Source organism: Streptomyces sp. DT190 (genome assembly GCF_049846985.1).
Classification (GTDB): Bacteria; Actinomycetota; Actinomycetes; order Streptomycetales; family Streptomycetaceae; genus Streptomyces.
In genome coordinates this window covers 1-57,671 of sequence record NZ_JBNCNM010000016.1, presented here as the reverse complement: position 1 = coordinate 57,671, position 57,671 = coordinate 1, and the positions used below count along the sequence as shown (strand labels likewise).

Below are 57,671 nucleotides of genomic sequence, written 5' to 3'. Positions count from 1 at the left end.
CCACCGGCTGCGTGTGCCTCCGCGTCTCGCACGGTCCGGTCGACGGAACGCGGCCGCGGCCGTGCCGGCCGGTTCATGCGAGGTCGAAGGCGCGGCGGGCGCGTTCCACCTCGGACATGTGGGTCGCGACCCACTCCAGGAGCACCTCGATGGGCTGCCGCATGGTCTTGCCCAGAGGCGTGATGCGGTACTCGACGGCGACGGGGCGGGAACTGAGGAGCACACGCTCCACGATGCCGTTGCGTTCCAGCCGCCGCAGCGTCGCGGTGAGCGACTTCTGGGTCACCGCGGGGATCGCACGGCGCAGGTCGTTGAAGCGACAGGGGCGTTCGCAGAGCTCGTTGAGGACGCTCAGCGACCACTTGTCGAGCACTTGGTCGAGGACCTCCCGGTGGGGGTGCTCGATCCTGAGCTCCTCGTCGTGACTGTGTGCAGTACCCGGCACGATACCTGGTCTCCTTGAAGTGTCCTTCGTCTACCAGGTAGCAAAGGTATACCGAGTTCGGTCGAAGTGAGGAGACCCCATGTCCGTCCGTCGTTTCACGCCCGAAGGCATGATGCAGCCCACCCCGTACGAGCATGTGGCCGTGGGCACCGGAACGCGTCACGTGCACGTCAGCGGTCAGGTCGCCCGGTCGGCGGACGGGTCGCCCGTCGCTCCGGGAGACCTCGCGGGGCAGGTCGCCCACGCGCTGCGGAACACAGCGAAGGGCCTTGCCGGGGCGGGCGCGTCGTTCGACGACGTCCTGAGGCTCACGTTCTACGTCACGGACTGGGCCCCCGAGAAGATCGACGCGTTCATGGCAGGGGTGGGGGAGGTGGCGGAGGAGATCGGCCTGACCGTGCCGCTTCCGCCTTCCTCGCTGATCGGGGTCGACTACCTGTTCGAGCCCGATGTCCTGGTCGAGGTGGAGGCGACCGCGATCCTCGATTGAACCGGCCGGCCGAGGACCGCGATCGAACCGGCCGGCCGAGGACCTGCGGCGGACGAGGAGGCCGAAGCCGGGGCCGGCCCTCAGGAGGGTGACGAACCCACCCGGCGCGACATCGAGTGTGATGTCGTCCGCAGCGAGCTGCCGGACATGCTCGTCACCTCCTGGGAGCTCGGCAATCGTGATCGGCTGCCGGGCTACTCGGCACCGAGACCGGCGTCGTCCACCTCGTCCTTGCCCTCGGCCTTGAGGACCTTGTTGAGCGGTGCGAGGTCGTAGATGCCCTTCAGGTGGGGCTCCTCCAGCAGTCCGGCCTTCACCGCGTGCTCCGCCTGGGTGTTGAGGGTGGCGGCCAGCGGGTCGTCGAGGAAGGCGATCGACTTCCAGGCCGGGTCGATGACCTCGGCGGGCAGGGCCTTGCCCGACAGTTCCTCCAGCGCCGCGTTCGCGGAGGACTTCGCCTTCTCCGGGTTGGCGTTGATCCACTCGTTGGTCTTCACCGAACCGCGCAGCACGGCCTCGACGACGTCCGGGTGATCCTTCAGGAAGGACTGCGACACGATGATGTTGGTGATCACGAACTTCTTGTCCGGCCACAGATCGGCCTCGTCCAGCAGCACCTTGCCGCCCTCCGCGACCAGCTTGGACGCGGTCGGCTCCGGCACCCAGGCGCCGTCGACGGAGCCGGACTTGTAGGCGTCCGGGGTGATCTTGTTGTCCGTGCGGACGACGGAGACGTCACCCGCGCCGCTGTCCGGAGAGACCTTCCAGCCCCTGTCCGCGATCCAGTTGAGGAACGCGACGTCCTGGGTGTTGCCGAGTTGCGGCGTGGCGATCTTCTTGCCCTTGACGTCGTCCAGGGACTTGATCTTGTCCGGGTTGACGACGAGCTTGACACCGCCGGAGGCGGAACCGCCGATGATGCGCAGGTTCTTGCCGTTCGACTTGGTGTAGCCGTTGATGGCGGGCGAGGGGCCGATCCAGCCGATGTCGATGGCTCCGGCGTTCAGTGCCTCGATCTCGGAGGGGCCGGCGTTGAAGGTGGACGCCTTGATCCTGGTGCCCCCGAGCTCCTTCTGGAGCAGGCCTTCCTGGACGCCCACCAAGGCGGTGGCGTGGGTCAGGTTGGGGAAGTAGCCGATCTTCACTTCGTCGGTGGAGAGCTTCTTGGCGCCGGCCGCGACCTCGGTCTGCTTGTCGTCGTCAGCGGAGTCGGAACCGTAGCCGCAGGCCGTGAGCAGAAGGGGCAGCGCGGCTATGACGGCGAGGGTGCGCAGGGTGGTGAGCGGTCTTGCGGCAGACACGGTGGTGTCCTCTCAAGGGTGGGTGATCGGGGAGGTGCGAGGCTGCGAGGCGCACCGCTCGGCGGCACGCGCCGGCACCCCACGTCCTGGCCGGGCGGCACACATGCCGTCATGGCCGAGAAGTGGAACGTGGGGGAGTCGCCGGTGAGGTTCTGCGGCGTCAGAAGGGCCGACAGATGGCGCTGGACGTGCGGCCGAGGTCGATGTGACGACGAGAGGTCAGAAGGGGCAGTATCCGGCCTGTGCGGTCGAGCATGCCTGGCCACCCCCACGTATTCCTAGTTTTCCTACCGGGCTGCTAGGGATCGTGGCAGAAGGTTGCGTCCACCCCAAGAGGGTGTTCGCATGCTGGGCGCACTGATCTTGAATAATGAGATGAGTCCTGTGGGTGGCTCGCGAGCTACGACCGCAGGAGGAGCCCGTTACCTCCTGCGGTCGCACAACGGCCGTTCAGCCGGCGTGCTCGATTGCGACTCTGGTCGCATGCGATCGCGACCCAGGGCTGATGTACGTCGCGCGCCCCACCCGGAGGATGGCCGGGTGACCGAGATCATCGCGGGGTTGTACATGTCCCCTCTGGAACTCCTTGCCGTGCTGAGTGCCGTGGCGCTGGTGGCGGCCCGCTGGCTTCCCCCTGCGGCCCGCCCCCGCGTCACGATCGCGGTGGTGGCGGTTCTCGTAGCGTCCGCGATCGCTCTCGGCGTGGTGGGCATCCGCTGGCAGATGCTGCCGGTACTGGCTGGCGCTGCCGTCACGTTGCCGTTCGCCCTCTCCCCTCTGCTGCGACGCCGTACCGGCCGGCCGGCGTGGCGGGCCCGATGGTGGCTGGCCCTGCCGGGGTCGGTGGCCTGCCTCGGCCTGACGGCCACGGGTCCGGTCGCCGCGTGGGCCTTCCCTGTACCCGTGTTCCCCGAGCCGTCGGGCCGCTTCGCGGTCGGTACCCAGGTGAGGCAGTGGACCGACCCGCGCCGCCCCGAGACGTTCACCGCCGATCGGCACGACCGGCGCACGGTCGTGATCCAGCTCTGGTATCCGGCGCAGAAGAGCTCCGCAGGCGCGCAGCCGGCCCAGTACCTCGGACGGACCGAGCGCGAGGCACGTACCGTTTCGGACGCCCTCGCCCGCCAGGTCGGGCTGCCCGGCTTCCTGGTCGACGGCGTCCCGCGGGCCCACACCCATGCGGTCTTCGACGCCCCGGTGGCCGGCGGCGATGAACGGTTCCCGGTCGTGCTGTTCTCTCCGGGGTCGGGCGGAGTGCGCGCCCAGAACACCGCCTGGGCGGAGGAACTGGCCAGCCACGGCTATGTGGTCGTCGGCCTCGACCACCCGTACGACTCCGCCGCCGTCGTCCTCGCCGACGGCCGAACGATCCACACCAGGACCGAATCCACCGGAGGCCGGGAGAGGGACAACAAGCTGGCGGCCGACTGGACGGCTGTGCGCGCCGCCGACCTCAGCTTCGTCCTCACGCAGATGGGCCGTCCGGACCGAGGCGAGGACGCCGGCCCACCGGCCGGGCGCCTGGACACCGGCCGGGTCGCGGTCACCGGTCACTCCATGGGCGGAGCCGCCGCTCTGCAGGCGGCCCGGCAGGACCGCCGGTTCGACGCCGTCATCGACCTGGACGGCTACCCCCACGGCCCCACCTCTCCTGCCCTCCACCAGCCGACGCTCGCCCTCACCCAGGCCATCACCGCGGACACCGACCCGCACTACATACCCCGCCTCACCAAGGCCCTCAAGCTCAACACCGCGACGAGCTACCGGCTCACCATCCCCGGCGCCGCACACCTCACCTTCATGGACGGCCCCCTGTACCTGCCGCCCGTGCCCTCGATAGTCGGCTCCCTGGGCCGTACCGGCAGCCCGCACGTCGTCGCCGCGGCCACGCTCGCCTTCCTGGACAGCACCCTGCGGCACGAACCCGGTGATCCGGCCGGCGCCCTGTCGGCGTACGGCAGCCTCGACGCCTACCCGCCGGGCGACGACCGCTGACCCGGCTGAAAGGGGTGAGCGAGAACCAGACGGGCGCTGAGTCCCCCGTACCCGGAAGTCGCGGGACGAGGACGCGGGTTGTCGGCCAGGTGGCAGTCCGGGGGCGGCGCGGCCGCTCAGGCCGAGCGGGCTAGAGTGCTGGCCATGGCTTTGGACCGAGACGGCGTGATGCTGCCGCGACTACGGCCGACGGACGTGGTGCGACGAGGGGCGATCTACGGCCTGCTGGGCGTGGTGCCGCTCACGGTGGCGACCTTGAGCATCAGCGGCCACAGCGACCGGGAAGAGTTCCTGGCCGTCGTCGGTGCTCTTGCCGCACTCTTCGGCGTGGGCGCGGTGGTGATCGGTGCCGGCTTCTGGTGGGCCAGCGCGAAGGACGTCCGACGCCTCCGGGACTGGCACACTCTCACGACCCAGGCCTCCTCCATCACCATCGTCGGTCCGGCGTTCCTGCGCTCCGGGCTGTTCCTGTCGGTCCTCGGAGCCGTGGCACTCGGGCTGTACCACCTCGTGGACGCCACGCCCTGAGCTAGACGTCTGTACGGCCGGCACGTGCCCTGCACGGGCAAGCGGTCGTACGGGCCGGCCTGCGGCGATCACCATCAGGGCGAGTCCGACCGGGCGTCCGGCGGGCAGAAGAAGAACTCCCGGAGTGCTCCGGACAGGGCCGCCAGAGCTGCCTGGGCCGTGACCTCCTCCCCGTCCACCGTGCAGCGGTCCATACGGCTCGGGTAGAAGGCGGAGAAGTCGGCGGGGGGCGCGTAGCCGGGCTCGGGCCGGGGACAGCCGGGATCAGAGGCTCCGTACGGACGTCCTGCGGCGGGATGTAGAACACGGGGGGATGGCTGGTCTCCAGTACCTTGTGGGTCTCGGCCACCACCTGCCCGGCACACTCCACCCGCACGTCGCCGCGAGAGCTGTCGCTGCAGCCCACGTGGCCGCAGGTCAGGCACAGCAGCAGGTCAGCCGGTACCCGTCCGCGCGTCGCGCAGGACTCGCACGTCTCGCTCAGCGGGGGCGGGTCCGCCGTCACCGTCACGCCTCCGGGCAGTACCGCGCCCCGGCCCACGCCCATGTCGGTCACGTCCCCCCTCTGCCGTCCTCGCTCTCGGCACTGTTTCGCCCCGGCACCGCGCAAGAGATGCAGGCCACCGCAGATTCCGCCCCCAGCGGGGACCCTCCCACGCCGGAGGCATGCGGCACCGGGCGAGCCAGGGCGTCCTCTCACTTGCCATGGAGCGCGCTCGAAGTCGTAGCGTCGATGACACAACGGCGCACGAGGCCGTCTCGGAGCCCGCTCCTGCTGGGATGCCGGACGGCGGCATCTGTGCCTGGATGGACGGGGGACTTCGTGCTGTCCGAAGGACGATCAAGTACGCAGAGAAGGCTGGGACACGACATGCAGAAGCGCAGTCTGCGGGAATTGCAGGTATCGGCCATCGGCCTGGGGTGCATGGGTATGTCCGCCTTCTACGGCACCGCCGACGAAGAGGAGGGCGTGGCGACGATCCGGCACGCCCTCGACCTCGGCGTCAACTTCCTCGACACCGCACAGATGTACGGCCCGCTCACCAACGAGTCCCTCGTCGGCGAGGCGATCCGGGGGCGTCGCGACGAGTACGTGATCGCGACGAAGTTCAACTACCGGATGGACGACGCGGTACCGGGCGACATCAGCACGGTCGGCCCGCAGGACGGCTCGGCCGAACACGTCCGCAGCTCCGTCCACGGCTCCCTGAAGCGTCTGGGAACCGACCACATCGACCTGTACTACCAGCACCGGGTCGACCCGAACGTGCCCATCGAGGAGACGGTCGGCGCGTTGGGCGAACTGGTCGCCGAGGGCAAGGTGCGCTGCATCGGGCTCAGCGAGGCGAGCGCCCAGACCATCCGGCGTGCGCATGCCGTACACCCGGTCACGGCCGTGCAGAGCGAGTACTCGCTGTGGTCCCGGGACGTGGAGGCCGAGGTGCTGCCCGCCTGCCGGGAGCTGGGCATCGGCTTCGTACCGTACTCGCCCCTGGGCCGCGGCTTCCTCGCCGGGCGGTTCACCTCGCCGGACGACCTGGACGTCGACGACTGGCGCCGCCAGAACCCGCGTTTCCAGGACGACAATCTGGAGGCGAACCTGCGGCTCGCGGCGAAGGTGAAGGAGATCGCCGCCGAGAAGGACGTGACGCCGGCTCAACTGGCCATCGCGTGGGTGCTGGCCCAGGGCGAGGACCTGGTGCCGATCCCGGGCACCAAGCGCCGCACCTACCTGGAGCAGAACGCCGCCGCGGTCGACATCTCCCTGACGAAGGACGACTTGGCCCGCATCGACGCGGAGCTGCCCGAGGCGGCCGGCGAGCGGTACGACGAGGCAGGCATGCGGTCCGTGAACCGGTAGCCGGAGGGGGCACGCCCACCACGAGACACCTGCGAGACGTGACCACCCACCGGCCCTGCCCAGACCGGCGCGGACCCGACCGGCGTGATCATCTCAGCCTGGCTGTGCCGCCCGGCGGATCCTCTCCGGCGGCGGACCGGTGGGCGGGGCGTCGTCACGCGGGGACGCCAAGGGGTGGGTGTTCGAGCACGCGGGGCTTGTACTCGACGAGCTGGATGCGGCCGTCGAAGGTGCGGTGGTCGATCATCTCGAGGGCGACGTCCGGATAGCCGTCGTAGATGCGCTCCTCGCCCGTCGCCCCGGTGATCACGGGGAACATCACGACGCGGAAGCGGTCGACGAGCCCGGCTCGCAGCAGGGACCGGCAGAGGCTGAGGCTGCCGATCGTGCTGAGGAGCCCCGAACCACTGGACTTCATGGCGCGGACCGCCTCGACGGCGTCGTCGCGGACGAGCGTGCAGTTGGCCCACGTCAGTGGCTCCTCGAGCGAGGAGGAGAACACCACCTTGGACGCTTGCGTGAGCTCGTCGACGGACGCCTCCTCCTCGGGCCTGAACTCGTCCAGGCCGTCCGGGACCTCACCTGCGGCGAAGCCCGACATCAGGCGGTAGGTGTTCGCTCCCATCAGGTAGGTGGCATCGGGCTGCTCGCCGAGCCACGCGAGGTACTCCGGGCCCTCCAGGCCCCAGAAACCGGGCCATCCCTCTCCCGATGCGTAACCGTCGAGGGAGGTGATGAAGTCGACGAGAAGCTCCGACATGGCGGTGTCCTTTCCTCAGGTGTCACCAGCTTGGACCGGCCGCGAGCCACAAACTCATCGGCGGCGCTGCGGATGACTTGGGAGCGTCGTATGAGTCCTGGCAAAACCCCAGGTCAGCGCCACGCGTGAACGGCACGGGCACGGTCAGGACAGTGGGACGAGGGCGGTGCGCTCCGGCTTACTGCCCGGCCGAGGGGTTCACAGCGGGGTGCGGAGCCCGTCGTCAGATGCTCTTGCCGAACCGCGCAATCGCCTCCAGGATCGCGTCCTGCATCGCGGGGCTGCCCGTGTGTCCGGAGTCGTCGATGACCTTCAGCTCTGCGTCCGGCCACGCTTTGGACAGCTCCCACGCGGTCTTCAGTGGGCTGCCGATGTCGAGTCGGCCGTGGATCAGCACGGCCGGGATGCCCGCCAGCCGGTGCGCGTCACGGAGCAGCTGTCCGTCCTCCAGCCAGGCGTCGTTCGCGAAGTAGTGCGCGCAGATGCGGACGAAGGCCATCAGCGCGTCGTCAGGCTTGTCGCTGTACGCGCCCGGACGGCCGTGCACCTCGTGGGCGATGACGGCATCCTCCCAAGCGCACCAGTCCCGTGCCGCCTTGACCCTGACCGCCTCCTCAGGGCTGTTCAGCAACTGGTTGTAGGCGGCCACGAGATTGCCGTTCCTGTCCGCCTCCGGCAGTGCGTCGCGGAATGCCTCCCAGGGGCCCGGCAGCAGGCGTCCGACGCCGTGGTAGAGCCAGTCGGTCTCCTCCGGTCGGGTCATGGTGACGCCCACGATGACGACCTCGGAGACCCGCTCGGGATGGCGCTCAGCGTAGGCGAGGATCAGTGTCGAGCCCCAGGAACCGCCGTAGAGGAGCCATCGCTCGATGCCCAAGTGCTCGCGCAGCCGCTCCATGTCGGCGATGAGGTGGTGGGTGGTGTTGTGGTCGAGGCTGACGGACGGGTCGGAGGCGTGAGGCAGGCTTTCGCCGCAGCCACGCTGATCGAAGAGGACGATCCGGAAGACGTCGGGATCGAACATCTTGCGGCTTCCCCGGTGCCCTCCGCTGCCGGGGCCGCCGTGCACGCACAGGACCGCCTTTCCAGCGGGGTTCCCGCTGGTCTCCCAGTAGATCCGGTTTCCGTCACCGACATCCAGGAGGCCGTGGGCGTACGGTTCGATGGGCGGGAACGGCTGGGACATGAGTCTCCTCCTGGAGGCGCGAAGAGCAACTTCGCGAGGCTAGTCGACGGCTGGTACGACGTCTCCCGCCCGCCGGTGGAGGGTCAGTGACCGGCGCCGGCCTTGACAGCTCTCGTGGCGAAGTAGCCGGGGAGCCAGTCGGCGGTGGCCTCCGAATGGTGGGGCGCCTCGGCGAAGCCGGTGATGGCGAAGCCCGCCGCGATCTGCCCGCCGAGCTGTTCGGTGAGCGTGTGGCTGTACTCCACCGGCGCGTCGAGCCCCCAGAGCCGTTCCCGCTCGGCGGGCTCCAGGTGGGTGAGGTCGCTGTAGGGCAGGCGGTGGCGCACCACCAGCTCGCCACGCGCCTCCAAGGACTCGGCGTCGAAGAGGTAGATGTCCGGGTTGAGGAAGCCGGACAGCAGCGTCCCGCCGGGGCGCAGCACACGGTGACACTCGCGCCAGACCGGCGCCAGCTCCGGGATGAACAGGTTGGAGACCGGGTGGACGACGAGGTCGAACGAGGCGTCCGGGAAGGTACTCAGGTCGCGCGCGTCACCGAGCACGGTGCGCAGGTCGAGCCCCTCGCGCGCCGCGACCATCTCGTCCTGCGCCAGTTGGCGGGGCGAGTTGTCGAAGACGGTCACTCGCGCGCCCGCCGCGGCCAGCACCGGACCCTGCTGCCCGCCGCCGGAGGCGAGGCAGAGCACGTCGCGACCGGCGATCTCCGGCGGGAACCAGCTCGGGTCGACCGACTCGTACCCGATCAGGACGACGGACCACTGTCCGGCCCGCGCTCGCGCGATCACCTCGGGGCTGACCGGGCGTGACCACTCGTTTCCCTGCTCCACCTCGCGGTCCCAGGCGAGACGGTTGTGCGCGACGGGATCGACGGGAGTCTGGCTCATGCGCCGTACCTTAGTCGCTGCACCGCACGTGTTCCCCCGATGCAGTCCGACGCTCGGGCACATGGAGACCTTGCCGTGCTGCGGTGTCTGCGGAGGGAGGACTGAGCCATATATGTCCCGGGACGCCCGCTACGCGTACGCTTGATGTACGCACGAGGTACGGTCGCCGCGGTAGGGTGATCACCAGGAGGTGTTCCATGTCCGAGTTGTTCGACGCGGTCGACGCGCTGGTGGCCTCCCGCGCTGCACTGCCGCCGGCGGAGGAACGCAAGCGTCTGCGGCAGGCTCATGGTCTGACGCTGGACCAGGTGGCCGCCGCGTTGCAGGTGCGCCGGGCGACGGTCTCCGGCTGGGAATCGCTGAAGAAGCCGGTCGAGCCGCGCGGACCGGAGCGTGAGGCGTACGCCCGGCTTCTGAACAAGCTCGCCGAGCTTTACCCGCCGACCCTCCCGTCCGCTGCGCCCCTCCCGTCCGCGCCGCCCCTCCCGTCCGCGGCGGAGCCGACGTCGGCGGGCGGCAGGCCCGAGCCCGAGCCCGGACACACGGAGCAGCCCTCGTCTCCCCGCCCGGCGCCGGACTCCGCCACCGGGTCTGACCGAGGGACCACTCAGGCCGCCCCAGCCCCCGTCGCCCAGGCCGAACCCGCCGCGCACCGCCCCGCGGGGCCCGCGCGCAGGGCGTCGGCGCCCAGCCGCCCCGCAGCCCGCAAGGCCGCCCCGACCGGCGCCCCTGACAGCACCACCGACCCCCGCTTCGAGAACGGTCCACTCGCGGTGGTCGACGCCGACGCCGAGGGCCAGGTCCTGGCCTTCTGCACCGGCGGCCTGGTCCTGGACGTGCCGGCGAAAAGTCTCCCTGCCCTGGTGGAGTGGACGCTGTCGGAGGCGAAGCTGGGGCAGCCGAGGTTGTCCGGGCCGGGCAAGGACGGCGACCCGCTGCTCGTGCTCACCGAGGCCGCGCTGGAGCGCTACGGCCTGCCCGTCGCCCTCACGGACGAGGAGCGGCTCGCCGGGCGGCTCCCGGAGGGCCACAAGGTCGTCAAGCAGCTCGCACGGGCGGAGTGGAAGCTCACCAAGCGCGGCTTCGGCCCGTGGGCGCGGATCTACCGCCCCGCCACCGGGCCGGAGCGGGCGTGCGTGCAGCTGTGCATCCCCTCCTGGCACGCCCTCGACTCCCGTCACTGGAGAGCGGCCGCGCAGCTGCCGCCGGCGGAGCTCGCCCGTGTCCTGGGGGTGTACGCGTCGCGGGTGATGACGCCGCGCGGCTCCACCGCCGTGACGGGCCTGGAGCTGATGACCGCGCTGCACCCGCCGACCCGTGCCTCCGAACCGGATGCCGATGGCCGCCGGCACTCCGAGCGCAACCCCGGCTCCCTCGGCAAGGAGCCGGTCGACTGCGCCCCGTGCGAGGCGCCGGACGGCCACCCGCTCCTGGCGGACCTGCCGCGCTTCCACGTCCGCGGCCCCGCCGAGAAGCTGTTCGAGGAGGCCTACGACTGGGCACGGCCCATGACCGACGACGAATGCACGCTGCGGCACCTGGTCGGCATCGACGTGAACATGGCCTTCGCCGCCGGCGCCAACGGCCTGGTCGTCGGCCTCGGCGGCCCCACCCGCGTGCAGCAGCCGGTGTTCGACGCGAAGCTGCCCGGCTCCTGGCTGGTCGACCTGTCCCACGTGGACCTGTCGAGGGTGAAGGTCGGCAAGGACACGTGGGCTGACCTGGACGGCGACCTGCTGCCCAGCCCGTTCACGCCGAAGGGCGACCGTCCCGACGGTCCGGCCTGGTACGCGACCCCCACCGTCGCCTACGCCGTCGAACTCGGCTACGAGGTGCACCCGGTCGAGGCCTACGTCCGCTACGACAACGGCCGCTACCTGGACGGCTGGTACCAGCGCCTGCGCGACGCCTACCTGGCCACGATGGCCGACCTGGGCGTGCACGTGGACATGGATCCGGCCGACTTCCTGGCAGCCATGGAGGGCTACCGACAACGGGACCCCGAGCTGGCGCTCGTCGTCTCGGCGATCAAGGCCACGGTCAAGGGCGGCCTGGGCAAGCTGCGCGAGCGCCCCCGCGGTGAGGGCTGGCGGCCCGGCCAGCCCTGGCGGGCGCTGTCCCGCCCGACATGGCGGCCGGACATCCGCGCGGCGGTCATCTCCCGCACCCGCGTCAACCTGCACCGCAAGATCGTCAAGCACGCGGCGTTCACCGGTCAGTACCCGATCGCGATCCTCTCCGACTGCGTCGTCTACGCGACCGACGGCACCAGCCCGCTGGACTTCCTGCCCTACCGTGACGGCAAGCCACTGCCGGGCGGCTTCAAGCTCGGCGTCAACCCCGGCCTGGTCAAACACGAAGGCACCCAGAGCGTCCTGTGGGGCGAGGAGGTCCGCGAGCGGTTCGACGCCCCGGAGCTCAACCTCGCCCGCTACATCAAGGACGGCGTCGTCACCGATGCCGACAGCGGAGAGTAGGACAAGGCAACGATGAGCCTGTTCGGCGACGGCCTGGAAGCCGCGGTGCAGAAGGCGTTCACCCGCCCGGCACCCAAGACCGCGCCCGCCCAGATGCGGTACCTGGTCAAGCAGCTGAAAAGCACCAGAGCGGTCGCGCAGATGCTCCGCGTCTCCCAGCGCACCGTCGAGCGCTACGTGAAGAACCAGATCAGGAAACCGCGCCCCGAGCTCGCCGCGCGCCTGGAACGCGAGGTGACCAAGCGGTGGCAGCCACAGGTCCGGGCGCGGGCCCGGCAGAAGGCGGCGACGACCGACGGCATCGTCATCGACACCCGCGCCCGCATCGGCTACACCGCACCGATCGGCACGACCGACGACGCCCGGCTCCGCCACCTGACCGTCGCACTCCCGCCGCAGTACGCCGCCCGCCTCTTCGACGCCCAGCAGGCCGGCGCCGCCGATCAGCAGCTGCAGTGGATCGCCGCCGAAGGGCTCAAGGAGATGTACTTCCAGGACGGCGGCCGCCGCGCCGGAAGCCTGGAGGAGATCCGCTTCACCGACATCGAGCACATCGAGTTCGAGCTCTAGCAGGCACGACACTCGCCGACTGCACCAGCGAGACGTGCCGGCCCCCTCGAGATCTTCTACGACCGACTCGCCGTCCGGTACCGGAAAGAGGAGCAGTAAGAGGCGGCGGTGATGCGGCGCAGCGGGGGAGTGGGAAGCCCGTCCCACGAGCAGGCGTCGCCGTGGCAGGCTGGTGCCGGGGCCCTTCAAGGGTTGCGGACCGGATGGCGCGTCGGATCGCACGCCGGTCCCGCCGGCCCGAGGACGGCCGGATACAGTGCGCGGAACGGCAGCCTGGTCTGTGAGGGAGAGCGTGACCGAGACGAGCGACATTCGACCCGCCGACGGCGATGCGCAGGAGCCTCGACGGAGCAGACTGAGCAGCCTGCTGCGCTACATCCCCATGATCGCGCCTGTTCTGCTGTGGGTCGTGCCGTGCTGGATACTCCTGCACACCGGCCAGCACTGGCCGATGCCCGTCGCACTCATAGGCACCGGCCTCTTCGCACTCGGCCTCCTCGGCATGCCGCTCGCGATGGCACGCGGCCACGGCCGGCGCCAGGACGACCGGGCGGCGATCGCCGGTGACACCCTGCTGGGCGTCAGCTGGGTCCTGTTCACCTGGTCCGTCCTGCTCGGGGTTCCGCTTCGGCTCGTCCTCACGGTGGCCGGTGTCGGCGAGGGCCAGGACCGGGCTCGCCTCGTCACCTGGGCCATCCTCGGTGTCAGCCTCGTACTGCTGGCCTGGGGATACACCGAGGCGCGCCGCGTACCGCGCGTGCGCCGGCTCGAGGTGCAACTCCCGCGACTCGGGGCGGGGTTGGACGGTGTGCGGGTCGTTCTCATCACCGACACCCACTACGGCCCCCTCGACCGCGCACGCTGGTCCGAGCGGGTGTGCGACACCGTGAACACGCTCGACGCCGACCTGGTCTGCCACACCGGCGACATCGCCGACGGCACCGCCGACCGCCGACGGGCCCAGGCCTCCCCGCTCGCCACCGTGCGGGCGACTCATGCCCGTGTCTACGTCACCGGCAACCACGAGTACTACAGCCAGGCTCAGGGCTGGGTGGACCTGATGGACGAGCTGGGCTGGGAGCCGCTGCGCAACCGCCACGTTCTGCTCGAACGCGGCGGCGACACCCTCGTGGTCGCCGGCGTGGACGACGTCACCGCCGAATCCTCCGGCCTGGCCGGTCATCGCGCCCACCTGGCCGGAGCCCTGGACGGCGCCGATCCCGACCTCCCCGTGCTGCTCCTGGCGCACCAGCCCAAGTTCGTCGACCGGGCGGCAGCAGCCGGCGTCGACCTCCAGCTCTCCGGGCACACCCACGGCGGCCAGATGTGGCCCTTCCACCACCTGGTCCGCCTCGACCAGCCCGCCCTCGCGGGCCTCAGCCGCCACGGCGCCCGCACGGTCCTCTACACAAGCCGGGGCACCGGGTTCTGGGGGCCGCCGTTCCGCATCTTCGCCCCCAGCGAGATCACGCTGCTCGTGCTGCGTTCCTCCCCGGAGACGCCTGCCCGGACATGACGCTCGACGGTCACCGTGCTCGCTCGGATGCCTCACGTGGCCCGCGCGGTCAAGCCCCAAGACCCGCAGCGGCCTGGCCGCTTCACTCACCCCCGGACACCAGCCCGACCCGGTAGGCGAGGACGACGGCCTGGACCCGGTCGCGCAGGCCGAGTTTGGCCAGGATCCTCGACACGTAGGTCTTGACCGTCTCGGGAGTGATGAAGAGCTCAGCGGCGATCTCCGCGTTCGACAGCCCTTCAGCGATCTGCCGGAACACCTCCAGCTCGCGCGGGGTCAGTGCCCCTACGACGTCCTGCCTGGCCGACTGGGAAGTCTCGGCCGGGCGCAGGTGTTCGGCGAAGTGGCCGATGAGCCGGCGGGTGACGGCGGGGGCCAGCAGGGCCTCGCCCCTGGCGACCGTCCGAATGCCGTTGACCAGCTCGGCCGGGGGCGCGTCCTTGAGGAGGAAGCCGCTGGCCCCGGCGCGCAGCGCGTCGTAGACGTAGGCGTCGACGTTGAAGGTGGTGACGACCAGTACCTTGGGCGGTGCCTCGGTGTCGGGGCCGGCCAGTTGCCGGGTCGCCTGGATGCCGTCGAGCAAGGGCATCCGGATGTCCATCACCACCACGTCGGGACGCAGGCGCCGTGCGGCCTGGACCGCCTCGTGCCCGTTCTCGGCCTCTCCGACGACCTCCATGTCGGGCTGGGCGGAGAAAATGGTGACGTAGCCGGTGCGCACCAGTGCCTGGTCGTCGCAGACGAGCACACGGATGGGCGGCGGCGCATCGCTCACGGGGTCACTCCGATGCGGAAGGGGATGCGGGACGGGACGGAATCGTGGCGTGAACCTCGAACCCGCCTTCGGGCCGCGGGCCGGCGTCCAGTTCACCACTGACCATCCCCACCCGTGCACGCAGCCCCGCGAGGCCACGCCCGCCCGCGGGGTCCGGCTTCCGCACGGCAGGTTCCACGGGTGAGGCGGTGGGCCCGTCGGTGGTCACCTTGATCTCGATGTGCTCCTCGCCGTGCCGGACCAGGACCCGCGTCGTCTGCCCGGCGGCGTGCTTCATGGCGTTGGTGAGCGCCTCTTGCACCACCCGGTACGCGGCCAACTCCACATCCACGGGCCGCGCTCGCCGCTCGCCCTGCTCGCTGAACTCCACCGGCTGCCCCGACCTGCGGGCCTGTTCGACCAGATCCCCGAGCCGTCCCAGGGTGGGCGCCCGGTCCGCGCGCGCCGGGTCCGGGGACGCCGACTCGCCGGTCGCCTCCAGCACACCGAGCAGGTATCGCAGCTCCGTCAGCGCCCGACGGCCGGTGTCGCTGACGGCCGAGAGTCCCTCGCCGGCTCTGTCCGGTGCGGAGGTGAGCAGGAACTGCGCCGCGTCCGCCTGGACCACCATGGCCGTCACATGATGGGTGACCACGTCGTGCAACTCCCTGGCGATTCGTGCCCGCTCCGCGGCCGTGGCCACTTCGGCGGCCAGCCGCCGCCGCTGCGCCTCTTCGGCCCGCCGCGTGCGCACGGTGCTTCCCACCACCCAGAACGCGGCCAGGGTCAGATAGAACGCGAGATAGTCCGCGATGCCCTGCGGTGAGCCGAGCCGGTACAGGACGAGGGCCAGCGCGGCATAGCCCGCACTCACCGCGCCCGCCAGAGCAGCGCGGAAGCGAACCTGGTGGGCTCCCGCCGAGTACAGGGCCAGATACAGCCCCAGACTTGCGAACGTCGTCGCGTAGCCCAGCGCTTGGTGCACGGCGAACGCGCCTGCGACGAAGGCCAGACTGCCCGCGGGCCACCGCCGCCGGGCCGCAAGCGGCAGGGCCTGAGCCAGGATCAGCCCGACGCTGAGCGCGCTCGCCGGCCGCTCGGACAGATCCCCGATCTGCGCTCCGATGCCGGACAGGGTGGGCACGAAGGCCAGCAGGGCCAGCACCAGGGCGAGAACGCCGTCCTTGAGGAGGGCGTCCCGCTCCTCCCACCAGTCGAGCGGCGCCCGGAGCAGAGCACGGCCCCGGGACGCCTGAGGGGACACCGCCACCGTTTCCTCCCGTCAGCCGGTCTGCGTGGGTCGTGCGGACCGACGGGGGAGCAGACGGCCACCGCGGCGGGCGAGGACGAACATCCCGACGGCGAGCGACGCACCGATGACGACGGGCACCAGCGCCGCCTCCAAGCCGAAGCCACCGCCGGTCAGCAGATCGGAGCCATGCACATCGACGGTGAACAGGCCCTCGGAGGTGTGCCCGGAGACCGGGATACCGAGCAACTGCTCGGTGGTGTTCCACGCGAAGTGCAGACCCACGACGAACCAGATGTTACGCCGCCACAGGAACGCGGCGCCCAGCATCACACCCGCCTCCACAGCGATCGCCAGCGCACTCCACGCATCGGCTCCCGGAGCGCCCAGATGGGCGATGCCGAAGAACATCCCGGTGATCACGATGGCGGCCCGGCTGCCCCACAGGTGCTCCAGAGCCTGCAGCGCGAGACCACGGAACAGCAACTCCTCGGTGACCGCGGTGCCGATCTGCACCATGACCGCGGACCAGACGACCGCCATGAAGCCGTTTCCTGCCCAGGAGAACGAGTAACCCCCGAACACCGTGATCAGCAAAGCCGACACCAGAACGAAGCCCAGGCCCAACGCACCGCCCAGCAGCGCCTCCCGGCCGGCTCCCCGGCGGGTGATCTCCGGCGTCGAGCGTCGCGCGACACGGCGCATGACCAGCCAGTACACGGCCACCGCGGCCAGCGCGCCCAGCACCGGAACCGGACCGGGACCCGTGGCGGTCAGGCCCGCGACCAGGCCGACACCCACCAGGCCCGTCAGCATCCAGCCGAGCGGGGAGCGGACGATCCGGCCGAGACGACCGCCACGCGCGTCACCGTCGGGGTCCGCGTCCGGGCCGGGGGCTCCGGCGTGCCGTGCGCTGGACGTTGTACTCATCGTGGCCTCCCCTGGTGCGGTCGCACAGGCTGCGACCTGGCCACCACGCTAGGAATCCGGCGCCGTCCGCGAATCACCCGCACAGGGACCGCTCCTGTAGCTCTCACGGGGGATGCGCACCGACCTCCACGCTCGAAGACCGAGGGCTGACCCGTCAGACGGGGTCACGGTCGTGCCGCCAGCCCACGGGAAGGAGGTAGTACTGCTGATCACGTGCCATGGCGGGCGACGACAGCCGCCGGTACCCCCAGGGGCGCGAGCAGCTCGGGGAAGCGGAGCGCCACCGCGAGGACGGCGAGGACGGCGAGGACGGCGAGAGCAGGCAGCGTGGCCAACCGCAGACTCCGCAGCACCAGTTCCAGCGGATCCAGTCCGATGAAGTACCCGAAGTAGGCGCTGCCGTGGATGAATCCCGCAGAGAGCATGAGCGCGAAGACGATCGAACTGGCTCCCAGCAGCGAGGCGAAGGGGGAGACCGCGCTCTCTGCGGGAGCCGCACTCCCGGCGCGCACGCCGGTTGTTCTCGCCGACGTCCGGCGCTGAGCAGAAGTACCGCTCGTCCGCTGCGCGGAGAGGGCCGGATGATGCGAGGGCGTGAATCCGGAAGTGGGCGGGAACTGGTCGTTTCTCTGGCACGCACGGCGACTCAGCGCAGGTCGGAGGGTATGTCGAAGTCGTCGCCCTCCGGCCGTGGGGTGGACCGGCTGTCCGGGCGTGTGCCGCGCGGCCGGCGCCAGGGCGTCTTCGTCGCGGCGGCGGCCGATCGCGCCGCCCCGGCGCCTCCGTGCGCCCGGGGTGCACTACCGCGATCACCCGCAGGTGACCTTGCGGAGGGCAACACCCGTGTGACTTGCTGGAGTTACCCGGTCGCTGACGGTAGTCACCTGCCGGGTGGACGGTGACCAGCGAAGGGATGACGATGGGTACGGAAACGGCAACCTCGCAGGGCGACGAACCGGTCCCTGCGATCAGAACGGTGGCGGGGAGCGGGACGGCGGGCTACAAGGGGGACGGCGAGCCGGCCGTCGACGCTCAACTGAACCGTCCCTATGGGATGGCGTTCGACAGTACGGGGGCGCTGTACTTAGCCGACTTCACCAACCACCGGGTGCGCAAGATCACCACTGACGGCCGGATCAGCACGGTCGCGGGGAACGGAACCGCCGGATTCGGCGGGGACGACGGCCCCGCCGCCTCCGCCCGGCTGAACTACCCGCGCGAGCTGGCGGTGGACGGCGCGGACGCGCTGTACATCGCCGACGGCAACAACCACCGGGTCCGCAAGGTCACACCCGACGGGACGATCACCACCGTCGCCGGTACGGGCACCGCGGGGTTCAGCGGTGACGGCGGGCCGGCGACCGCCGCCCGCCTGAACGGCCCGTTCGGGGTGGCGGTGGACAGCGAGGGCGTCCTCTACATCGGTGAGCACGGCAACGCCCGGGTCCGCAAGGTCACGCCCGACGGACAGATCTCGACGGTCGCGGGGAACGGATCGGCCGGTGCCGGCGGCGACGGCGGCCCCGCGGTGTCGGCGCAACTCAACCGTCCCCACGCGGTGGTGGTCGACGGGGCAGGCGCGCTCTACATCGCCGAGTTCGGCAGTCACCGGATCCGCAAGGTCGCGGCCGACGGGACGATCAGCACCGTCGCGGGCACCGGCGCGGCCGGCTTCGGCGGTGACGGCGGCCCGGCGGCGTCGGCGAAGCTCAACGGGCCGACCGGGGTGGCGGTGGACATCATGGGCACGCTTTACATCGCCGACTACGTCAACCACCGGATCCGCGCGGTGGCTCCCGACGGGACGATCAGCACCGTCGCCGGTACGGGTGCGGCCGGCTTCGGCGGTGACGGCGGCCCGGCGGCCTCGGCTCAGACGCACAATCCGATCGCGGTCGCCGTGGACTGTGTCGACGCTGTCCACATCGCCGACTTCGTCAACAACCGGATCCGCAAGATCCCTTCGAGAAGGCTCGCAGGGCTGCCCGAGGCCGGCGCGGTCGTCGCCTGGGCCAATGTGCGCAGCAAGCTGCGGATGGCGGTCGCGGGAGAGTCCACCAGGGACGGAGCCGAGGTCCACCAGTGCCTCGCCGTGCCCAGGAACCACCAGCAGTGGCGGCTGATCCCGGTGGGTCAGGACGCCGGTGAGGTCCTCTACCGGATCGAGAACGTCCGCAGCCGCAAGGTCCTGGAGGTCCTCGGGGCGCACCGGGCGGCGGGAGCCGTCGTCGCCCAACGGGACTACGAGGGCGGGGAGGCACACCACCAGCACTGGCGCCTCATCCCGGTGGGCTCCGGCGGCGACGGCCCGGGAGTGTTCGAGATCGCCAACCGCAACAGCGGCCTCCTCCTGCGCGTCGACACCAACGCCCGCACGGTGATCACCCAGCAGCGGGCGGAGGGTGACCACCGCAACCGGCAGTGGCGGCTGCTGCCGGCATGACGCACGAGGGGCCAGGGGCGTGTGGCCGCCCCTGGCCCCTCGGCCCACCTCCGGGCCCTATTCGGACCGGGACGGCTTCTCGGCGCTCGCCTTGGGCGCCTTGGGGGCCTCAGGAGCCTCGGGAGCCTGCGGAGTCGCGGGAGGCTGGGAGAAGTCGCTCCTGCTCGGCCTGTTCTGCAGGTCGCCGTCCTTCTGGAGGTCGCCGTCCTCCTTCACCGTGGTGCTCGCCTGGCGCATGCCGGCCGACGCCGCGTTCGACACGGAGGCGGGATCCTGGGCGTAGTCGGCCTGTGTGGCGGCGGAGGCCTGAGTGGTCCGGATGAAGGAACCGAGGAAGCCCAGTACGGCACGGGCCTCGGGGGACTGCTCCTGCACGGTCTTCGATCGGTACGTGGCCCCGTGGATCGCGGTGTCGAACAGGCTGGTACCGGTGTCGTCGTAGGTGCTGTCGTCGCTGTCCTCGAAGTCGATGTCCGCGCCCGGCTGGGGTTTGGTCCGGCCGGTGGTCACGGAGAAGAGGCCCGCGCCCTTGCTCGCCGAGTCGAAGATGTGGTGGAACACCATGGTCGTCACCTCTGGTCGTCCTGGTGGTGGAAGGGGCGCGCGCTCAGGGCTGCTTGTACAGCGTCTGCTGACTGGAGGCCAGGCTCTCGCCGTCGAGCATCGTGTGGTGCACCTCCAGAGCGGAGACGATTTCCGCCAGTCCCTTCATGCGGAAGCCGCCGGGTGTCAGGTCGAGGTCGCCGATGTCCCGGGCGACCACCTCCTCCAGCCCGGGGTAGTCACCGGCTTGCGGGGGCGAGAGGACCGGCGCGGGCACGGCGTACCGCACCGCGATCAACCCGGAGAAGGTCACAGGGATCTCGTAGGTGTACTGCCGGCGGCTGCGCCGCTGCGTGACGAGGGTCTGCACGCGGGAGTTGGGTGGGACCTTGCCGGAGATCTGCGACTTCGAGGCCCAGCTCGTGTTCAGTGAACCGCCGACGGTGGCGGCGATGCCGAGGGCCAGCTGGGCGTTGAGTGTCGCACTGCCGGTGGCGCTGCCGGTGGTGGTGAACCCGATCGAGTTGGTCACCGTGTTCGTCGCGGAGTTCGTCGCGGAGCTCCGGCCGGATGTCTCGGTGGTGTTGGCGTTGTCCACGCCCACGCTGTCCTTGCTGTTCTTGTTGGTGACCGTGTTGGCGTTCTTGTTCGCCGTCTCGTTCTGGCACTGGGCCTGCAACTGCGACTGGAGGTCCAGCCTGAGCTGGTTCTGCAATTGGAGCTGCAACGAGGCTGAGACGCTGCCCCCGAAGGTGAGTTTCGCGTCTCCGTGGAGGGACCACGTGACGCCGTTCGACACGGTGAAGTCGACCGAGTCCGTGAAGGTCATCTCGGATTGACTGCGGTTGACGTACGTGCGCGAGGAGAAGGTGTCGGGCGGGGGTTGTCCGATGTCGCCGCGCACTTCGATGACCGGTTCACCCAGATTCATGTAGGCGAGCCAGCCCCGCTGGAAAGCGGAACCGGGGAACGTGCCGAAGCTCGACTTGTTCACGGAGAAGCCGACGGGTTTGTGCCGCACGCCGTAGTCGTCGACGTACACCAGTCCGGGGTGGTCCAGCACGGACTGCCAGGTCTGCTCGATGTTCAGTTCCCGCAGGTTCTTCTTCGTCAGCGGCTGGCGTTTGGCACGGTCCAGATTGAACGCGGTGGAAGGCATATCCCGTCCTCGACTGATTCGGCGAACAGTGATCGGTGCAACACACAGGTCCCATGCGCATTCTTCGCTCGACGCTAGCAGCGGCCGTATTTCCCCGAAAGGCCCTCTCCCGCATCCCGCCCTTTCGAGTGAAAAAGGTTCGCGGGAGACCGTCAACTGGTAGAACCAGAAGGTGCGTTGAGGCATCGGCGGACATTTTCGGCCGACAGAATTCGCGCCACGGCCGACGTTTTTCACGTCATGTTCCGCCCCATGAATCTCACGTCACTTCCTGCCCGTGCAAAAACAAAGAGCGAGGATTCCGCTATGTACACCCAAGAGCGCACCGCAATGGCCAATCTGGTGGTCGGCGGCCCGGTGGCGGTGAACAGCTACGACAACGCGATCGTGGCGGCCCTGGTCGAGAACAGGCCGGTCATGCTCGTCCACGCCTTCAACGGCGGCTACCTGCGGCCCGTCGAGCTGAAAGAGGAGAGCCACGACAAGGGAGTGAAACTGGCCACCGCGCTCGACCCGGCCACCAAGGAAGCCCAGGGCCACCTGTGGTACATCACCCCGGCGGGCTTCTTCGGCCAGCGGCCGCTGTACGTCCTCGAGAGCGCGGCCGGCCAGGTGACGCCCAAGCCCGCCACCCCGCCGGCCGCCGCAACCGGCCGCGGCGACGACGGCACCCCCAAGCCGCAGCGCCGACGGGTCACCGTCCACCAGGACGCGCCCAAGCCCACCGCCGACACCGTGCAGGTCGGCCTCCCCGACAAGGTCGGCGACAAGTGGCGCGGCAAGAACGGAGCGCCGGAGGACACCCAGCTGTGGGTCGTCACCGTCACGCCATGGGGAGGCATCACCTTCGTGCCGATCACCCACCCCGACGCCATCCTCGGGTTCAAGGACCACGCGGTGACCGCCGACGCCGAAGTACGCCTGACCTACAACTGGGGCGGCGACTTCACCGGCACGGTCATCAACACGTTCTACCCGAGGCTCCCCAGCGAGTGGAACGTGCCCTACCACCACGTCTTCACGTGACCCGCGGCCACTGCCATGCCACCGGCGGGACCCGGCAGCCGAGACCGTCCGCCCGCCCCGAGCCCTCGTCCGTACCCGACCGCATGGAAGAGGCACCACGATGCCCGTGCCCATGGAAGAACTGAAACTGGAGATCGTCAACGCCGCCACGGAGAGGTCCCTCGCCGCCAGGGCCGCACCGAGCACGGACGGCGCGCTCGTCGTGCGCGCCTTACCCGAGGACGGCCCGGGCCAGGTGCGGTGGCACTTCGTCCCCGGGCAGGAGGAGCGGACCTACCTGATCCGCGACGCGGCGGACGGCAAGGTGCTCGACCACGCCGCCGACCGGGGCGTCCGCCGGGCGGACGCCGCCGCGGGCAGGAAGAGCCAGCTGTGGTGCGTCGTCCCCGTCGAAGGGCATGCGGACCTCTACTTCATCGAAGCCGTGGCCGACGGCACCGTCCTCGACCTGGAGGAGCCCGGCGACGGCCAGGAGGAGACCCGTGTCGTGCTGCGCGCGCACGACGAGAACGCCGGCGGTCAGCGCTGGCGGCTCGTCCCGGCGGAGCCGGAGCGCACCAGCGACGCCGTACTGCGCTGGTCGGGCACGAGCCACTGGAACGGCCACCGGTCCTGGCGCCTGGCCCGTTCGGCCGCGCTGCGACCCGTGCCCGGTGCGAAGCCCTCCTTCAGCGACCTGCTGCTGGTCCTCGAGCGGTTCGGCGGCGACCCCCGGGCCGGCGGATGGCAGGACACGGGGACCGGCCCCGCCGCCGGCCAGCCGGGACCGTGGGCCCAGGCCGGTGCGCGGTTCCTCGCCGACACCACGGGCACCGGGCGGCACGACGTCGTGGCCCTGACGCCGGCGAAGGGCGCGGTGACGTCACGGGGCCGCGGCGACGGCACGTTCGAGGACGAGGAGCGCGTCCTGTGCCCGCCCGGCGCCGCACTGAGCCCGGCGGACCTGTGGGCCCTCGCGGATACGACGGGCGACGGCAGGCCCGATGTCGTCGTGCTCGCGGCCGACGGCGTGCGCAGGTCCACCCAGGGCGAGAACGGGACGTTCGCGCCCGCCGGAGGTGAACTGGTCCTCAAGGCCTTCGGCCACGGCAAGCAGGCCGGGGGCTGGCTGCCCGACAAGCATCCCCGCTTCCTCGCCGACACCACCGGCAGCGGCCGCCTGGACATCGTCGGCTGCCATGACGACGGTGTCTGGGTGTCCTTGCAGGACGAGGAGGGGAAGTTCGCGCCGCTCGCCGGCGAACCGGCTCTCCGGGCCTTCGGCCACGGCGAGAAGGCAGGCGGCTGGCTCCCCGGCAGGCACCCCCGCTTCCTCGCCGACACCACCGGCAGCGGCCGCCTGGACATCGTCGGGTTCCACGACGACGGCGTCTGGGTCTCCCTTCAGGAGGAGGACCACACCTTCAGCGAACCCCTCTACGTCCTCGACGAGTTCGGCGCCGACCAGGGGTGGAGCTCGGCCCGTGAGCACCCGCGCTTCCTCGCCGCCACCACCGGAGGCGGCCCGCTGGACCTGCTCGGCTTCGGGCCTCAGGGGGTCGTCGTCGCCCGCGGTCGGAGCGACGGCACCTTCGAATCCCCGCAACTCGTGCTGAACGACTTCGGAGCTGCCCAGGGCTGGACCGGCGAGAAGCACCTCCGCCTCCTGGCCGACGTCACCGGCGACGGCAACCCGGACCTCGTCGGCTTCGGCGACGAGGGGGTCTGGGTGGCTCACAACCGCGGCGACGGCCGCTTCGAACAGGCCCAACTGGTGTGCCGCGGCTTCGCTTACGACGACGCCGCCGGAGCCTGGCGGGTCGACCGCCACCCCCGCTTCCTGGCGGACGTCACCGGCGACGGCCGCGTCGACCTCGTCGGCTTCGGAGGACCGGGCGTCCACGTGGCCCGCAACCTCTTCCGGCGCTTCACCACCCGATGACCACCGGGAACGGGCCGGGGGAGCGGCGGTCGAGACTCCGGCCGGCGGACACGGTCCCTCCACGCCGCGGAGGGGGTGCACGCCGGCGTGGTGGGCGTACCGGTCGCTGAGGGACCGGCGTGGTGAGACCGGACCGGCCGGCCGGAGACGCCACCGGCGTCTCCGGCCGGCACGCGGAACACCCGACGAGGGCAGGGAGCCAGGTCGGGACGACCGGCCGGAAGAGTCCGGACTGGCGGAAACCGTCGCTCGTTGGCTGGTCCACACCACCTCTCGGCGACCGAGATCGGTGTACCTGACAAATAGCACGTGGAGTTCCGGACCGTCCCCGACGGGAGCACGGACGCTGGTGGTGCGGCGAGCGAACGAGCCCGCCGGACGAGCAGCTCACGAAACGGGAGCATGAACCGAGTGACGGGAGCATGAACCGAGTGAACAGCACCTTAGCCAACGCCCACCCGGCTCCGGCCACCCCCCGGAGCACGGCTACGCGTCGGCACACCGACGCCATCCCCACCGTGACGCCCGAGGACGCGCGCTACCCCGACATGATCAGGGGGCACGGCAACAACCGGCACGTGGCCTCTCCCGAGGCGATCCGTCTGCCTTCGACCACCGAGCAGGTCGTCGAGATCGTCCGGGAGGCGGTCCGCGACAACAAGCGCATCGCGGTCCGCAGCGGCGGCCACTGCTTCGAGAACCTCGTCTTCAACGACGAGACGGAGATCATCGTCGACCTGCGGCTGATGGACCACGTCGGCTTCGACGACGACCGCGGCGCATTCGTGGTCGAGCCCGGCGCCACGCTCCTCAAGATCTACGAGACGCTGCACATCGGCTGGGGCGTCACCCTCCCGGGCGGCGGCTGCTACGCCACGGGCGCCGGCGGCCACTTCTCCGGCGGCGGGTACGGCATCCTCTCGCGCAAGCACGGCATCCTCAGCGACCACCTCTACGCCGTCGAGGTCGTCACCGTCGACGAGCGGGGCGAGGTGCGCGTCGTCGTCGCCACTCGCGACCCGGAGGACCCGAACCACGACCTGGCCTGGGCCGTCGCCGGTGGGGGAGGCGGCAACTTCGGTGTGGTCACGCGCTTCTGGATGCGCAGCCGCGGCGCCGAGGGCAGCCCGGGCGACCTGCTGCCGAAGGCGCCGCCCAGCGTCTTCTCCATCTTCGCGGCCTGGTCGTGGCAGGACATCACCGAAGAGGCCTTCGCGACCTTCATGACCCGGTACGCCGACTGGTCGAGGACCCACGGCAGCCTCGACTCGCCCTACATCGACATGGGGCACTGGATCTTCCTGCAGCACGCCGACTCGGGCACCTTCAACTTCGTCGCGCAGATCGACTCGACCGTTCCGGACGCCCGCAAGCTGGTGGACGACTTCATCGCGTTCGTGTCGGACGCGCTGGGCGTGCAGCCGCGCGGCGTCAACGTCGAGGAACAGCCGTTCCTCAAGGCCACCGCGCGGACCATGACCGCCGGCGAGACCATCACCAGCCCCAGTCTGCGGACTTCCCACAAGTCGACCTACATGAAGGACGCGTTCCCCGAGCACCAGGTGCAGACGATCTACCGGTACCTGACGAAGACGGTCAATCCCAACCCGTACAGCTTCCTGGTCATCAACTCCGTCCGCGGACAGATCAGCGCCTTGGACGACCACGCCACCGCCGCGACCCACCGGGACGCCCTCTGGCTGGTCTACTTCGAGTCGTACTGGCACAGGGCCGAGGACGACGAGCGGAACGTCACCTGGCTGCGGTCCTTCTACCAGGACCTGTACGCCGACACGGGCGGCGTCCCGGTGCCCAACGACGTCACCGACGGCTGTTACATCAACTACCCGGACAACGACCTGAGCGACCCCACGTTCAACCGGTCCGGGGTGTCCTGCCACGAGCTGTACTACAAGGACAACTACCCGCGGCTGCAGCGCGTCAAGGCGACGTGGGATCCGCGGAACTTCTTCCGCCACCCCCAGTCGATCGAGCTGCCGGACAGTTGAGCGGCACAGCACGGGCCGGGCGGGGCGCCGCGCGCCCGCCCGGCCCATGGCTGTGCCGCCACTCACCGAGGAGCAGCCTCGGCCGCTGCCGGCCCGCCTGCGGCTCCGGCAGCAACACCCGCACCGCGGAGGCGAGTGCGGTCCGCGAGGTGTGCCGACGCGCCAGGTCCAGCCGGCCCACGGGGTGGCGCAGGTGACGCGGCCCTTTCCCCGACTCGGGATCTGCTGCGCGGCAGCGGGGACGGCGCGCCTCGCCGTCCCCCGGTCGGCTCCGGGCGGCACCGCTTCCCTCGTCCCCACGGCTGCCCCGGCCCGGCCCGTGCCCGTGCCCGTGCCCGCGCCCGCGCCCGCGCCCGCGTCAAGGCGTACGCGTCGTCGCCGTGGCCCGGCCCGATGGCGGGTCAGGAGGCCTGCCGCGCCTGCGGGGCCGCCGAGGAGAGCACGGCGACGGCGTGCGCGGCCGAGGCGAGGGTGGTGTGGCGGTGCCAGCCGCCGTAGGAGCGGCCGACGTAGTCACGGATGCCCACCTGACACGTCACCTCGTCGAAGTCGCGTTCGACGCGGCGGGCGGCGTCGCCGAAGCGCAGCACCGCGGCGGCCGGATGGGGCAGGTCGGTCAGCCACATCTCGGCCGGCCCGCGTCGTCCCGGAGCGTTCACACCGACCAGCGACAGCGGCGCCCCGCCCGAGCCTGCCCCCGGCACCCGCACCCCCACCGCCGCCACCAGCGCGGTACGGCGGACGGCGGGCAGCGAACGCGAGACGGTCTGCAGACGGGCCATGGGCCGGAACAGGGACCGCGCCGCCTGCATGATCTCCGGGGCGGTCAGCAGGTGCGCCCCGTGTCCGGTCAGCGCGGGATCGTGCACCGTCAGCGGCAGGTCGCCGTGGACCCGCACCATGGCCGGGAAGCCCATGGCGCGCAGGCCGCGCACCGTGGCGGCGGGGTCGGCCTCCTCGATGTCGACGACGACCGGCTGCGCCGGCAGCTCCCAGGCGGTCAGGCTCTCCCGGCAGGCCGTCAGCACACAGTCACCCAGCGTCTCGGGCCCCACCTCGCACGGGATGGAGGCCTGATTGCGGCGCAGCCCGTCCTTGATCCAGGTCTGCGGCAGATACAGCCGCCAGCTGAACGGCGCCGCGATGGTGCCGGTGACGCCCCACACCCCCACGGCACGCTGGGCGTTGAGCGCCTGTCCCTCGTCGACCGAGAAGTACCGGCTGACTCCCACCGAGTGACGCCCCACCTTCGGGATCGTCATCAGGCGCGCGACGTAGGCCTGCGGCGGCGCGAGGCGGGTCAGGTACCCGGCCAGCGACCGGCGCACCGGAATCCAGTCCCAGGTGGAGCTGCAGATGAAGTGATGGAGGCTCTGGCCGGTGCTGCTGCCCTTCAGCGCCGCCATGTTCCGTATCGACTTGCGGCCGCGGGTGGAGAGCAGTCCGTGGATGTACTCCATGCCGCGGCGCCGCTGGTCGCTGCGGCGCAGGGTCGCGAACAGCTCCGTGCCCAGGTCGTCGAGCGCGTCGTCGAGCGCATCCCCGAGCACGGCGTCGGGCCGAATGAGAGCAGTACTCATATGACTCCTCGGTCGATTCCTTTCACGCCGTGCGGACCGCTCAATTCCCGCCGTGCGGTCGGCTCCACATTAGGAATCGGAGGTAGCCGTAATGAATGACAAGGGCCTAGCAAGGTTCAGCGGTTGGGGCGCCCTCGGTACATGACTGCTTCGAGCCCGAGCACCCTGGGACGGTTGACCGGGGACGCACCTGAACAGCACAGTCGGCTGCGGGAGTTGAACCACGCAGCGGAGACGGGTGAAAATGGGACGATCAAAGAAGGTCATCCTCGCGGAACCGCGCAGTTTCTGCGCCGGTGTGCGCCGGGCCATATCCATTATCGAGCTGGCGTTGCAACGCCATGGAACTCCGCTTTATGTGCGCAAGGAAATCGTGCACAACCACTATGTGGTGCGGCAGCTGGAACAGCGCGGCGTGCGGTTCGTCGACTCCGAGGAGGAGGTGCCCGAGGGGGCGGTGTGCGTGTTCTCCGCGCACGGCGTCTCGCCCCAGGTGCGGCGCAACGCACAGGCCCGCCGGCTGGACGTGATCGACGCCACCTGCCCGCTGGTGTCCAAGGTGCACCAGGAGGCCAAGCGGTTCGCCCGGGAGGAGCGCACGCTGCTGCTGGTGGGCCACGCCGGGCACGAGGAGGTCGAGGGGACCTTCGGGCACGCGCCCGACCGCACGGTGATCGTGGAGACCGTGGAGGACGCCGAGCGGCTGGACCTGCCGGCCGACACCCCGGTGGCCTTCCTCACCCAGACGACGCTGTCCGTGGACGAGACGCGCGACATCATCGAGGTGCTGCGCCGCCGCTTCACCGATCTGCGCGGCCCGGGAACCGACGACATCTGTTTCGCGAGCCAGAACAGGCAGGACGCCGTCAAACAGGTCGTGCCGCGCTCGGACCTGATGCTCGTGGTCGGCTCCCGAAATTCCAGTAATTCGCTTCGGATGGTCGAGGTGGCGCGGCGGCTCGGTGTACCCGCCTATCTTGTCCCGGACGTCACGGAATTCGACGAGAGCTGGCTGGAAGGAGTGTCGGTGGTGGGCCTGAGCGCAGGTGCCAGCGCCCCGGAGATCCTCGTCGACCAGGTTCTCGAAAGGCTCGCGGAATTCGGCTACCGCGATATCGAGATCGAGCAGGTGGCGCAGGAGGACGTGGTCTTTCATCCGCCGACGCACCTCATCGACACGGCGAAGGCCGGCTGACCGGCCGGACAGGAGAGGGAGCATTTGATGACGACCGCGGTGACAGACCGGCTCACAGTGCGCGACGCTCGCGCCGACGTGCTGCGCAGGGCCGAGCGACGTCTCGGCGAGCTCCTGGCCGACGAACGCGCCCGCTGGAGCGGTGTCGACGAACGGGGCGCGGTACCCGTGGACACGGTGACCTCCCTGGTCGACGCGGGAGGCAAGCGGCTGCGCCCCGCCTTCTGCGTGACGGGGTACCTGGCTGCGGGAGGCGACCCCGGCGACCCGGCGGTGGCGGACGCCGCCTCCGCCATCGAGCTGATCCACACCGGCGCGCTGCTGCACGACGACGTGCTCGACGCGTCCGACACCCGCCGCGGGGCCCCTGCGGCGCACGTCCGGCACGCCACGGTCCACGCGGAGCGCGGCTGGCGGGGCGAGTCGCGCCGCTACGGCGAGGGCGTGGCCCTGATCTCCGGTGTGCTGGCCATGCTCTACGCCGACCGCCTCACCCGCGACCTGCCGCCGAGCGCCCGTGACGTGTGGGGCGAGATGGTCACCGAGATCCAGATCGGCCAGCACCTGGACGTGGCCGTGGCAGCGGAGGGGGTGATCGCTCCGGAGCTGTCGCGGTGGATCGCGATCTGCAAGTCCGGCCGCTACAGCATCACGCGTCCCCTGCTGCTGGGCGCCGCGCTCGCCGGACGGCCCGACCTGACGGCTGCGTTCGAGGAGTACGGCGAGTGCCTCGGTCTCGCCTTCCAGCTGCGCGACGACCTCATCGGCGCGTTCGGCGACAGCACGGTGGCCGGCAAGCCGGTCGGACTGGACCTGGAGCAGCACAAGATGACGCTGCTCCTCGCCGAGGCCGCGGAGCGCGACCAGCAGGTGCGCCTGCTCGTCAACCGCCCCGAATGGGACACCGCGGCGCTGCTCGACCTGCTCGGCGAGAGCAGGACCCGGATCGAGGAGCGCATCGACGTGCTCGTGGAACGCGCCGGCGCGGCCCTCGACCAGGCCGCGATCGAACCGGTGTGGCGGGAGGAACTGAGCGAGATGGCCCTCGAAGTCGCCTACCGGGACCGGTGATCGCATGTCGTTGCTGCACACCGTGCACGGCCCGGAGCGCCTCCGGGAACTGAGCGCGGAGGAACTGCGCACGCTCGCCGAGGAGATCCGTGCCTTCCTCGTCGACCGGGTCTGTGCGACCGGCGGACACCTCGGCCCCAACCTCGGGGTGGTGGAGCTGACCCTCGCCCTGCACCGGGTCTTCGACTCCCCCCGCGACCGGCTGCTGTGGGACACCGGTCACCAGTCGTACGTGCACAAGATCGTCACGGGGCGGGCGGCCGGGTTCGACCGGTTGCGCCGGCAGGGCGGCCTGTCCGGCTACCCGAACCCGGCGGAGTCCGAGCACGACCTGGTCGGGAACTCCCACGCGTCCACGGCGCTGTCGTACGCCGACGGCCTGGCGCGCGCCGACGCCCACCGAGGGCGCACCGACCGGGCCGTGGTCGCCGTCATCGGCGACGGGGCGATGACCGGCGGCATGGCGTGGGAGGCCCTGAACAACATCGCGGGCGGACCGGACCGGCCGCTGGTCGTCGTGCTCAACGACAACCAGCGCTCCTACGCCCTCACCCGGGGCGGCTTCGCCGATCACTTGGGGGAGCTGCGTGCCGGACAGCGGGACGTCCCAGGCCTCTTCGAACAGCTGGGCCTGGCCTACCTCGGCCCGGTCGACGGGCACGACGTGCCGGTGCTGGAGGAGACGCTGCGCCGCGCACGGGACCTGCGCAGGCCCGTCGTCGTGCACGTGGTCACCGAGAAGGGCCGCGGGTACACGGTGACGGAGCGGAACGAGCTGGACCGGGGCCACGCCATCAAGCCGATGGACCCGGGGACGGGCCGGCCGTTGAAGGGTTCCGCCGGACCGTCGTTCACCTCCGTCTTCGGGCGCGAGCTCGTCCGCATCGCCGAGCGCCGGCCGGACGTCGTGGCGATCACGGCGGCCATGCTGGAGCCGACGGGGCTGCTGCCGATGCAGGAGCGCTTCCCGAAGCGGGTCATCGACGTCGGCATCGCGGAGCAGCACGCGGTCACCATGGCCGCGGGCATGTCCCTGGGTGGCGTCCACCCGGTCGTCGCCATCTACTCCACCTTCGTCAACCGCGCCTTCGACCAGCTGCTGATGGACGTGGCACTGCATCACAGGGCCGTGACGTTCGTCCTCGACCGGTCCGGTGTCACCGGCGACGACGGTCCCAGCCACAACGGTGTGTGGGACCTGTCGGTGCTCCAGGTGGTGCCGGGGCTGCGGATCGCCGCCCCGCGGGACGGCGCCCGCCTCGCCGAGCTGCTCGCGGAGGCCGTCGAGTGGGAGGAGGGCCCGACCCTGGTGCGCTTCCCCAAAGGCCCGACGGGCGACGACATCCCCGCCAGGACCACGTTCGCCGGCACCGACGTACTGCACCGGGCGGGACCACTCGACGTGCTGATCGTCTCGGTCGGAGCGCTGGCCCCGGTGGCGCTGCAGGTGGCCGAGGTGCTGTGGGCGCAGGGCATCGGCGCGACGGTCGTCGACCCGCGGTGGGTGACGCCGGTCAACCCGACGCTCGCCGACATGGCGCGCCGGCACCGCCTCGCCATCACCGTCGAGGACAACAGCCGCATCGGCGGCGTCGGTTCGGCCGTCGCCCAGTTCCTGCGCGACGAAGGGGTGTGCACGCCGACGCGGGACTTCGGCGTCCCCCGGCGCTTTCTTGAGCACGGCAGCCGCGCCGAGGTGCTCTCCGGCTGCGGACTGACCGCGCAGGACATCGCCAGGGCCGTGGGGGAGGAGATCAGCGGTCCGGTGGAGGACCGCATCAGCACCGGAAGTGCCGACTTCCAGCGGGAGACGGCCCGCCTCGTCGAGCAGGAACGCGGAGGGGAGACACGATGACGACGGTCGGTCTCGGAATGCCGTCGATCAGGCCGGAGGCGGTTCTGCCGCCGCTGGCCCGTCGACGCAAGTCCCGCCAAATCATGGTGGGTTCAGTGCCGGTCGGCGGGGACGCGCCGGTTTCGGTGCAGTCCATGACGACGACCGTGACCGCGGACGTCAACGCCACGCTGCAGCAGATCGCCGAACTGACGGCGGCCGGCTGCCAGATCGTCCGGGTCGCGGTCCCTTCTGCCGACGACGTGGCCGCGCTGCCCGCCATCGCCGGGAAGTCGCCGATCCCGGTGATCGCCGACATCCACTTTCAGCCCAGGTACGTGTTCGCGGCCATTGACGCCGGATGTGCCGCCGTGCGCGTCAACCCGGGCAACATCAAGAAGTTCGACGACAGGGTCGGTGAGATCGCCAAGGAGGCGGCGAACGCCGGCATCCCGATCCGCATCGGCGTCAACGCCGGCTCGCTGGACCGCCGGCTGCTCGAGAAGTACGGCAGGGCCACCCCGGAGGCGCTGGTCGAGTCGGCGCTGTGGGAGTGCTCCCTGTTCGAGGAGCACGGCTTCCGCGACATCAAGATCTCGGTCAAGCACAACGACCCCGTGGTCATGATCGCCGCGTACCGGCTGCTCGCCCAGCGCTGCGACTACCCCCTGCACCTCGGGGTGACCGAGGCCGGCCCGGCCTTCCAGGGCACGATCAAGTCCGCGGTGGCGTTCGGAGCGCTGCTGTCCGAGGGGATCGGCGACACCATTCGGGTCTCCCTGTCGGCGCCGCCGGTGGAGGAGGTCAAGGTCGGCACGCAGATCCTGGAGGCGCTGGCCCTGCGCGAGCGGGGTCTGGACATCGTCTCCTGCCCCTCCTGCGGGCGGGCCCAGGTGGACGTGCACACCCTGGCGGAGCAGGTCTCCGCGGCGCTGGAGGGGTTCCCCGCGGCGCTCCGGGTGGCCGTCATGGGCTGTGTCGTGAACGGGCCGGGCGAGGCCAGGGAGGCCGACCTGGGCGTGGCGTCCGGCAACGGCAAGGGACAGATCTTCGTGAAGGGCAAGGTGATCAAGACCGTTCCGGAGTCGCAGATCGTCGAGACACTGGTGGAGGAGGCCGTGCGGATCGCAGAGGAGCGCGGCGAGTCGGTGGACGGGACGGGACCGGTGATCGTCACCCCGTCCTGACCCCGCCCCCTTCGTGCCGACGACGGTCCACGGGTCGCCCGCGGGCCGTCGTCGCGTGCCGAGGAGTTGACATTCTCCGTGCCCTTTCAGGGAGGTTTTGCGCCAACCAGCCGTGCCCCGCTCGCGTCTGCGACGGCGTGTCACCGGCTCGGGCAACGGTCCGACGGCAGGGAACGCACATGTGATCCGGGGGGTGTTGAGCGGCACCGGAAGCGGGTTGTGCCGTTCCGCGGCCGGCGATGGCCGGAGATGGTCGGCTGGAATCAATTTGCTCAAGCGCGCGGCTAACTTACCGTGGCACTGTCCGGAACAGGATGGAAACGGGGGTGACTGCACGTGGTGTGCGGCAGGTGTCGCGCGCGGCCACGGACGGAAGTTCCTGCGCCCGGCAGGCCGAGGCGGAGCGTCCGGCTCCCCGGCTGCGGCGCGGTTCCCGTCCCGCCGTCCCGAGACAGCGACGTTCCTCCGGCTCCCTAGAGGTGCTCTCGCGCCGGGTCACTGCAGGCACGGCGGGGAACACCTCGGCTCGTGCTGCGCACGAGCTCGCCGGAAATCAGCGGGATCGATCCATCACGTGTGTCCGTTGATCCATAGGGGCTGCCCATGTACCCGATCAGTCCGCGCACCACCATCGACGACCTCAGCGCCGGCGGTCCAGGTCTGCTCACCGTCGCCAACCGCTCCCTCGTGGGCCGGCAGGAGGAGCGGGCCGAACTGCGCGGACTCCTCGGCAACCCGGCCGTCCGCGTCGTCACCGTCACCGGCCCCGCCGGAGTCGGCAAGAGCCGGTTCGCCGCGGCCGCGTACGCCGATGTCGCCCAGTCCTTCGAGGACGGCGGCTGGGCCGTCGACCTGAACGACATCCACCCCGGCCAGGACCCCGAGCTGCTGCTCGCGGGGGTCCTCGGCCTGGAGACCGGCACCGGCCGCCCCGTGTACCCCCTGCTGCGCGCCTACTTGCGGCACCGCCGCTGCCTGCTCCTCCTGGACGGCTGCGACCGGATGCGCGCCGCGCTCGTACCGGCCGTCACCCGCCTGGTCAACGACTGCCCCGGGCTCACCGTCCTGATGACCGGGAACGAACGACTCGGCATCTACGGCGAGGTCCTGCTGCGCCTGCGCCCGCTGGAGCTGCCCCCGGCCGGATCTGAGCCGGACCTGGACGAGCTGCGGGAGATCCCCTCGGTCAAGCTGTTCGTGGAACGCACCGTCGTCAGCCGCCCCCACTTCGCGCTCACCGAGCACAACCGCGACGCCGTGGTCCGGCTCTGCCGCCGTACCGACGGCCTGCCCATGGCCATCGAGTTCGCCGCGTCCCGCATGAAGATGCTCTCCCCGCAGCGCCTCCTGGACGAACTCGACTCCGGCCTCGACGCCCTGTCCGGGACCGAGTTCGACACCCTGTCCCGGCACCGCAGCATGGGTGCCGCCATCGCCCGCCAGCTCGACACGCTGGACAAGGACGAACGGGCCCTGCTCAGACGGCTCGCCGTGTTCCACCGGGCCTTCGACCTGCCGACCGCCCAGGCGCTGTGGTCGGGCGGCGTCAGCGAACTCCAGCGCCTGCTGGAGACGTTCGTCGACAAGAGCCTGCTGCACACCGAGGAGTGCTCCGACGGCGAGCTCATCATCTCCATGCTCGGCCTCACCCGGCAGTTCCTGCTGGAGGAGGCGCACACGCTGGGGGAGGAGCGGGAGTTGTCCGCGGCGCACGCCGCGTTCTGCGTCGACCTCACCGAGAGCGCCGGGAGCGGACTGCGCGGCCCGGACCAGAGCCGGTGGCTGCTCGTGATCGACTACTGGCGGCAGGACCTCACCAGCGCGTTGGACTTCCTCGCGCGCACGGGTGACACGGCGGACCTGGTCGCGATCGCCGTGAACCTGCGCGAGTACTGGCAGGCCCGCGGGGAGATCAGGGAAGGCATCACCCGGCTGCGGGCCGGACTCGACGACACCGGCGGTCTCACCCTGGCCCAGCAGGCCACAGGGCGCCTGGTGCTCGCCGAACTCCTGCTGAGCGCCGGCGAGATGACGGCGGCCGAGGACTGCCTCGGCAAGGCCCGTGCCGCGTACGAGGAGCTCGGCGATGCCGCCGGGGTCGCCGCCTGCATGCGCGGTGCCGGGCTCGTCGCACTGCGGCGCGGGGACCTGGCCGAGGCCGACCGCCGCCTCGAGGACTGCGTGGCCGCCGCCACGGACGACGACCGGGCGGAACACGCCGAGGTGCTGCGCGTCCTCGCGGAGGTCCGCCGCGCCGAGGGTGACGCGGCCTGCGCGCGCAGACTCGCCGAGGAGGCGCTGGAGTTCTTCGAGCGGCAGCGGGACGTCCGCAACATCGCGCTCACCCGTCTCGTCCTGGGCGACGTGGCCTTCGCCCTGGGCGACCAGGACGGCGCGGTCGATCTGTACCGATCCGCCCTGCGGGACTTCGCCGAGCTGGGGCACCTGGCGCTGTGCGCGCTCGGCCTGGAGAAGTTCACGCTCCTGCTCACCCGCAGCCGGGGCCAGTCGATGGAGACCTGGCGCCGGGCGGCACGGGCCCTGGGAGCGGCGGCGGGCATCCGGGCCGCCACCGGCTGCGTCGCGCCCGCCCCCGTGCGCATGGAGGTGGACGCGGTCACCGCCCTGACCCGGGTACGCCTGGGCGAGGAGGAGGCCGCGGAGCTCGCCGCCGAGGGCCGGCAGTCGCCGCCGGAGGCCGCGGTCGCCGCCGTACTGACCCCTGCCGAGAGCGCCGAGGCGGACCGCGCACCGGACGGTGCCCGCAACCCGCTCACCCCGCGGGAGCGGGAGGTGGCCGAACTGGTGGCCAACGGCCTCACCAACCGGGAGATCGCCCGCCGTCTCGGCATCGCCGAGTGGACGGCCGTGAACCACGTACGCAAGATCATGCGCAAGCTGGCGTGCACGTCACGGGTCCAGGTCGCCAGCTGGATGTCCAAGCAGGACTCCGCCCGCCGGAGCCGGTCGACGGCCTTGCGGCCCACCGGCGCGCGCGCCTCCCGGATCTAGAGAGTTCGCAGGCGGGTGTCAGGGCTGGGGCCCGGCAGGCGGAGCGGCGGTGATGCCACTGCTCCGCTCACCGGGCCCCGCACGCTCAGAACCAGTGGTGCGCCACGTTGAACAGCAGCACACAGGCGACGGTCGTCCTGAAGACCACTACGCCACGGGAGCGCGCCAGCAGCGCGTGGCCGTCGCGCAGGAAGGAGACGTACTGGCGCAGCCGCAGCGCCATCAGCGGCAGGGTCGCCACCACGAACCAGCCGGGAATCCACCCCGCGGCGTACGGCCCGATGATCACCAGGAGGTTCACCGCCGTCAGCGCCCCCAGGAACACCTGGTTGCCACGCCTCGACGTCATCACCGCGACGGTGCGCCGGCCCACCGCGGCGTCCCCGTCGATGTCCTGGGTGTTGGAGTAACCGGCTATCAGCAGCTGCCCGAACCCGAACAGCAGCGCCTCCACCAGCACCAGCGCGGGAAGGTCACCGGCGGTCAGGGAGTAGGGAGACAGCACGAACGCCGTGGCCGAGAAGAGCAGCAGCAGCTCACCGAGCCCGACGTAGCTGAGCTTCAGACCCCACGAGTACTGCGGGCTGAAGACGAGCAGCAGCGTGGTGACCACGACACCCCACACGGGCGCGTGCGGTGCCGCGAGCACCGCCACCAGCCACCACAGCGCCCCCCACACCAGGGCCACGTACCCGAACCGCTGCGCCTGGTGCACGGTGAGCTCGCCGGTGAGCAGCGGCTTGCGCTTGAGTGGCCGCAGCTCGGTGTTGTCGTCGGAGAGGTAGTTCGCCGTGTCGCTGCCGTCCTTGACGCCGGTCACGTCGTCCAGCGTCATGACCGCGGACAGTACGCCCACCTTCCCCACGGCGAACACCAGCAGCGTCAGGAGCACCTGCCCGTCCAGGCGGGCGCCCGGCTCCATCGCCGTCCACACGATGAGCAGTGCGAGGAGGAAGTCGAGGACGAACTGGAACTTGACCAGCCTGGCGTACCTGCCGAGTCGCTGCAGAACGCCTGCTTCGGGGGCCACTTGCATATCCGTAGCCGCCATGGAGTGAGTCCTTACTGTCGGGCCGGGGACGCCTCCTCAGAGCGTCACCGCGGCGGTGTTGAGGCAGGCGAGCAGTGAACGTGCCTGCACGTTGACGTACCGGCTGTGCCGCGCCAGCGCGTTGAGCTGCCCGGGCGTGATCCAGCGGAACCCCGCAGGTGGCTCGGTGGGGGCCTGCGACTCGTCCGCCTCGACGAACAGATAACGGCTCTGCGCGTGATAGAAGCGGCCGCCCTCCTCGGAGTGCACCGCCTCGTAGCGGATCTGCTTCTCGTCGGCGCCGAGCACCAGGTCGAGGAAGCGCGGGCGCTGTGCGGGGCCCAGGTGGCGGTGGTTGTCCGGCACGCACTGCACCGTCGGCGCCAGCTCCAGCGTCTCCATGAGGCCACCCTCCGGGAGGGCCCGCACGAGCAGGTGCGGGACACCGCCGAAGCGGCGGGTCACGAACGCCGTGACCCCGAGACCGAGCGGTTCGATCAAGGGCTGGGTCCACTGCGCGACTTCCCGGCCGGCGGCTTCCACCGCGACCGCCATCACGCGGAAGTAGCCCTCCGGTACATGGTCGATGGACCAGTCGCCGCGCACCCAGTTCGTCACCTCGGCGAGCGGCACCGACCGCACCCGGCGGTCGTGCCGGGAACGCTCGGCGGTGATCCAGGACAGCAGCCCCAGGTCGGAGTGGAGCGCTCCGGTCTCGGCCGGCTGCACCGGGGCGCAGGCGAGGACGGTACGCGCGTCCATGTTCACCACGTTGTCGAGGCGCAGCAGCTCCCCGATCTGCCCGAGGGTCAGCCAGCAGAAACCGTCCTCCAGCGGGACCTCGCCCTCCGCCTCCACCAGCATGTTCCGGTTGGCCTTGCGCAGGAACCACGAGCCGTGCTCCGACTGGAGCACATCGGCGATGACCCGCTCCGGCGGTACGTCCAGGAAGTACTCGAGGTACTTCACGTCCGCGCCCCGGTGCACCTTCGTGTAGTTGCTGCGGGTCGCCTGCACGGTCGGCGACAACTGCACCAGGTTGGGGTTGCCCGGCTCCATCTTCGCCTGCATCAGGAAGTGCAGGACGCCGTCGAACTCCTTGGCCAGGATGCCCAGGATGCCGACTTCCGGCTGGTTGATGATCGGCTGGCGCCACTCCGGGACCGGGTTCTCGGGATGGGTGACGTGGATGCCCTCCACCGTGAAGAACCGTCCGCTGCGGTGCACGAGATTGCCGGTCCCCGGCGCGAAGGACCAGCTGTCGAGGTCGGCGAACGGGATGCGCTCCACCCGGTACCGGTGGGATCGCGTGCGCTCCGCCAGCCACGGCACGAACTCCTCGGTACGCGGACCGCGGCCGTGCGTGGCGAGCGCCGAGCGGAGAAGGCGGTCCGGTCCGGCCGCCTGCTCGTCGCGGCTGCGCAGGGCCGGCGCCTGCGCGCTCATCGGGCCGCCTCCGAGGTGGCGGCGCGCTTGACGTCCTGCCACCAGCCGGGGTGGTCCCGGTACCAGTCGACGGTCTCGCGCAGACCGCGCTCGAACGGCACCGCCGGCTCGAAGCCCAGCTCCTCGCGGATCTTCGTACCGTCGAGGGAGTAGCGGTCGTCGTGCCCCAGCCGGTCGGCCACCCGGCGGACGGCCGACGCGTCGGCGCCGCACAGCTCCAGCAACTGGTGGGTGAGCTCCAGGTTGGTCCGTTCGACACCCCCTCCCACGTTGTAGACCTCCCCGGCCCGGCCCTTGGCGCGCACCGCCTCCACGGCGCGGCAGTGGTCCTCGACGTGGATCCACTCGCGGACGTTGTGCCCGTCCCCGTACAGCGGCACCGGCTTGCCCTCCAGGAGGTTGGTGACGAAGAGCGGGATGAGCTTCTCGGTGTGCTGGTAGGGGCCGTAGTTGTTGGAACAGCGAGTGATCGACACGTCCAGCCCGTGGGTGCGCCAGTAGGAGCGGACCACGAGGTCGGAGGCGGCCTTGGACGCCGCGTACGGCGAGTTGGGTGCCAGCGGCCAGGTCTCGGTCCACGACCCGGACGCGATCGAGCCGTAGACCTCGTCGGTGGACACGTGCACGATCCGCTCCACACCGGCGAGGCGCGCGCAGTCGAGCAGCACCTGGGTGCCCATGACGTTGGTGCGGATGAAGTCGGTGGCGGCCGCCACGGACCGGTCGACGTGTGACTCGGCCGCGAAGTGCACGATCGAGTCGTGGCCGGGCAGCAGCTCCCGCAGCAGTCCGGCGTCGCAGATGTCGCCGCGGACGAAGTCCAGACGCTCCGCGCCCACCGGCAGGTTGGCGAGGTTGCCGCTGTAGGTCAGCTTGTCGACGACGGTCACCCGGGCGCCGACGGCCTGCGGATAGCGGTCGTCGAGCACGGCGCGCACATAGTGCGAGCCGATGAAGCCGGCGCCGCCCGTGACCAGGATTCTCATGATGCAACCTCCACCCGGGAGTCGTCCCCGACGATCAGCCGGTGCCGGCGGGTGGCCGTCACCGAGGCGGTCCTGCCGATGAGCGAGCCGCTCAGCCTGCGCAGGTCCGACAACGAGGACCCGTCCTGCACGATCGAGTCCTCGATGAGCGAGCGACGCACCGCGCAGCCGGCGCCGATCGCGGTGTAGCGCCCGAGGTGGCTGTCCTCCACCACGCTCCCGGGGCCGATGTACGCAGGCCCCTCGATGCGGGAGCGCACCACGCGCGCATCGGGGGAGAGCACCACGGGACCGGATAGAACGCTGGCGTCGTCCACCTCGCCGCGCCGCTGCGGGCACACCTCGTCCAGCAGCCTGCGATTGGCTTCGAGGACGGCGTCGACACTTCCGGTGTCGGCCCAGAAGCCGAAGTACTCGCTCGCCTTGACACGGGCTCCGTCCTCCACGAGCCACTGGATCGCGTCGGTGATCTCCAGCTCCCCGCGCGCACTCGGCCGGATGCTGTCCACCGCCCGGTGAATGGCCGGAGTGAAGAAGTAGACGCCGATCAGAGCGAGTTCGCTGCGTGGTACGGACGGCTTCTCGGCGAGCCGGGTCACCGTGGCCGACTCGTCGATCTCGGCGACTCCGAAAGACCGCGGATCGGCGACTTTCTGCACGACGATCTGAGCGTCCGGCCGGTGTGCCGTGAAAGTCCGCGTGATTTCCGTGATTCCCTCAGAAAGGACGTTGTCGCCGAGGTACATCAGGAAATCGTCGGCACCCAGGAATTCCCGGGCGATCAGCACGCAGTGGGCCAGCCCGAGGGGCTGTGCCTGGTGGATGTAGGTGATGCGGGCGCCGAACCGGGACCCGTCGCCCATCACTTCGCGGATCTGTTCCGACCGGTCGCCGACGATCACGCCGATATCGGTGATGCCCGCAGCCAGGATGTTGTCGATGACATGTTCCAGGACCGCCTTGCCGGCGACCGGAATCAGCTGTTTCGGCGTGGAATAGGTGAAGGGCCGAAGCCGGGTTCCCATCCCGCCGGACAGTACGAGAGCCTTCACTTTGTCCTTCCGGATCGATTCTTCGGCCAATGGGTGATGTCCGTAGGATTTTCCGGGAGTGCATGAGTGAGGCTAACGGCGCCGTCTTGGACGTCCGTTGATATGTTCTTGGACTCTGTCATGTCCTGCTTGGCGTGACGCGTTCCGTGCTATTCACCCATGCGGAAGGGCGATCCGGCCGGCGCCGCCGGGCACGAGGGCGGGGCGCCGGGCCGGTGCACGGGCGGGGCACCGCGGCCGACGCCGTGCGGGCCCGCGCGCGTGCCCGGCCGGCCTGTGGGTCACACCTGCTCGCCGGCCGGCCCGGGGGTCACACCTGCTCGCCGGCCGGCGTCTCCTGCGCCGCCTCCTCGGGGCTCAGCGTTCCGCCCCGTTCGTAGGCGGCGGTGAACCGCTCCTCGCCCAGCCGCTCACGGGCGCCCGCCGCGATCCGGTCCACGTCGTCCCGCTCGCCCTCGGGCAGGGGAGTGCCCACGCGTCCCCGGGCCGCGGCGGCCGCGCCGAGCAGGCACGCCGCCCGCTCGGCGCGGCCCGCCAGGAGCTGCGCCCCGGCCAGACCCTCCAGACCCAGGGCGACCGCGCGGGGATCACCCGACTCCTGCGCGACCCGCAGGCCGTCCCGCTGCAACTCCAGGGCGGTCCGCGGGTCACCGCGCAACTCCGCGACGAACCCGAGCTCGGCGAGGATCAGCGAGGGCACGCCGGGCTGGTAGCCCATGCGCCGGTGGACGTCGAGCACGTTGCGCAGGTGACGCTCGGCGGTGTCCAGGTCGCCCTCCCGGCGGGCCCCCATGGCGAGTCCCATCTCGGCGAACTGCTCGCCGAAGTCGTCCGACTGCTCCACGGCGAGCCGCCGGGCCCGCTCGTGGTACTCCCGGGCCAGCGCCCAGTCCCGGGTGAGCAGGGAGATCCGCCCCAGCCCCGAGAGGTGGAACGACACCTCGGGCCACAGCTCCAGGTCCTCCGCCATGCGCAGCCCGTCGCGCAGCAGCCGCCCGGCCTGCGGGTAGTCCCCGACCACCTCGGCCAGCGTCTGCAGCGGCACCATGGCCCGCAACTGCCCCCACCGGTCGCCCAGTTCGCGGAACATCTCCAGGCTCTGCTCGCCGTACCTGCGCAGCGCGCCGAACTCGCCGCGCAGCTTGGCGATGAACGCCCGGCTGCTCAGCGCCGCCGCCGTGCCCCAGCGGTCCTCCAGCGCCCGGAACGTCATCAGCGCCCGCTCGACCAGCTCCTCGCTGGGCCCCAGGTCCCCGACGCCGTACAGGTTGGACCCCAGGAACCACTGGGCGTGCGCCTCGCCGCCGGGGTCGTCCAGCTCCTCGTAGGGGCGCAGCGCGGCGCGGTACTCGGCGAGCGGGTCCTTGCCGCCGCCGAGGAGCAGCCTGGTCCCGCCCAGCCAGGCCGTCGCCTCGGCGGCGGCCCGGGTGACCGGGGTCCGCGGCACCAGGGCGAGCGCCGCGGTCAGGGAACGTTCCGCCTCGCGGTTGCGGCCGCGCAGATGCCAGAACCACGCCAGGGCGTTGACCAGCCGCAGGGCCCGCTCGCCGTCCCCGCTGTGCACGGCGCTCTCCAGAGCCGTCCGAAGGTTCGCCGTCTCGCTGTCGAGCCGGCGCAGCCACTCCCGCTGCCCGTGGCCGCGCAGATGCGGCCTGGCCCGCTCGGCGAACGCGGTGTAGTAGGACCGGTGGCGCAGGCGCAGGGTCTCCAGCTCACCGCTCTCGCCCACCTGCTCCAGGCAGTACGCGGTGACGGACTCCAGCAGCCGGTAGCGCGGCCCGTCGACGCCGTCGCTCATGACCACGAGGGAGCAGTCCACCAGACGGGCCAGCAGGTCCAGCACCTCCGTGCGGTCCACGCCCGCGCCCGCGCACAGTTCCTCCGCCGCCGCCAGCGAACAGCCGTCGGCGTGCACGGCCAGGCGGTGCAGCACCGCCCGCTCCCGGGGGCTCAGCAGGCCGCAGCTCCACTCGATGACCGCCCGCAGCGTGCGGTGGCGCGCCGGGGCGTCGCGGGTCCCGGCGGCCAGCAGCGTGAACCGGTCGTCGAGCCGGGCGGCCAGCTCCCGCACGCCCAGGGCGCGTACCCGGGTGGCCGCCATCTCCAGTGCCAGCGGGATGCCGTCGAGACGGCGGCAGACGGAGACCACGGGGGCGATGGTCTCCTCGCTCAGCCGGAAGCGGGGGGCGGCCGCTGCGGCCCGCGCCGTGAACAGTTCGACGGCGCTGAACCGCAGCACGTCCTCGGTGCTCAGCCCCGCGGCGGACCGCGGCAGGTCCAGCGGAGGCACCTCCACGAGCTGCTCGCCGCCCACGCTGAGCGAGGTCTGGCTGGTGGTCATGATGTGCAGCCGCGGCGCCGCTCTGAGCAGCCGTGCCGCCAACTCGGCCACCGGCTCCACGACATGCTCGCAGTTGTCGAGGACCAGCAGGGCCGGCGCGTCGCCGAGGGCGTGCGCCACCCGCGCGGTGGAGGAGAGCGGGTCGCCGTCGGGGGAAGGGGAGGAGGTGATGTCGTCGCGCACGCCGAGCACCGCCTCGACCACCTCGTGGACCTCCGTGGCCGACGTGGCGGAGCGGTCGAGGGAGGCGAACTCCGCCAGCCAGACACCACCGGGGAACTCCGGGCCGACCGCGGCCGCGGTCGCCAGGGCGAGCTGGGTCTTGCCCACGCCGCCCGAGCCGGTGAGGGTCACCAGCCGGTGCCGGCCGACGAGTGCGCGCAGCCGCTCGATCAGCGCGTCCCTGCCGATCAGGTCGACCGGCGGGGCGGGCAGGTTCGTCGGCGGCCGGGCCGCGGTGGTGCTCGGCGACGGCGCGGCCGCCAGGGCCGGGCTCTGCGTGAGGATCGCCTGGTGCAGCGCGGCCAGTTCGGGGGAGGGGTCCACGCCCAGCTCCTCGGCGAGCCGCTCGCGCAGCTCCCCGTAGCTGGTGAGGGCGGCGCTCTGCCGGCCGGCGAGATACAGGGCGCGGATGTGCGCCGTACGCAGCCGCTCGCGCAGCGGATGCGACCCCACCAGATCCGCCAACTCGTCCGCGACCAGGGCGTGTTCGCCGAGCTCCAGGCGGGCCTCGGCCTGCTCCTCCAGCGCCGTCAGGCGCTGCTCCTCCAAGCGGTCGGCGGCGGTGCGGGCGAACTCCTCGTCGACGAAGTCGGCGAACGCCGGCCCCCGCCACAGGGCCAGCGCCTCGGTCAGCAGGTTCGTCCGGGTGCGGGGATCGGTGCTGTGGCGGGCGCGGGCCGTCAGGTCGAGGAAACGGTCGGCGTCGACGGACCCGGGCGGGACCACGAGCCCGTAGCCGGGCGGGCGGGAGACCACCAGGTCCCGGCCGCCGGGCGCGGCGTCCTCCAGGGCCCGGCGCAGCTGCCACACCTTGTTCTGCAGGACACCGGCGGGGTTGCTCGGCAGCTGCGCGCCCCACAGGTCGTCGATCAGCCGGTCCACGGACACGGGCCGGCCACGGTGGATCAGCAGCGCGGTGAGCAGAGCACGCACCTTCAGCTCCGGCACCCGCACCGGCCGCCCTTCGTCCGTCCACACCGCCAGCGGGCCGAGCACCCCGAAACGCATGTGATCACGCTAGCCGAACCGGGCGGCGCGCGTCAGGGCGATGCGGTGCGAAGACGGCCGGGAGCGACCGGCCGGGAGCGATCGGCCGGGAGCGATCGGGGACGACCGGCCGGAAGTGACTGGGCGGCGCCGGCCGAGGGACGCCGGCCGAGAGGACCGAGCGCGCCGGCCGAGAGGCGCCGGCCGAGGAGGCCGAGAGGGGCCGAGAGCGGACCGGGAGCGGGCCGGGAGCGGCGCCGGGCACCGTGGGAGCCGAGGACCCGAGCCCACGGAGGGGAACCATGTCTGAGCCGAAACTGCGGGTGTCCGTCATCATCGGCAGCATCCGTAACGGCCGATTCGGGCCCACGGCGGCCCGGTGGATCGCGGACGAGGCGGCCAAGCGCGAGGATCTCGCCGTCGATGTGATCGACCTGGCGAAGGTGTGGCTGCCCGACGTGCTGCCGGCGGACGAAAACGCGGAGCGGCCGCCCGCCGTCCAGGACCTGGCGCCCTGGCTGGCCCGCGCCGACGCGTTCATCATCGTGACGCCGGAGTACAACCACAGCTTCCCCGCCTCCCTCAAGAACGCCATCGACTGGTACGTCGACGAGTGGAAGGCCAAGCCGGTCGCGTTCGTCTCCTACGGCGGCATCGCCGGCGGGCTGCGCGCCGTCGCCCATCTGCGCGAGATTCTCCCCGGTATGCACGCCGTGACGGTCCGCGACTCCGTCGCCTTCCCCGAGTACTGGAACCGCTTCGACGAGCAGGGCCGGCTGATGAACGCCACGGAGTGCGAGGCCGCCGCCAAGACGATGCTCGACCAGCTGACCTGGTGGGGACGCACCCTGCGCGACGCGCGGGCCGTACGGCCCTACCCCGGCTGACGCTCCCGCCCCGTTCCCGTGGTCCGCACCACACCGTCCCCGACCCTGGAAGGACACCCATGTCATCTCATGTCTCCCCGGCGACGCCGGTGAAGGCAGGGACCCGTGAGTGGCTCGGTCTCGCCGTGCTCGCCCTGCCCACGCTGCTGCTGGCGCTCGATCAGAGCGTGCTGTTCCTCGCGCTTCCGCACCTGGCGGAGTCCCTGAACCCCACCGGCACCCAGACGCTGTGGATCATGGACATCTACGGCTTCATGATCGCCGGTTTCCTGGTCACCATGGGTACGCTCGGCGACCGGATCGGCCGGCGCAGGCTGCTGCTGTTCGGCGCCACCTTCGTCGGCGCCACCTCACTGCTGGCGGCCTACTCCACCAGCGCCGAGATGCTGATCGCCACCCGGGCGCTGCTCGGTGTCGCCGCGGCCACCCTGATGCCCTCCACGCTGGCGCTGATCAGCAACATGTTCCAGGACCCGGGGCAACGCGGCCGTGCCATCGCGGTGTGGGCCAGCTGCTTCATGGCGGGCACGGCGCTCGGCCCCATGATCGGCGGCGTGATGCTCGACTACTTCTGGTGGGGTTCGGTCTTCCTGCTCGGCGTTCCGGTCATGATCATCCTGCTGATCGCGGGTCCCGTCCTGCTCCCCGAGTACCGTGACCCCGACGGCGGTCGGCTCGACCTGTTCAGCGTCGCGCTCTCACTGGGCACCATCCTGCCGGTCATCTTCGGCCTCAAGGAGATCGCCCGCTACGGCTGGCGGCCGCTGCCCCTGCTGGTGATCGCGGCCGGCCTGGCCGTCGGCGTGGTCTTCGTCCGCCGCCAGACCCGGCTGACGCACCCGCTGCTCGACCTGCGCCTGTTCCGCTCCGGCGCCTTCACCTCGGCGCTGCTCGTGCTGATGCTGGCGATGGCCACCATGGGCGGCAGCTACCTGTTCATCACCGGCTTCCTGCAGATGGTCGAGGGCCTGTCGCCCACCGCCGCCGGCCTGTGGATGGTGCCGTCGGCGCTCGCCTCGATCGTGGCGGCGATGATCGCCCCCAGCCTGACCAAGCGGCTGCCCATGGGCCTGGTGATCGGCGGTGGTCTCACCCTGACGACCGTCGGCTACCTCCTGGTCGCCTTCGTCGACCCGGTGGGCGGACTCCCCCTGCTGATCACCGGCTTCGTGATCGCCTTCTTCGGTACGGGACCGATCGGCGCCCTGGGCACCAACCTCGTGGTCAGCTCCGCCCCGCCGGAGAAGGGCGGTTCCGCCGCATCCCTGTCCGAGACGAGCGGCGAGTTCGGCGTCTCGCTCGGCGTCGCGGCGTTCGGCAGCCTGGGCACCGCGCTCTACCGCGGCGACATCACCGTCCCGCAGGGCGTGCCGGCCGAACAGGCCCAGGCCGTGCGCGGCGGCATGGAAGGCGCGATCGTCGCCGCCCAGGAGCTGCCCTCGGACCTGCGCGACCAGGTGCTGGCCGCGGCGCGCGAGGCGTACACGGGCGGCATGAACGTCGTCGCCGTCGTCTGCGCCTCGCTCATCGCCGTCACCGCGGTGCTGGCGGTGACCCTGCTGCGCAAGGTGGGCGGCACGACGCCGGCCGAGGACGAGCCGGCCGCCGCCCGGCAGGATTCCGTCCCGGCCGGTTCCTGACCGCCGAACGTCCCGGCGCGGGCCCTTCGCCACCCCGGCGAAGGGCCCGCGCCGTATCCGTGCGCCGGGGCATACCGCTGACCTGACACATGCGGTGGCCCGCTCATGGATCCCCTCCCCGGCCGTCGACAGCATGGACTCGTGCGCTCGCGTTCCCCGGCGCGTCCAACCTCCCGCCCTCGACACGCAAAGGAATCCGTCCATGGTCTTGTGCCGAATCTGCGGTGGCCCGGTCGACGAGTTCTTCGACTTCGGCCGGCAGCCCGTCTCCGATTCCTTCGTGACGCCGGAGACGGCGGGCAGCGAGTTCTACTTCCGGCTGGCCGCCGGTGTCTGCACCGACTGCACCATGGTGCAGCTCATCGAAGAGGTGCCCCGCGAGAAGATGTTCCACGAGGACTACCCGTACCGCTCGGCGGGCTCGGCCGTCATGCGCGAGCACTTCGAGAAGTACGCGCACCGGCTGCTGGACGGCGAACTCGCCGTCGACGACCCCTTCGTGGTGGAGATCGGCTCCAACGACGGGACCATGCTGAAGACGATCGGCCGGGCCGGCGTGCGCCACCTCGGCGTCGACCCCTCCGCGCAGGTCGCCGAGTTCGCCAAGGCCGCGGGCGTGCGGGTGCGCACGGACTTCTTCCAGGACTCCAGCGCACGCGACATCGCCGCGGCCGACGGACCCGCCGACGTGATCTTCTCCGCGAACACCGTCAGCCACATCGCCTACATCGACTCGGTGTTCCGGGGCGTGGACGCACTGCTCGGCCCCGACGGCGTCTTCGTCATCGAGGACCGCTACCTGGGCTCGATCATCGAGCAGAACGCCTTCGACCAGATCTACGACGAGCACTTCTACCTCTTCTCGGTCGGCTCCGTACAGGCCATGGCCCGGCGCTTCGGCCTCGAACTGGCCGACGTGGAGCCGCTGTCCGTGCACGGCGGGTCCATGCGGTACACCATCGCCCGGCCCGGACGGCGGACCGTCTCCGCGGCCGTCACCGAGCACATCGAGCGTGAGCGCGAGGCGGGCCTGGGCCGGCCGGAGACCTACCACCGCTTCGCCCAGCACGTGAAGGAGAGCTGCCGCGACCTGGTGCGGCTGCTCACCGACCTGCGCGAGCAGGGCCACTCGGTGGTCGGCTACGGCGCCACCGCGAAGAGCGCCACCGTCCTCAACTACTGCGGGATCGGCCCCGACCTGGTCCCGTTCATCTGCGACAACACCCCCGCCAAGCAGGGCCGGCTCGCCCCGGGCACGCACATCCCCATCCGGCCGTCCGAGCAGTTCTCCCAGCCCTACCCCGACTACGCCCTGCTCTTCGCCTGGAACCACGCCGAGGAAATCCTGGCGAAGGAACGGGAGTTCCGGGCCGCGGGCGGCAAGTGGATCCGCTACGTGCCCGACGTGCACGTCGTCTGATCCCCCGCCAGGGACCACACAACGGGCCAGGAAGGCCCCCGATCCTCAACCGGAAGGTGTCATGAACAAGTACGCCGGCAAGAAGGCCGTGGTCACCGGCGGTACGCACGGCATCGGCATGGCCGTGGTGAAGAAGCTCCTCGACGGTGGAGCGGAGGTGCTGCTCACCGGTCTCAACGAGAAGAACATCGAGGCTGCCCGCGCCGAACTCGGCCCGCGCGCCCACGTGCTGCGCTCCGACGCGGCGAGCATGTCCGACATCGACGCCCTCGGCACGGCGGTCGAGGAGACACTGGGCGAGGTCGACTTCGTCTTCGTCAACGTCGGCTACCTGAAGTTCGGTTCCCTCAGCCAGGTCAGCGAGGAAACCTACGACCGCATGTTCGACACCAACACCAAGGGTGCCTTCTTCACCGCGCAGCGGCTCGCGCCCCTGGTCAAGAACGACGGCTCGTTCGTCTTCACCACCGCCGTCGCCGTCGGCATGGGCTTCGTCGCCACCAGCGTCGGCACCGCCATGAAGTCCGCCATCCGCGCCTTCTCCAAGGTCTTCGCCTCCGAGTTGCTGCCCCGTGGCATCCGCGTCAACACGGTCAGCCCCGGCTTCACCGACACCCCCACGATGGGCATCGCCGAGATCTCCGACGAACTGCGCGCCGCCAACATCAAGGAGGGCGTCGAGCTGACCCCCATGCGGCGCTTCGGCACCCCTGAGGAGGTCGCCGACGCGGTGCTCTTCCTCGCCTTCGACGCCACCTTCACCACCGGCGTCGACCTGCCCGTCGACGGCGGTCTCGGCCAGGGCCTGGAGTGGCCGCACGACGAGATCGTCGAACACTGACCCGGTCGGACCAGCAGACGGAGGTGGAGCGATGACCAGTCGCACACAACGCACCAGGACCGCGGTGATCGGCGGGGGCATGGCCGGCTGCGCCGCCGCCCGCCAGTTGCTGCGCAGCGGCCGCGAGGTGGTCGTCTTCGAGGCGGCGGACGGACTCGGCGGCCGGGCCCGCTCCTGGCACCGCCCGGAGATCGAGCCCGACGTCGGTATCAACCTGATGTACGTCAGCTTCTACAAGCTGATGACCCAGCTCATCAAGGAGTACGGGCTGGAGGACGAGCTGATCCGGATCTCCAGCAACGTCTGGATCTCCGACCACGGCAAGGCCGTGCCGCTCTCCTCCGACTCCCCGCTCAGCCTGCTCCGCTACCGGCACGTCAAGCTGCGCGACCGGGTCGCCTTCCTGCTGACCACCCTCGCCCAGGTCGCCCGCAAGAAGCAGCTCGACCTGTTCGACCCGGTCAAGTCGGCCCCGTTCGACGACGGGCAGAGCGCCGCCGACTGGGGCTACCGGAAGGTCTCCCAGCGCGGCTTCGACTTCCTGCTGCGCCCCCAGATCGAGGGCTTCTGGAACTTCGCCTGCGAGGAGATCTCCGCCGTCCACGCCCGAGCCCTGCTCGCCTGGATGGGCGGCTCCGGCTTCTACGTGCTGCGCAACGGCATGGAGATCCTCGCCGAGAAGAACGCCGAGGGAGCCGAGCTGCGGCTGTCGCACGAGGTCACCGGCATCCAGCAGGACGGCACCGGCGTCGTCGTCGGCGCCGTCGGCCCGGACGGCACCCCGGTCACCGAGACCTTCGACGAGGTCGTCGTGGCCACGCCCGCGCCGATCGCGGCCAAGCTCGTCGCCGCGCTGCCCGCGCAGGCCGTGGGCGAGGAGACCCGCCGGTTCCTGGAGACGCAGAAGTACGAACCGGCCCTGTCCGTCGCGTTCCTGGTCGACAAGGGCACCCTGCCCGCCGAGGCGCACATCGTGGCCGGCGGCCCCGAGGACCCGCCCCTGCGCAACATGATCACCTACCCGCGCACGGTGCGGGACGAGCGGGGACGGCCCGTCGACAAGCTCCTGGTGTTCACCTACCCCGGCCGCGCCAACACCCGCCGCCTGCTCGGCCGTCCCGCCGAGGAGCAGTTCGCAGAGGTGACCAAGCTGCTCACGTCGCTGTGGCCGGAGTTCCCGGTGGAGAGCGCCGAGCCGTTCCAGATCGCGGAGCGCCCCTACGGGTTCCCCATCCCCGCACCGGGCCGTTACCGCCGCTCCGTGGCGGTCCTGAAGGAGCAGCGGCCTCCGGTCGTCTTCGCCGGCGACTACTTCAACTCCCCCACGACGGAAGCGGCGATGCTCTCGGGAGTCCGGGCCGCCGCGGTACTCACGAAGGCAGGTTGAGACAGCGTATGAAGGTCCTGTTCATCCCCGGAAACAGCCCTTACCCGATCTTCTCCCACACCCCGCTCGCCACGGCCGTGCGCAATGCCGGACACCAGGTGTTCATGGGCGGCATCGACTGGGTGCTGCCCAACATCGCCAGCGTCGGCCTGCCCGCCGTGAAGATCTCCCCGGTGTCGATGGAGGAGGTCAGCGCCTTCATGGGCGCCATGCCGGAGGATCCGGCCGAGCAGCTCAAGGCGGTGGGCCGGGTCTACGCCGAGATCGCCGTGGACAGCCTGGATCGCCTGCTCGACCTGGCCGACCACTGGCGCCCCGACCTCGTCGTCGGCGGCGGCATGTTCTACACCGCCCCGCTGCTCGCCGACCACCTGAACATTCCCAGCGTGCGCCTGGAATGGGACCGCATCGACTCCCGTGCCTACGACCCGGGCGCCGAACCCGTGCTCGCCCCGGTCCTCGCCGAACTGGGCCTGCAGAAGCTGCCCGATCCCGACCTGTGGCTCGACGTCTGTCCGCCCAGCCTGCGGCCCGACGACGCGGTCCCCGCCAAGCTCATGCGCTGGGTCCCGGGCAACCCCCAGAAGCCGCTGGAGCCGTGGATGTACACCAAGGGCGACCGCCCCCGCGTCTACATCACCGCCGGGACCCGGCTGTTCAGCGGCGAGGGGCTGCGCGACATGGCGCGCAGTGTCGGCAAGCTCGGCGCCGAGGTCGTGGTGGGCGCCCCCGAGGTCGTCGCCGCGGAACTGCGTGACGAGGTGCCCGAGGCGCGCGTCGGCTGGGTGCCGCTCGACGTACTGGCCCCCACCTGCGACGTCATCATTCACCACGGGGGCGGCGGCACCGACATGACCGCCCTGCACGCCGGCGTCCCGCAGCTGATCGCGCACCCCGAGTACCCCACCACCGCCACCCGCCGGATCGTCGAGTACGGCGCCGCCACCCTGGTCGAGTCGGGCGGCTACGAGGAGATCAACGCGGCCTGCGAGCTGCTGCTGAAGGATCCCTCGTACCGCGCGCGGGCGCGGGAGGTGTCCCGGGAGATGGCCCAGCTGCCCCCGGCCCACGAGATCGTCAGCGACCTGGAGCGCCTGGTGGCCGACCGGGCCTGAACCGGCCGGCAGGCCCCGGCCCCTGCGACAGGAGAGGAGAACGCGGTGCGTATCGCCGCGACGTCGATCCCCGGGGCGTACCTGGTGACCCCCGAGCAACTACCGGACGAGCGCGGCGCCTTCTGGGAGGGCATGCGCGCCGACCAACTCGAGAAGGTGCTGGGTGAGCCGTTCGTGCCCCGGCAGATCAGCTACTCCGTGTCCCGCCGCAACACCCTGCGCGGCATCCACACGGTGGCCATACCGCCCGGGCAGGCCAAGTACGTCAGCTGCGTACGCGGCGCGCTGCGCGACATCATCGTCGACCTGCGCATCGGCTCACCCACCTTCGGACGGCACCACGTCTGCACCCTCGACGCGTCCTCCGGCCGCTCCCTCTACATTCCCGAGGGTGTGGGCCACGGTTTCGTGGCCCTCGGCGACGACACCTGCATCTGCTACGTGATGTCGACCGTCTACGAGCCGGGCACCCAGATCGACATCGACCCCTTCGATCCCGAACTGGCCCTGCCCTGGGACCTCACCGAGGAACCCCTGATGTCCCCCAAGGACAGGGCCGCGCCCGGTCTCGCGCAGGCCCTGGCCGCCGGGGTGCTGCCCCGCTGGCACCAGGAGACGCAGTGACAGATGTCCTTCGCGTCGGTGTGCTCGGCAGCGCGGAGATCGCGCGCCGCCGGATGCTGCCGGCCTTCGCCCGTTCCGCGGCCTTCGAGGTCGCCGCGATCGCCTCCCGGGACCCGGACCGCGGCGCGGCGGCCGCCGCACCCTACGGCGCGCGGGTGCTGCCCGACTACGCCCGGCTGATCGGGGACGGTGACGTGGACGCCGTCTACGTCCCGCTGCCGCTCGCCCTGCACGCCGAGTGGGTCGAGGCGGCCTTGCGCGCGGGCAAGCACGTGCTGGCCGAGAAGCCGCTGAGCACCTCCCCGGAGGTGAGCGCGGACCTGTTCGCGCTGGCCCGCCGCCGGGGCCTGGTCCTGATGGAGAACGTCATGTTCGTCCACCACGGCCAGCACGCCCGGGTGCGCCGGCTTCTCGCGCAGGGCGCCATCGGCGAACCACGCTCGTTCCAGGCGGCGTTCACCGTGCCCCGGCGCCCGGCCGGAGACATCCGCTACCGCCCGGAACTGGGCGGCGGCGCCCTGTGGGACACCGGCGTCTACCCGGTGCGTGCCGCCCAGTTCCTGCTCGGCAGCGGCCTGACCGTGGTGGGCGCCGTCACCACGGCCGCCGCGGGCTTCGACGTCGACACCTCCGGGGCCGCCCTGCTGCGCCGGCCCGGCGACGGCGTCGCCGTCCAGCTGTCCTACGGCCTCGACCACGCCTACCGCAGCGCCTACGAGATCGGCGGCAGCTCCGGTCGGCTGACCCTCGACATGGCGTTCACCCCGTCCGCCGACCATGTCCCCGTGCTCCGGCTCGACGACTCGTCCGGCAGCAGGGAGTTGCGGCTGGAGCCCGAGGACCAGGTGGCCGGCACCGTCGCGGCGTTCGCCGAGGCGGTGCGTCGCGGTGCCGTCGACACCGAGCACGAGCGGGCCGCGCTGGAGCAGGCCCGGCTGCTGCGCGACATCCTCGACAGCGCGGGCGCGGCTTCGGCCTCTGTGGCGGCCCCGGTGCCGGGGCCGACTCCGGTGCCGGGCGACTGAGCACCGCGCCGGGGGCGGCGCGCACACGACCGAGCGGCACACGGTCCGACCGTGTGCCGCTCGGTCATGAGGTGGACGGCTGGGTCGAGCGCGCGGGCCCGGTCACGGGCCGGCCCGGAGGCGGGATGACGCGGCCGGTCACGGGCCGACCGTGCCGTCGGGATCCGGCGGGGGCGCGCTCAGCCGGCGTTGCCCCCGGCCGTGTGCGCGGGACCCAGCTCCTCCATCTTGAACTCACCCGTGGGGAAGCTGGGCGTGGGCAGCGGATCGGGGTAGGCGGCCTCCTCGCGCGGCGGCTGCCGGCGCACATAGGCCGCCCGGGCCTTGAGCGCGGCGTCCACCGCCAGCCGCAGCAGCCGCGACGGCTCGGACACGCCGAACGCCTTGCGCATGTGCGGGGTCAGCAGCGCGGGCAGTGCCGCCGCCGCCACCTTGCGCCCCAGCGGCTGGAGCCGCCTCGGGAGCCAGGCCGCCATGGGCTCGATGACCGTGTTCCGCAGCACCTGCCACAGCGTCACGGCCTCCGGCGAGTACGCGAACGTCCGCTCCACGTACTCGTCGTGGAACCGGGCGAACTCCTCGTACGAGCCCGGGATGTCCTTCAGGCCCATGAATTCGCCCTGCTCCCGCATGTGCAGGTACGCCGCGGTCCGCTCCTGGTCGGTCAGCGGCCGCCAGCCGTACCGGTCCACCCAGCGGATCTGGACGAGCATGCTGGTGGCGAGGACGAACAGGTACTCCTCGTTGCTGATGCTCCACTGCGTCTTCTCGTCGCTGATGTGGCGGACCGCGTTCTTGTGGATGCGGTTCATCTGCCGGACCGCCGCCCGGCCGCGCTCGTCCTTGAACCCGCGCCGCACCATCTCCAGGCTGATGAGGGCGAAGTGCTCCATGCGCCGCTGCGTGTTGTGGGTCAGTTCCCCGGTGCGCACCAGGAGCGCGGCCATGTGGGGCGGCGCGACGCTGTTGCAGAACGCCAGCGCGCCCGCGACGCTGAAGTCCCACGGGAACTCGTAGCCCATGTCGAGCCACCAGATGCGGCTGTACTCCTCCTTGACGTCCATGCCCTGGATCTCCCGGAGTCGGGCATACCGTTCGTTCCTGTCGATGGCCATGGTGCGGCCTCTCCTCTCGCCGGTCACCTCGGAAAACTGCGGTTCGGCTGACGCCCGGGCCGTACGGCCGTCGCGCCCGTGCCGGTGGCGGGGGAGCAGCGGGACGACGGCTCCCGCGTGACGACCATGCCCGAAGGAGGCGCCGTCCGCCCCGCGACGCGTGCGACTGCGTCAAGTCGGCCACCGGCGCGCTGCGTCCCCCGGCACCGGAGCCGGAAAAGGAAAGAAGGCGTGACCGGACGGCGTGAGTCGGTACACCCGCCGAGCCGGCCGACGCGTCCACAGTGCGTCACCCGGCCCGGCCCCACGTCAGCTCGACGTGACCGGCCGAGAGGCTACTTGACATAGATGTGGGGCTTCTGTGTCGGCTCTGCCGGGCGGTGGGCACGCTGGGGCCGCTTGCCCACCCACAAGGACGCCCTCGCCGAATGGAGCTGCACATGAGTATGTTGAACAGGCGACGGTTCATGGCCGGAGCGGGCGCCGCTGTGGCCACCTCCGGGACCGTCACCGCACTCGGTACGCAGTCGCCCGCGCACGCGGCCCCCGAGACCGCCTCCGGCGCGATCCCGACCGTCAGACCCGGTGACCCCCGGTACGTCGACATGGTGTCGGGCATGAACGCCCGTCTCGTCGGCACCCCCGAGGCCGTCCGGCTGCCCGCCACCACGCAGCAGGTGGTCCGGGTGGTGCGCGAGGCCGTCGAGGCCGGCAAGCGGATCGTGGTGCGCAGCGGCGGCCACTGCTTCGAGGACTTCGTCTTCAACAAGGAGGCCCAGATCATCGCCGACCTGCGGCTGATGAACCGGGTCGGCTACGACGAGCGGCGGCGTGCCTTCTTCGTCGAACCCGGCGCCACCCTCCTCGACATCTACGAGACCCTGCACAACGGCTGGGGCGTGACGATCCCCGGCGGCGGCTGCCACAGCGTCGGCGCGGGCGGACACTTCGCGGGCGGCGGTTACGGGGTCCTGTCCCGGGCGCACGGCATCGTCATCGACCACGTGTACGCCGCCGAGGTCGTCACGGTCGACCGCAAGGGCCGGGTGCGGGCCGTCGTGGCCACGCGGGAGCCGAACGATCCGAACCGCGACCTGCTGTGGGCGCTCGCCGGCGGTGGCGGCGGCAACTTCGGCATCGTCACCAAGTACTGGCTGCGCAGCCGCGGCGCCAAGGGCAACGACCCGGGCCGGCTGCTGCCCCGGCCGCCGTCCCGGGTCGTCTACACCCAGGTCACCTGGCCCTGGGAGCAGATCACCGAGGCCGGCTTCACCAACCTGCTGCGCAAGTACGGCCAGTGGTCCAAGGACAACGCCTCCCTCGACTCGGAGTACCTGGACCTCGGGCACTGGCTGTTCCTCAACCACGTGTCGGCCGGCACCCTCTTCCTCGTGGCGCAGATCGACGCCGACAAGCCCGGCGCCCAGCAGCGGATGGACGCCTTCGTCGACTTCCTCAGCGACGCCATGGGCGCCCAGCCGAATTGGCGCGACTCCCAGAACCTGCCGTTCATGAAGGCCACCACCTACAGCACCACCGGCGGTGAGACGCTCAACAACCCGAACCTGCGCACCTTCCACAAGTCCGCCTTCGTCAAGGACGTCTTTCCGCAGCGCCAGATCGACGCGCTGTACAAGCACTTGACCCGCAAGGACTACAACAACACCTACAGCTACATCGTGCTGGCCTCCGCGGGCGGCCGGATCAACGAGCTGGGCCCGCGCGACACCCCGGCGCCGCACCGCGACTCGCACCTGGTGATGTTCTACGAGTCGTACTGGCACCGCGCCGACCACGACGAGGCCAACATCGCCTGGCTGCGCGACATCTACCGTGACGTGTACGCCGACACCGGCGGTGTCCCCGTGCCCAACGACGTCACCGACGGCTGCTACATCAACTACCCGGACAACGACCTCAGCGACCCCGAGTTCAACAAGTCCGGGATCCCCTGGCACCAGCTCTACTACAAGGACAACTACGCGCGGCTGCAGAAGGTCAAGGCCGCCTGGGACCCGCGCAACGTCTTCCGCCACCGGCAGTCCGTCGAACTGCCGGGCAGGTGACCCTCCCGCCACACGAAGCGGGCTGTGCGACCGGCCGGGTCGCACAGCCCGCTTCCGCGCCGCGTCCGTCCCGGCCGGCCGTCACGACCCCGGCCGGGACGGAACGGACCTCACAGCAGCGCGCGTGCCTCCGCGATGAGCTCCACCTGCCGCTCCCAGTCACCGCCGTCGACCAGGAGGTCGAGATGGTCGGCGCCGGCCTCCGCGTACGCGGCGAACCGCTCCGCGGCCTCCTTGGGGCTGCCGCCGATCGGCACCAGCAGCGCCTCCTCGGGGGTCAGCCCGTACATGTCCACCAGGCTCTTCTCGAACGCGGCCCGCGCCGAGCGCACCGACTCGTCGTCACCGAGCCCCGCGTGCAGCCACACCGTGGTGGTCGGCGCGGGCCGCCCCGCCTCCTCGGCGGCCTCCCGCAGCTTCGCGACGCCGCGGGCGATGGTCGCCGGGGAGGCCATCGACGGCAGCCAGCCGTCCGCGTGCAGCGCGGCCCGCCGGATCGCGTTGTCCGAGTTGCCGCCCACCAGCACCGGCGGCGCCGGCACGGCCGGCGCGAGCGTCACGGCGGTGCCGTCCGGCAGCGTCGTCTCCTCGCCGGCGAGCAGCCCCGGCAGCAACTCGAGGGAGCGCACGAGCCGTGTGGTGCGGCCCTCCGCTGTGGCCCCCACGGCCTGCCAGAACGGAGTCCCGGGAGCTCCGCCCGAGCCGACACCGAGGATGACCCGGTTGCCGGACAGATGCTGCAGCGTGCCGATCTGGGCGGCGGTCCAGGCGAGGTTCCGCAGCGGCAGCACCAGAAGGCTGAAGCGCAGGTCGACCCGATCGGTGACGGCGGCGGCGGCCGAGAGCGCGACGGTGGCCTCCAGGGCCGGCGCGCCGTTGCCCATGATGAAGTCGGACACCGACACGGAATCCAGACCGGCCTGTTCGACGTGCCGGGCGCCGGCCGCTATGCCTGGGAAGCCCTTCGGCGCCAGGTCGGCCATGGTGGGCAGGGATATGCCGACTTTGATCGCTGGCAAGACGTCCTCCGTGTCGCATGACGAATGGGAACGCCACCGCCGGGGACGGACCACCGGACCCCTTCGGAGAGCTGACCGCACGGCGATGGCCGTTGCAGCGTAGCGACGCACGCCGTCCCGCACCGCGACGCAGCCCGCACTATGTCAGCTTGCCCCGCCACCGGGGCGCGCCCCCGGGAACGGACACTTGACGAAGCCCGGAGGACCGCGTTGCCCCGTGTTCACGCGATGGAGTCCACTCGTGCCGTTGTCAGGCAGACGCCGGGGCGTCAGGACCGCCCAGCTCAGGGGTGCCCGGCGCGTGCTCGTGGTCAGGACGACTCTGGAGTCAGAACCGACATGACTGTTGTAGCGAAGGACCCCGGCGACCTCGCCGAGGGGCGGAAGCCGGTCACGCGCCTCGACCGGGTGATCATCAGGTTCGCGGGGGACTCGGGCGACGGTATGCAGCTCACCGGTGACCGTTTCACCTCGGAGACCGCGTCGTTCGGCAACGACCTGTCGACCCTGCCGAACTTCCCGGCCGAGATCAGGGCGCCCGC

The 57,671-nt window shown here is 71.1% G+C and carries 46 protein-coding genes and 1 pseudogene; 26 read left to right on the top strand and 21 right to left on the bottom strand.

Going from position 1 to position 57,671, the window contains the following annotated elements:
• Positions 1-73 precede the first annotated feature (73 nt).
• Positions 74-445 (bottom strand): winged helix-turn-helix transcriptional regulator, encoded by a 372-nt coding sequence (locus tag ACPXCS_RS26015; RefSeq protein ID WP_425951156.1) that lies wholly within the window; start codon positions 443-445, stop codon positions 74-76.
• 79 nt (positions 446-524) lie between these two features.
• Here ACPXCS_RS26015 and ACPXCS_RS26010 point away from each other — a divergent pair, with 79 nt between their 5' ends.
• Positions 525-935 (top strand): RidA family protein, encoded by a 411-nt coding sequence (locus tag ACPXCS_RS26010; RefSeq protein ID WP_425951157.1) that lies wholly within the window; start codon positions 525-527, stop codon positions 933-935.
• A gap of 194 nt (positions 936-1,129) precedes the next feature.
• On the opposite strand, the gene ACPXCS_RS26005 is transcribed toward ACPXCS_RS26010, so the two are convergent.
• A complete protein-coding gene (locus tag ACPXCS_RS26005) occupies positions 1,130-2,236 on the bottom strand; it encodes an ABC transporter substrate-binding protein (protein ID WP_425951158.1) in 1,107 nt (368 codons plus the stop codon).
• Positions 2,237-2,396: 160 nt separating this feature from the next.
• Positions 2,397-2,492: a putative leader peptide gene (locus ACPXCS_RS26000; protein WP_425951159.1), complete on the bottom strand. Its 96-nt coding sequence runs from the start codon at positions 2,490-2,492 to the stop codon at positions 2,397-2,399.
• Positions 2,493-2,776: 284 nt separating this feature from the next.
• On the opposite strand from ACPXCS_RS26000, the gene ACPXCS_RS25995 reads away from it, so the two are divergent.
• Together ACPXCS_RS25995 and ACPXCS_RS25990 are read left to right on the top strand one after the other, a co-directional pair.
• Positions 2,777-4,231 (top strand): alpha/beta hydrolase family protein, encoded by a 1,455-nt coding sequence (locus ACPXCS_RS25995; protein WP_425951160.1) that lies wholly within the window; start codon positions 2,777-2,779, stop codon positions 4,229-4,231.
• Positions 4,232-4,375: 144 nt separating this feature from the next.
• The gene (locus ACPXCS_RS25990) at positions 4,376-4,759 is read left to right on the top strand and encodes a DUF6336 family protein (RefSeq protein ID WP_425951161.1); all 384 of its coding nucleotides are present in this window, start codon (positions 4,376-4,378) and stop codon (positions 4,757-4,759) included.
• A gap of 313 nt (positions 4,760-5,072) precedes the next feature.
• On the opposite strand, the pseudogene ACPXCS_RS25985 reads toward ACPXCS_RS25990, so the two are convergent.
• Positions 5,073-5,306, bottom strand: a pseudogene (locus tag ACPXCS_RS25985) (hypothetical protein); the annotation flags it as partial.
• Between the two features lie 324 nt (positions 5,307-5,630).
• Here ACPXCS_RS25985 and ACPXCS_RS25980 point away from each other — a divergent pair.
• Positions 5,631-6,620 (top strand): aldo/keto reductase, encoded by a 990-nt coding sequence (locus tag ACPXCS_RS25980; RefSeq protein ID WP_425951162.1) that lies wholly within the window; start codon positions 5,631-5,633, stop codon positions 6,618-6,620.
• Positions 6,621-6,774: 154 nt separating this feature from the next.
• On the opposite strand, the gene ACPXCS_RS25975 is transcribed toward ACPXCS_RS25980, so the two are convergent.
• The 3 genes from ACPXCS_RS25975 to ACPXCS_RS25965 all read right to left on the bottom strand — a co-directional run bounded on the left by ACPXCS_RS25975 (position 6,775) and on the right by ACPXCS_RS25965 (position 9,450).
• A complete protein-coding gene (locus ACPXCS_RS25975) occupies positions 6,775-7,380 on the bottom strand; it encodes a dihydrofolate reductase family protein (protein ID WP_425951163.1) in 606 nt (201 codons plus the stop codon).
• Between the two features lie 223 nt (positions 7,381-7,603).
• Positions 7,604-8,566 (bottom strand): prolyl aminopeptidase, encoded by a 963-nt coding sequence (gene pip / locus ACPXCS_RS25970; RefSeq protein ID WP_425951164.1) that lies wholly within the window; start codon positions 8,564-8,566, stop codon positions 7,604-7,606.
• Between the two features lie 83 nt (positions 8,567-8,649).
• Positions 8,650-9,450, bottom strand: a complete 801-nt coding sequence (locus tag ACPXCS_RS25965) for a class I SAM-dependent methyltransferase (RefSeq protein ID WP_425951165.1) — start codon at positions 9,448-9,450, stop codon at positions 8,650-8,652.
• A 197-nt stretch (positions 9,451-9,647) separates the two neighbouring features.
• Here ACPXCS_RS25965 and tap point away from each other — a divergent pair, with 197 nt between their 5' ends.
• The 3 genes from tap (at position 9,648) to ACPXCS_RS25950 (ending at position 14,013) form a co-directional block, all read left to right on the top strand.
• A complete protein-coding gene (gene tap / locus ACPXCS_RS25960) occupies positions 9,648-11,927 on the top strand; it encodes a telomere-associated protein Tap (RefSeq protein WP_425951166.1) in 2,280 nt (759 codons plus the stop codon).
• A 12-nt stretch (positions 11,928-11,939) separates the two neighbouring features.
• A complete protein-coding gene (tpg, locus tag ACPXCS_RS25955) occupies positions 11,940-12,497 on the top strand; it encodes a telomere-protecting terminal protein Tpg (RefSeq protein ID WP_425951167.1) in 558 nt (185 codons plus the stop codon).
• 292 nt (positions 12,498-12,789) lie between these two features.
• On the top strand, positions 12,790-14,013 hold the full coding sequence (locus ACPXCS_RS25950; protein ID WP_425951168.1) for a metallophosphoesterase: 1,224 nt from the start codon (positions 12,790-12,792) through the stop codon (positions 14,011-14,013).
• An 82-nt stretch (positions 14,014-14,095) separates the two neighbouring features.
• Here the strand turns inward: ACPXCS_RS25950 and ACPXCS_RS25945 are convergent, their stop codons facing one another.
• From ACPXCS_RS25945 to ACPXCS_RS25930, 4 genes are all read right to left on the bottom strand, one after another.
• Positions 14,096-14,788 (bottom strand): response regulator, encoded by a 693-nt coding sequence (locus ACPXCS_RS25945; protein ID WP_425951169.1) that lies wholly within the window; start codon positions 14,786-14,788, stop codon positions 14,096-14,098.
• Between the two features lie 4 nt (positions 14,789-14,792).
• A complete protein-coding gene (locus ACPXCS_RS25940) occupies positions 14,793-16,037 on the bottom strand; it encodes a sensor histidine kinase (RefSeq protein ID WP_425951170.1) in 1,245 nt (414 codons plus the stop codon).
• A 12-nt stretch (positions 16,038-16,049) separates the two neighbouring features.
• Positions 16,050-16,946, bottom strand: coding sequence for a CPBP family intramembrane glutamic endopeptidase (locus ACPXCS_RS25935; protein ID WP_425951171.1), 897 nt, complete (start codon positions 16,944-16,946; stop codon positions 16,050-16,052).
• A 209-nt stretch (positions 16,947-17,155) separates the two neighbouring features.
• A complete protein-coding gene (locus ACPXCS_RS25930) occupies positions 17,156-17,458 on the bottom strand; it encodes a hypothetical protein (protein WP_425951172.1) in 303 nt (100 codons plus the stop codon).
• A gap of 407 nt (positions 17,459-17,865) precedes the next feature.
• On the opposite strand from ACPXCS_RS25930, the gene ACPXCS_RS25925 reads away from it, so the two are divergent.
• Positions 17,866-19,389 (top strand): RICIN domain-containing protein, encoded by a 1,524-nt coding sequence (locus ACPXCS_RS25925; RefSeq protein WP_425951173.1) that lies wholly within the window; start codon positions 17,866-17,868, stop codon positions 19,387-19,389.
• 57 nt (positions 19,390-19,446) lie between these two features.
• On the opposite strand, the gene ACPXCS_RS25920 is transcribed toward ACPXCS_RS25925, so the two are convergent.
• Complete coding sequence (locus ACPXCS_RS25920) at positions 19,447-19,953, bottom strand: hypothetical protein (protein WP_425951202.1); 507 nt, start codon at positions 19,951-19,953, stop codon at positions 19,447-19,449.
• Between the two features lie 43 nt (positions 19,954-19,996).
• Positions 19,997-21,091 (bottom strand): hypothetical protein, encoded by a 1,095-nt coding sequence (locus tag ACPXCS_RS25915; protein ID WP_425951174.1) that lies wholly within the window; start codon positions 21,089-21,091, stop codon positions 19,997-19,999.
• A 306-nt stretch (positions 21,092-21,397) separates the two neighbouring features.
• Here ACPXCS_RS25915 and ACPXCS_RS25910 point away from each other — a divergent pair, with 306 nt between their 5' ends.
• The 3 genes from ACPXCS_RS25910 to ACPXCS_RS25900 all read left to right on the top strand — a co-directional run bounded on the left by ACPXCS_RS25910 (position 21,398) and on the right by ACPXCS_RS25900 (position 26,047).
• The gene (locus ACPXCS_RS25910) at positions 21,398-22,117 is read left to right on the top strand and encodes a hypothetical protein (RefSeq protein ID WP_425951175.1); all 720 of its coding nucleotides are present in this window, start codon (positions 21,398-21,400) and stop codon (positions 22,115-22,117) included.
• A gap of 100 nt (positions 22,118-22,217) precedes the next feature.
• Positions 22,218-24,038 (top strand): FG-GAP-like repeat-containing protein, encoded by a 1,821-nt coding sequence (locus ACPXCS_RS25905; protein WP_425951176.1) that lies wholly within the window; start codon positions 22,218-22,220, stop codon positions 24,036-24,038.
• A gap of 422 nt (positions 24,039-24,460) precedes the next feature.
• Positions 24,461-26,047 (top strand): FAD-binding oxidoreductase, encoded by a 1,587-nt coding sequence (locus ACPXCS_RS25900; protein WP_425951177.1) that lies wholly within the window; start codon positions 24,461-24,463, stop codon positions 26,045-26,047.
• Between the two features lie 401 nt (positions 26,048-26,448).
• Here the strand turns inward: ACPXCS_RS25900 and ACPXCS_RS25895 are convergent, their stop codons facing one another.
• Positions 26,449-27,627, bottom strand: a complete 1,179-nt coding sequence (locus ACPXCS_RS25895; protein WP_425951178.1) for an IS701 family transposase — start codon at positions 27,625-27,627, stop codon at positions 26,449-26,451.
• A 244-nt stretch (positions 27,628-27,871) separates the two neighbouring features.
• On the opposite strand from ACPXCS_RS25895, the gene ispH reads away from it, so the two are divergent.
• From ispH to ACPXCS_RS25870, 5 genes are all read left to right on the top strand, one after another.
• Complete coding sequence (ispH, locus tag ACPXCS_RS25890; RefSeq protein WP_425951179.1) at positions 27,872-28,822, top strand: 4-hydroxy-3-methylbut-2-enyl diphosphate reductase; 951 nt, start codon at positions 27,872-27,874, stop codon at positions 28,820-28,822.
• A gap of 27 nt (positions 28,823-28,849) precedes the next feature.
• Positions 28,850-29,893, top strand: a complete 1,044-nt coding sequence (locus ACPXCS_RS25885; protein ID WP_425951180.1) for a polyprenyl synthetase family protein — start codon at positions 28,850-28,852, stop codon at positions 29,891-29,893.
• Positions 29,894-29,897: 4 nt separating this feature from the next.
• The gene (locus ACPXCS_RS25880; protein WP_425951181.1) at positions 29,898-31,748 is read left to right on the top strand and encodes a 1-deoxy-D-xylulose-5-phosphate synthase; all 1,851 of its coding nucleotides are present in this window, start codon (positions 29,898-29,900) and stop codon (positions 31,746-31,748) included.
• Positions 31,745-32,914, top strand: a complete 1,170-nt coding sequence (ispG, locus tag ACPXCS_RS25875; RefSeq protein ID WP_425951182.1) for a flavodoxin-dependent (E)-4-hydroxy-3-methylbut-2-enyl-diphosphate synthase — start codon at positions 31,745-31,747, stop codon at positions 32,912-32,914. The genes ACPXCS_RS25880 and ispG overlap by 4 nt, the downstream gene beginning before the upstream one ends.
• 603 nt (positions 32,915-33,517) lie before the next feature.
• On the top strand, positions 33,518-35,926 hold the full coding sequence (locus tag ACPXCS_RS25870) for an ATP-binding protein (RefSeq protein WP_425951183.1): 2,409 nt from the start codon (positions 33,518-33,520) through the stop codon (positions 35,924-35,926).
• 85 nt (positions 35,927-36,011) lie between these two features.
• Here the strand turns inward: ACPXCS_RS25870 and ACPXCS_RS25865 are convergent, their stop codons facing one another.
• The 5 genes from ACPXCS_RS25865 to ACPXCS_RS25845 all read right to left on the bottom strand — a co-directional run bounded on the left by ACPXCS_RS25865 (position 36,012) and on the right by ACPXCS_RS25845 (position 44,011).
• Complete coding sequence (locus tag ACPXCS_RS25865) at positions 36,012-36,962, bottom strand: UbiA family prenyltransferase (protein ID WP_425951203.1); 951 nt, start codon at positions 36,960-36,962, stop codon at positions 36,012-36,014.
• Positions 36,963-37,013: 51 nt separating this feature from the next.
• Positions 37,014-38,402, bottom strand: coding sequence for an NDP-hexose 2,3-dehydratase family protein (locus tag ACPXCS_RS25860; RefSeq protein ID WP_425951184.1), 1,389 nt, complete (start codon positions 38,400-38,402; stop codon positions 37,014-37,016).
• Entirely contained in the window at positions 38,399-39,388 is a 990-nt protein-coding gene (gene rfbB / locus ACPXCS_RS25855; RefSeq protein WP_425951185.1) for a dTDP-glucose 4,6-dehydratase, read from the bottom strand. Before rfbB ends, ACPXCS_RS25860 begins: the two co-directional genes overlap by 4 nt.
• Positions 39,385-40,440 (bottom strand): glucose-1-phosphate thymidylyltransferase, encoded by a 1,056-nt coding sequence (locus ACPXCS_RS25850; protein WP_425951204.1) that lies wholly within the window; start codon positions 40,438-40,440, stop codon positions 39,385-39,387. The genes rfbB and ACPXCS_RS25850 overlap by 4 nt, the downstream gene beginning before the upstream one ends.
• 310 nt (positions 40,441-40,750) lie before the next feature.
• On the bottom strand, positions 40,751-44,011 hold the full coding sequence (locus ACPXCS_RS25845) for a BTAD domain-containing putative transcriptional regulator (RefSeq protein WP_425951186.1): 3,261 nt from the start codon (positions 44,009-44,011) through the stop codon (positions 40,751-40,753).
• A 281-nt stretch (positions 44,012-44,292) separates the two neighbouring features.
• Between ACPXCS_RS25845 and ACPXCS_RS25840 the strand changes: the two genes are divergently transcribed.
• The 8 genes from ACPXCS_RS25840 (at position 44,293) to ACPXCS_RS25805 (ending at position 52,929) form a co-directional block, all read left to right on the top strand.
• Positions 44,293-44,877, top strand: a complete 585-nt coding sequence (locus tag ACPXCS_RS25840; RefSeq protein ID WP_425951187.1) for an NADPH-dependent FMN reductase — start codon at positions 44,293-44,295, stop codon at positions 44,875-44,877.
• 59 nt (positions 44,878-44,936) lie between these two features.
• A complete protein-coding gene (locus tag ACPXCS_RS25835) occupies positions 44,937-46,517 on the top strand; it encodes an MFS transporter (protein WP_425951188.1) in 1,581 nt (526 codons plus the stop codon).
• Positions 46,518-46,719: 202 nt separating this feature from the next.
• A complete protein-coding gene (locus tag ACPXCS_RS25830) occupies positions 46,720-47,937 on the top strand; it encodes a methyltransferase domain-containing protein (RefSeq protein WP_425951189.1) in 1,218 nt (405 codons plus the stop codon).
• A gap of 61 nt (positions 47,938-47,998) precedes the next feature.
• Complete coding sequence (locus tag ACPXCS_RS25825) at positions 47,999-48,778, top strand: SDR family oxidoreductase (protein WP_425951190.1); 780 nt, start codon at positions 47,999-48,001, stop codon at positions 48,776-48,778.
• 31 nt (positions 48,779-48,809) lie between these two features.
• Positions 48,810-50,165 carry an FAD-dependent oxidoreductase gene (locus tag ACPXCS_RS25820; RefSeq protein WP_425951191.1) on the top strand — a complete coding sequence of 452 codons (1,356 nt, stop codon included), beginning with the start codon at positions 48,810-48,812 and terminating at the stop codon, positions 50,163-50,165.
• Positions 50,162-51,280 carry a nucleotide disphospho-sugar-binding domain-containing protein gene (locus tag ACPXCS_RS25815; RefSeq protein WP_425951192.1) on the top strand — a complete coding sequence of 373 codons (1,119 nt, stop codon included), beginning with the start codon at positions 50,162-50,164 and terminating at the stop codon, positions 51,278-51,280. Before ACPXCS_RS25820 ends, ACPXCS_RS25815 begins: the two co-directional genes overlap by 4 nt.
• A 45-nt stretch (positions 51,281-51,325) precedes the next feature.
• Positions 51,326-51,904 (top strand): dTDP-4-dehydrorhamnose 3,5-epimerase family protein, encoded by a 579-nt coding sequence (locus ACPXCS_RS25810; protein ID WP_425951193.1) that lies wholly within the window; start codon positions 51,326-51,328, stop codon positions 51,902-51,904.
• Positions 51,901-52,929: a Gfo/Idh/MocA family protein gene (locus ACPXCS_RS25805; protein ID WP_425951194.1), complete on the top strand. Its 1,029-nt coding sequence runs from the start codon at positions 51,901-51,903 to the stop codon at positions 52,927-52,929. Before ACPXCS_RS25810 ends, ACPXCS_RS25805 begins: the two co-directional genes overlap by 4 nt.
• A 179-nt stretch (positions 52,930-53,108) precedes the next feature.
• Here the strand turns inward: ACPXCS_RS25805 and ACPXCS_RS25800 are convergent, their stop codons facing one another.
• Entirely contained in the window at positions 53,109-54,044 is a 936-nt protein-coding gene (locus ACPXCS_RS25800; protein ID WP_425951195.1) for an oxygenase MpaB family protein, read from the bottom strand.
• A 440-nt stretch (positions 54,045-54,484) separates the two neighbouring features.
• Here ACPXCS_RS25800 and ACPXCS_RS25795 point away from each other — a divergent pair, with 440 nt between their 5' ends.
• A complete protein-coding gene (locus ACPXCS_RS25795) occupies positions 54,485-56,110 on the top strand; it encodes an FAD-binding protein (protein WP_425951196.1) in 1,626 nt (541 codons plus the stop codon).
• Positions 56,111-56,220: 110 nt separating this feature from the next.
• Here ACPXCS_RS25795 and ACPXCS_RS25790 read toward each other — a convergent pair whose 3' ends face one another.
• Positions 56,221-57,129 carry an LLM class flavin-dependent oxidoreductase gene (locus tag ACPXCS_RS25790; RefSeq protein WP_425951197.1) on the bottom strand — a complete coding sequence of 303 codons (909 nt, stop codon included), beginning with the start codon at positions 57,127-57,129 and terminating at the stop codon, positions 56,221-56,223.
• A gap of 339 nt (positions 57,130-57,468) precedes the next feature.
• Between ACPXCS_RS25790 and ACPXCS_RS25785 the strand changes: the two genes are divergently transcribed.
• The coding region (locus ACPXCS_RS25785; protein ID WP_425951198.1) for a hypothetical protein at positions 57,469-57,671 on the top strand (203 nt) is incomplete at its 3' end.

What these genes read in the sequence shown, in the direction of transcription:
- ACPXCS_RS25925 (WP_425951173.1), top strand. Translation starts at nt 17,866, where the DNA reads ATGGGTACGGAAACGGCAACCTCGCAGGGCGACGAACCGGTCCCTGCG.
- ACPXCS_RS25915 (WP_425951174.1), bottom strand. Translation starts at nt 21,091, where the DNA reads ATGCCTTCCACCGCGTTCAATCTGGACCGTGCCAAACGCCAGCCGCTG.
- ACPXCS_RS25830 (WP_425951189.1), top strand. Translation starts at nt 46,720, where the DNA reads ATGGTCTTGTGCCGAATCTGCGGTGGCCCGGTCGACGAGTTCTTCGAC.
- rfbB (WP_425951185.1), bottom strand. Translation starts at nt 39,388, where the DNA reads ATGAGAATCCTGGTCACGGGCGGCGCCGGCTTCATCGGCTCGCACTAT.
- ACPXCS_RS26010 (WP_425951157.1), top strand. Translation starts at nt 525, where the DNA reads ATGTCCGTCCGTCGTTTCACGCCCGAAGGCATGATGCAGCCCACCCCG.
- ACPXCS_RS25900 (WP_425951177.1), top strand. Translation starts at nt 24,461, where the DNA reads ATGAACCGAGTGAACAGCACCTTAGCCAACGCCCACCCGGCTCCGGCC.
- ACPXCS_RS25825 (WP_425951190.1), top strand. Translation starts at nt 47,999, where the DNA reads ATGAACAAGTACGCCGGCAAGAAGGCCGTGGTCACCGGCGGTACGCAC.
- ACPXCS_RS25935 (WP_425951171.1), bottom strand. Translation starts at nt 16,946, where the DNA reads ATGAGTACAACGTCCAGCGCACGGCACGCCGGAGCCCCCGGCCCGGAC.
- ACPXCS_RS25895 (WP_425951178.1), bottom strand. Translation starts at nt 27,627, where the DNA reads ATGAGTACTGCTCTCATTCGGCCCGACGCCGTGCTCGGGGATGCGCTC.
- ACPXCS_RS25870 (WP_425951183.1), top strand. Translation starts at nt 33,518, where the DNA reads ATGTACCCGATCAGTCCGCGCACCACCATCGACGACCTCAGCGCCGGC.
- ACPXCS_RS25880 (WP_425951181.1), top strand. Translation starts at nt 29,898, where the DNA reads ATGTCGTTGCTGCACACCGTGCACGGCCCGGAGCGCCTCCGGGAACTG.
- ACPXCS_RS25840 (WP_425951187.1), top strand. Translation starts at nt 44,293, where the DNA reads ATGTCTGAGCCGAAACTGCGGGTGTCCGTCATCATCGGCAGCATCCGT.
- ACPXCS_RS25885 (WP_425951180.1), top strand. Translation starts at nt 28,850, where the DNA reads ATGACGACCGCGGTGACAGACCGGCTCACAGTGCGCGACGCTCGCGCC.
- ispH (WP_425951179.1), top strand. Translation starts at nt 27,872, where the DNA reads ATGGGACGATCAAAGAAGGTCATCCTCGCGGAACCGCGCAGTTTCTGC.
- ispG (WP_425951182.1), top strand. Translation starts at nt 31,745, where the DNA reads ATGACGACGGTCGGTCTCGGAATGCCGTCGATCAGGCCGGAGGCGGTT.
- ACPXCS_RS25845 (WP_425951186.1), bottom strand. Translation starts at nt 44,011, where the DNA reads ATGCGTTTCGGGGTGCTCGGCCCGCTGGCGGTGTGGACGGACGAAGGG.
- ACPXCS_RS25920 (WP_425951202.1), bottom strand. Translation starts at nt 19,953, where the DNA reads ATGGTGTTCCACCACATCTTCGACTCGGCGAGCAAGGGCGCGGGCCTC.
- pip (WP_425951164.1), bottom strand. Translation starts at nt 8,566, where the DNA reads ATGTCCCAGCCGTTCCCGCCCATCGAACCGTACGCCCACGGCCTCCTG.
- ACPXCS_RS25865 (WP_425951203.1), bottom strand. Translation starts at nt 36,962, where the DNA reads ATGCAAGTGGCCCCCGAAGCAGGCGTTCTGCAGCGACTCGGCAGGTAC.
- ACPXCS_RS25965 (WP_425951165.1), bottom strand. Translation starts at nt 9,450, where the DNA reads ATGAGCCAGACTCCCGTCGATCCCGTCGCGCACAACCGTCTCGCCTGG.
- ACPXCS_RS25990 (WP_425951161.1), top strand. Translation starts at nt 4,376, where the DNA reads ATGGCTTTGGACCGAGACGGCGTGATGCTGCCGCGACTACGGCCGACG.
- ACPXCS_RS25980 (WP_425951162.1), top strand. Translation starts at nt 5,631, where the DNA reads ATGCAGAAGCGCAGTCTGCGGGAATTGCAGGTATCGGCCATCGGCCTG.
- ACPXCS_RS25820 (WP_425951191.1), top strand. Translation starts at nt 48,810, where the DNA reads ATGACCAGTCGCACACAACGCACCAGGACCGCGGTGATCGGCGGGGGC.
- ACPXCS_RS25860 (WP_425951184.1), bottom strand. Translation starts at nt 38,402, where the DNA reads ATGAGCGCGCAGGCGCCGGCCCTGCGCAGCCGCGACGAGCAGGCGGCC.
- ACPXCS_RS25795 (WP_425951196.1), top strand. Translation starts at nt 54,485, where the DNA reads ATGAGTATGTTGAACAGGCGACGGTTCATGGCCGGAGCGGGCGCCGCT.
- ACPXCS_RS25975 (WP_425951163.1), bottom strand. Translation starts at nt 7,380, where the DNA reads ATGTCGGAGCTTCTCGTCGACTTCATCACCTCCCTCGACGGTTACGCA.
- ACPXCS_RS26000 (WP_425951159.1), bottom strand. Translation starts at nt 2,492, where the DNA reads ATGCTCGACCGCACAGGCCGGATACTGCCCCTTCTGACCTCTCGTCGT.
- ACPXCS_RS25800 (WP_425951195.1), bottom strand. Translation starts at nt 54,044, where the DNA reads ATGGCCATCGACAGGAACGAACGGTATGCCCGACTCCGGGAGATCCAG.
- tap (WP_425951166.1), top strand. Translation starts at nt 9,648, where the DNA reads ATGTCCGAGTTGTTCGACGCGGTCGACGCGCTGGTGGCCTCCCGCGCT.
- ACPXCS_RS25910 (WP_425951175.1), top strand. Translation starts at nt 21,398, where the DNA reads ATGTACACCCAAGAGCGCACCGCAATGGCCAATCTGGTGGTCGGCGGC.
- ACPXCS_RS25905 (WP_425951176.1), top strand. Translation starts at nt 22,218, where the DNA reads ATGCCCGTGCCCATGGAAGAACTGAAACTGGAGATCGTCAACGCCGCC.
- ACPXCS_RS25835 (WP_425951188.1), top strand. Translation starts at nt 44,937, where the DNA reads ATGTCATCTCATGTCTCCCCGGCGACGCCGGTGAAGGCAGGGACCCGT.
- tpg (WP_425951167.1), top strand. Translation starts at nt 11,940, where the DNA reads ATGAGCCTGTTCGGCGACGGCCTGGAAGCCGCGGTGCAGAAGGCGTTC.